At 45.6% G+C, this 46,215-nt stretch carries 46 protein-coding genes and 3 pseudogenes; 47 read left to right on the top strand and 2 right to left on the bottom strand.

The genetic code is table 11. The features are described from left to right. From G7Y39_RS13920 to G7Y39_RS08145, 38 genes and pseudogenes are all read left to right on the top strand, one after another. The gene (locus G7Y39_RS13920; RefSeq protein WP_370520368.1) at window positions 1–168 is read left to right on the top strand and encodes a PD-(D/E)XK nuclease domain-containing protein; all 168 of its coding nucleotides are present in this window, start codon (window positions 1–3) and stop codon (window positions 166–168) included. Between the two features lie 5 nt (window positions 169–173). After that, entirely contained in the window at window positions 174–1,748 is a 1,575-nt protein-coding gene (locus G7Y39_RS08335) for an ATP-binding protein (protein ID WP_165156860.1), read from the top strand. Between the two features lie 5 nt (window positions 1,749–1,753). Further along, on the top strand, window positions 1,754–3,310 hold the full coding sequence (locus G7Y39_RS08330) for an ATP-binding protein (RefSeq protein ID WP_165156859.1): 1,557 nt from the start codon (window positions 1,754–1,756) through the stop codon (window positions 3,308–3,310). Between the two features lie 382 nt (window positions 3,311–3,692). After that, a complete protein-coding gene (locus G7Y39_RS08325; RefSeq protein WP_165156858.1) occupies window positions 3,693–3,902 on the top strand; it encodes a hypothetical protein in 210 nt (69 codons plus the stop codon). 22 nt (window positions 3,903–3,924) lie between these two features. Then, a complete protein-coding gene (locus tag G7Y39_RS08320) occupies window positions 3,925–4,230 on the top strand; it encodes a transposase (RefSeq protein WP_165156857.1) in 306 nt (101 codons plus the stop codon). Window positions 4,231–4,437: 207 nt separating this feature from the next. Next, window positions 4,438–5,631, top strand: coding sequence for an AAA family ATPase (locus tag G7Y39_RS08315; RefSeq protein WP_241159984.1), 1,194 nt, complete (start codon window positions 4,438–4,440; stop codon window positions 5,629–5,631). Window positions 5,632–5,644: 13 nt separating this feature from the next. Beyond that, entirely contained in the window at window positions 5,645–6,211 is a 567-nt protein-coding gene (locus G7Y39_RS08310; RefSeq protein WP_165156854.1) for a DUF4276 family protein, read from the top strand. Between the two features lie 374 nt (window positions 6,212–6,585). Beyond that, window positions 6,586–7,911: a UDP binding domain-containing protein gene (locus G7Y39_RS08305; protein WP_165156852.1), complete on the top strand. Its 1,326-nt coding sequence runs from the start codon at window positions 6,586–6,588 to the stop codon at window positions 7,909–7,911. Window positions 7,912–7,983: 72 nt separating this feature from the next. Beyond that, window positions 7,984–8,313 carry a nucleotidyltransferase domain-containing protein gene (locus G7Y39_RS08300; RefSeq protein ID WP_165156850.1) on the top strand — a complete coding sequence of 110 codons (330 nt, stop codon included), beginning with the start codon at window positions 7,984–7,986 and terminating at the stop codon, window positions 8,311–8,313. Next, window positions 8,310–8,510 carry a hypothetical protein gene (locus G7Y39_RS08295; RefSeq protein WP_165156848.1) on the top strand — a complete coding sequence of 67 codons (201 nt, stop codon included), beginning with the start codon at window positions 8,310–8,312 and terminating at the stop codon, window positions 8,508–8,510. Before G7Y39_RS08300 ends, G7Y39_RS08295 begins: the two co-directional genes overlap by 4 nt. 301 nt (window positions 8,511–8,811) lie before the next feature. Beyond that, window positions 8,812–9,873 (top strand): NAD-dependent epimerase/dehydratase family protein, encoded by a 1,062-nt coding sequence (locus tag G7Y39_RS08285; protein WP_165156846.1) that lies wholly within the window; start codon window positions 8,812–8,814, stop codon window positions 9,871–9,873. A 12-nt stretch (window positions 9,874–9,885) separates the two neighbouring features. Then, window positions 9,886–10,002, top strand: a pseudogene (locus G7Y39_RS08280) (sugar phosphate nucleotidyltransferase); the annotation flags it as partial. Window positions 10,003–10,175: 173 nt separating this feature from the next. Further along, window positions 10,176–10,937 (top strand): DNA-binding domain-containing protein, encoded by a 762-nt coding sequence (locus tag G7Y39_RS08275; protein ID WP_165156844.1) that lies wholly within the window; start codon window positions 10,176–10,178, stop codon window positions 10,935–10,937. A gap of 419 nt (window positions 10,938–11,356) precedes the next feature. Then, the gene (locus G7Y39_RS08270; protein ID WP_165156842.1) at window positions 11,357–12,490 is read left to right on the top strand and encodes a dTDP-glucose 4,6-dehydratase; all 1,134 of its coding nucleotides are present in this window, start codon (window positions 11,357–11,359) and stop codon (window positions 12,488–12,490) included. A 34-nt stretch (window positions 12,491–12,524) separates the two neighbouring features. Further along, a complete protein-coding gene (locus tag G7Y39_RS08265) occupies window positions 12,525–13,802 on the top strand; it encodes a lipopolysaccharide biosynthesis protein (protein ID WP_165156840.1) in 1,278 nt (425 codons plus the stop codon). 8 nt (window positions 13,803–13,810) lie between these two features. Next, window positions 13,811–14,941 carry an EpsG family protein gene (locus G7Y39_RS13915; protein ID WP_165156838.1) on the top strand — a complete coding sequence of 377 codons (1,131 nt, stop codon included), beginning with the start codon at window positions 13,811–13,813 and terminating at the stop codon, window positions 14,939–14,941. After that, on the top strand, window positions 14,931–15,884 hold the full coding sequence (locus G7Y39_RS08255; protein WP_165156836.1) for a glycosyltransferase family 8 protein: 954 nt from the start codon (window positions 14,931–14,933) through the stop codon (window positions 15,882–15,884). Before G7Y39_RS13915 ends, G7Y39_RS08255 begins: the two co-directional genes overlap by 11 nt. Before the next feature lie 2 nt (window positions 15,885–15,886). Further along, a complete protein-coding gene (locus G7Y39_RS08250; protein ID WP_165156834.1) occupies window positions 15,887–16,960 on the top strand; it encodes a polysaccharide biosynthesis protein in 1,074 nt (357 codons plus the stop codon). 95 nt (window positions 16,961–17,055) lie between these two features. Continuing rightward, the gene (locus tag G7Y39_RS08245) at window positions 17,056–17,277 is read left to right on the top strand and encodes a hypothetical protein (protein ID WP_165156832.1); all 222 of its coding nucleotides are present in this window, start codon (window positions 17,056–17,058) and stop codon (window positions 17,275–17,277) included. Then, a complete protein-coding gene (locus tag G7Y39_RS08240; RefSeq protein ID WP_165156830.1) occupies window positions 17,274–17,678 on the top strand; it encodes a putative toxin-antitoxin system toxin component, PIN family in 405 nt (134 codons plus the stop codon). Before G7Y39_RS08245 ends, G7Y39_RS08240 begins: the two co-directional genes overlap by 4 nt. 43 nt (window positions 17,679–17,721) lie before the next feature. After that, window positions 17,722–18,780: pseudogene (locus G7Y39_RS13910) on the top strand (NAD-dependent epimerase/dehydratase family protein); the annotation flags it as partial. A 30-nt stretch (window positions 18,781–18,810) separates the two neighbouring features. Continuing rightward, on the top strand, window positions 18,811–19,407 hold the full coding sequence (locus G7Y39_RS13905; protein WP_370520367.1) for a DUF559 domain-containing protein: 597 nt from the start codon (window positions 18,811–18,813) through the stop codon (window positions 19,405–19,407). Then, window positions 19,400–20,560: a non-hydrolyzing UDP-N-acetylglucosamine 2-epimerase gene (gene wecB, locus G7Y39_RS08220; RefSeq protein ID WP_165156828.1), complete on the top strand. Its 1,161-nt coding sequence runs from the start codon at window positions 19,400–19,402 to the stop codon at window positions 20,558–20,560. Before G7Y39_RS13905 ends, wecB begins: the two co-directional genes overlap by 8 nt. 337 nt (window positions 20,561–20,897) lie before the next feature. Beyond that, on the top strand, window positions 20,898–21,176 hold the full coding sequence (locus G7Y39_RS13900) for a hypothetical protein (RefSeq protein ID WP_165156826.1): 279 nt from the start codon (window positions 20,898–20,900) through the stop codon (window positions 21,174–21,176). Next, window positions 21,169–22,317, top strand: coding sequence for a glycosyltransferase family 4 protein (locus tag G7Y39_RS08210; RefSeq protein ID WP_165156824.1), 1,149 nt, complete (start codon window positions 21,169–21,171; stop codon window positions 22,315–22,317). The genes G7Y39_RS13900 and G7Y39_RS08210 overlap by 8 nt, the downstream gene beginning before the upstream one ends. A gap of 42 nt (window positions 22,318–22,359) precedes the next feature. Next, window positions 22,360–23,535: a sugar-transfer associated ATP-grasp domain-containing protein gene (locus G7Y39_RS08205; RefSeq protein WP_165156823.1), complete on the top strand. Its 1,176-nt coding sequence runs from the start codon at window positions 22,360–22,362 to the stop codon at window positions 23,533–23,535. A 46-nt stretch (window positions 23,536–23,581) separates the two neighbouring features. Next, entirely contained in the window at window positions 23,582–24,508 is a 927-nt protein-coding gene (locus G7Y39_RS08200) for an ATP-grasp fold amidoligase family protein (protein ID WP_165156821.1), read from the top strand. A gap of 46 nt (window positions 24,509–24,554) precedes the next feature. Continuing rightward, window positions 24,555–24,947: an ATP-grasp fold amidoligase family protein gene (locus G7Y39_RS08195; RefSeq protein WP_165156819.1), complete on the top strand. Its 393-nt coding sequence runs from the start codon at window positions 24,555–24,557 to the stop codon at window positions 24,945–24,947. Next, window positions 24,922–26,013, top strand: a complete 1,092-nt coding sequence (locus G7Y39_RS08190) for a glycosyltransferase family 4 protein (RefSeq protein WP_165156817.1) — start codon at window positions 24,922–24,924, stop codon at window positions 26,011–26,013. The genes G7Y39_RS08195 and G7Y39_RS08190 overlap by 26 nt, the downstream gene beginning before the upstream one ends. Before the next feature lie 189 nt (window positions 26,014–26,202). Next, window positions 26,203–27,330, top strand: a complete 1,128-nt coding sequence (locus tag G7Y39_RS08185; protein ID WP_370520366.1) for an AAA family ATPase — start codon at window positions 26,203–26,205, stop codon at window positions 27,328–27,330. Then, window positions 27,327–28,025: a DUF4276 family protein gene (locus G7Y39_RS08180; RefSeq protein ID WP_165156814.1), complete on the top strand. Its 699-nt coding sequence runs from the start codon at window positions 27,327–27,329 to the stop codon at window positions 28,023–28,025. Before G7Y39_RS08185 ends, G7Y39_RS08180 begins: the two co-directional genes overlap by 4 nt. 188 nt (window positions 28,026–28,213) lie before the next feature. Further along, complete coding sequence (locus G7Y39_RS08175) at window positions 28,214–29,455, top strand: ATP-binding protein (RefSeq protein WP_165156812.1); 1,242 nt, start codon at window positions 28,214–28,216, stop codon at window positions 29,453–29,455. Between the two features lie 14 nt (window positions 29,456–29,469). Continuing rightward, window positions 29,470–30,078 (top strand): sugar transferase, encoded by a 609-nt coding sequence (locus G7Y39_RS08170; RefSeq protein ID WP_165156810.1) that lies wholly within the window; start codon window positions 29,470–29,472, stop codon window positions 30,076–30,078. A gap of 195 nt (window positions 30,079–30,273) precedes the next feature. Next, the gene (locus G7Y39_RS08165) at window positions 30,274–30,930 is read left to right on the top strand and encodes an acetyltransferase (RefSeq protein ID WP_165156808.1); all 657 of its coding nucleotides are present in this window, start codon (window positions 30,274–30,276) and stop codon (window positions 30,928–30,930) included. 32 nt (window positions 30,931–30,962) lie between these two features. Then, window positions 30,963–31,190 carry an acyl carrier protein gene (locus G7Y39_RS08160; protein WP_165156806.1) on the top strand — a complete coding sequence of 76 codons (228 nt, stop codon included), beginning with the start codon at window positions 30,963–30,965 and terminating at the stop codon, window positions 31,188–31,190. Between the two features lie 5 nt (window positions 31,191–31,195). Next, entirely contained in the window at window positions 31,196–32,245 is a 1,050-nt protein-coding gene (locus G7Y39_RS08155; protein ID WP_165156804.1) for a 3-oxoacyl-ACP synthase III family protein, read from the top strand. Next, the gene (locus G7Y39_RS08150; protein WP_165156802.1) at window positions 32,242–32,997 is read left to right on the top strand and encodes an SDR family NAD(P)-dependent oxidoreductase; all 756 of its coding nucleotides are present in this window, start codon (window positions 32,242–32,244) and stop codon (window positions 32,995–32,997) included. The genes G7Y39_RS08155 and G7Y39_RS08150 overlap by 4 nt, the downstream gene beginning before the upstream one ends. A 9-nt stretch (window positions 32,998–33,006) precedes the next feature. Beyond that, on the top strand, window positions 33,007–34,008 hold the full coding sequence (locus tag G7Y39_RS08145; protein WP_165156800.1) for a ketoacyl-ACP synthase III: 1,002 nt from the start codon (window positions 33,007–33,009) through the stop codon (window positions 34,006–34,008). 72 nt (window positions 34,009–34,080) lie between these two features. Here the strand turns inward: G7Y39_RS08145 and G7Y39_RS08140 are convergent, their stop codons facing one another. Next, window positions 34,081–35,223, bottom strand: coding sequence for an ATP-binding protein (locus tag G7Y39_RS08140; RefSeq protein ID WP_165156798.1), 1,143 nt, complete (start codon window positions 35,221–35,223; stop codon window positions 34,081–34,083). A 119-nt stretch (window positions 35,224–35,342) separates the two neighbouring features. After that, complete coding sequence (locus tag G7Y39_RS08135) at window positions 35,343–36,551, bottom strand: ATP-binding protein (RefSeq protein WP_165156796.1); 1,209 nt, start codon at window positions 36,549–36,551, stop codon at window positions 35,343–35,345. A gap of 132 nt (window positions 36,552–36,683) precedes the next feature. Here G7Y39_RS08135 and G7Y39_RS08130 point away from each other — a divergent pair. The 9 genes and pseudogenes from G7Y39_RS08130 to G7Y39_RS08090 all read left to right on the top strand — a co-directional run. Further along, window positions 36,684–36,926, top strand: a pseudogene (locus tag G7Y39_RS08130) (DegT/DnrJ/EryC1/StrS family aminotransferase); the annotation flags it as partial. A 222-nt stretch (window positions 36,927–37,148) separates the two neighbouring features. Then, complete coding sequence (locus tag G7Y39_RS08125) at window positions 37,149–37,784, top strand: sugar transferase (RefSeq protein ID WP_165156794.1); 636 nt, start codon at window positions 37,149–37,151, stop codon at window positions 37,782–37,784. 25 nt (window positions 37,785–37,809) lie between these two features. Further along, complete coding sequence (locus tag G7Y39_RS08120; RefSeq protein WP_165156792.1) at window positions 37,810–38,817, top strand: NAD(P)-dependent oxidoreductase; 1,008 nt, start codon at window positions 37,810–37,812, stop codon at window positions 38,815–38,817. A 10-nt stretch (window positions 38,818–38,827) separates the two neighbouring features. After that, window positions 38,828–40,054: a hypothetical protein gene (locus G7Y39_RS08115; protein ID WP_165156790.1), complete on the top strand. Its 1,227-nt coding sequence runs from the start codon at window positions 38,828–38,830 to the stop codon at window positions 40,052–40,054. A gap of 3 nt (window positions 40,055–40,057) precedes the next feature. Beyond that, window positions 40,058–41,065 carry an ATP-grasp domain-containing protein gene (locus G7Y39_RS08110; RefSeq protein ID WP_165156788.1) on the top strand — a complete coding sequence of 336 codons (1,008 nt, stop codon included), beginning with the start codon at window positions 40,058–40,060 and terminating at the stop codon, window positions 41,063–41,065. Between the two features lie 347 nt (window positions 41,066–41,412). Next, on the top strand, window positions 41,413–42,750 hold the full coding sequence (locus tag G7Y39_RS08105; RefSeq protein WP_165156786.1) for an MmgE/PrpD family protein: 1,338 nt from the start codon (window positions 41,413–41,415) through the stop codon (window positions 42,748–42,750). 26 nt (window positions 42,751–42,776) lie between these two features. Continuing rightward, a complete protein-coding gene (locus G7Y39_RS08100) occupies window positions 42,777–44,033 on the top strand; it encodes an NAD/NADP-dependent octopine/nopaline dehydrogenase family protein (protein WP_165156784.1) in 1,257 nt (418 codons plus the stop codon). Continuing rightward, window positions 44,030–45,343 carry an acetyl-CoA carboxylase biotin carboxylase subunit family protein gene (locus G7Y39_RS08095; RefSeq protein WP_165156782.1) on the top strand — a complete coding sequence of 438 codons (1,314 nt, stop codon included), beginning with the start codon at window positions 44,030–44,032 and terminating at the stop codon, window positions 45,341–45,343. Before G7Y39_RS08100 ends, G7Y39_RS08095 begins: the two co-directional genes overlap by 4 nt. Before the next feature lie 49 nt (window positions 45,344–45,392). Then, window positions 45,393–46,215: DegT/DnrJ/EryC1/StrS aminotransferase family protein (locus tag G7Y39_RS08090; protein WP_165156780.1), on the top strand; the 823-nt coding region annotated here is incomplete at its 3' end.

The following is a 46,215-nucleotide window of genomic DNA, read 5'->3' as shown; positions in this document are numbered from 1 at the left end:
CTGGACCAAAGCGCCGATGCCGCCATGGGCCAGATCGATCTGAAGGAGTATCCCGAACGCTTCGCCCTCTGCGGCCTTCCGGTGGTGAAGGTAGGCATCAATTTCAGTACGGAGAAGCGTACGATCGAGGAATGGAAGATTGAAGATGGGTGTAATACAATTCAATGAGGGTCATGAAAGACAGTCGATTATATCCGATAGGAATCCAGACTTTCTCGAAATTGCGGGAGGGTAATTATGTATATATCGATAAGACCGATTTGATCTATCGGTTAGTATGCGGTGCATCGAACTATATCTTCTTGAGCCGTCCCCGCCGCTTCGGCAAGTCCTTGCTAACCTCTACGCTCCGTAGCTACTTCGAGGGTCGTAAGGAACTGTTCGAGGGGTTGGCCATCGAGCGCCTGGAGAAGGAATGGACACGCCATCCGGTGCTTCATTTCGACATGAGCCTTGGCAAGCATTTAGACAGGGAGGAGCTGGAACATTATTTGGGGCGTCGTTTGTCTGAGTGGGAAGCCATTTATGGGCGTGATGAGAATGCGCTTATGGTGAACGACCGCTTGGAGAGTCTTATCAAGCGTGCTTACGAGCAGACGGGGCAGAAAGTAGTGGTCTTGATCGATGAGTACGACGCTCCGCTCTTGGACGTGGTACATGAGGAGAGAGAGTTGCCGAAGCTTCGTAACGTGATGCGTAACTTCTACAGTCCGTTGAAGGCGTGCGATCCCTATTTGCGTTTCGTCTTCCTGACCGGCATCACGAAATTCTCCCAGTTGAGCATCTTTAGCGAGCTGAATAATATCGAGAATATCAGCATGGACGAGGCGTACGCATCTCTGTGCGGCATCACGGAAGAGGAGATCCGGAGCCAGATGGGCGAGGATATCGCTCAGTTCGGTAAGCGACTGGGAATATCCTCCCAGGAGGCCTTTGACGCACTGAAGCAGAATTATGACGGCTATCATTTCACATGGCCATCGCCCGATATTTACAACCCGTTCAGTCTGCTGACCGCCCTTCACAAGGGGCGGATCGACTCCTACTGGTTCGGTAGCGGGACTCCTACTTACCTGATCGAGATGCTACGTAAGTTCCACGTGATCCCGCAGGAGATCGGTAATCGGGAATGCGTGGCGGCCGACTTTGACGCGCCAACGGAACGGATGACAAGCATCACGCCGTTGCTGTACCAAAGCGGCTATATCACGATCAAGAGTTATTCCCATTTTTCCGACCTGTATCAGTTGGACATACCGAACAGGGAGGTGCGGGTCGGTCTGATGCGTAGCCTGCTACCCAACTATGTGCAACGTCCCGCAGAACTGAACACGCTGGTGGCCAAGATGGCGGAGAAGATCTACAACGGTGACATGGAGGGCGCGTTGCGTTTGATGCGCACGGTCCTCTCCACGATCCCCTATTGCGATAACACGCATTACGAGGGCCATTACCAGCAGCTGCTTTATGTGATTTTCACGCTGCTCGGCAATTATGTGGATGTGGAGGTCCGTACGCCGAAGGGGCGTGTGGACATGGTGCTCCGCACGCCTTCCACGCTTTACGTGATCGAGTTGAAGCTGGACCAAGGCGCCGAGGCTGCCATGGAGCAGATCGATCTGAAGGAGTATCCCGAACGCTTCGCCCTCTGCGGCCTGCCGGTGGTGAAGGTAGGCATCAATTTCAGTACGGAGAAGCGTACGATCGAGGGGTGGAAGATAGAAGATGGGTGTAATACAATTCAATGAGGGTCATGAAAGACAGTCGATTATATCCGATAGGAATCCAGACTTTCTCGAAATTGCGGGAGGGTAATTATGTATATATCGATAAGACCGATTTGATCTATCGGTTAGTACACGGTGCATCGAGCTATATCTTCTTGAGCCGTCCCCGCCGCTTCGGCAAGTCCCTGCTAACCTCTACGCTCCGTAGCTACTTCGAGGGTCGCAAGGAACTGTTCGATGGGTTGGCCATCGAGCGCCTGGAGAAGGAATGGACACGCCATCCGGTGCTTCATTTCGACATGAGCCTTGGCAAGCACCTGGACAAAGAGGGGCTGAATCGCTATCTCTTGTTCCAATTGGCGGATATGGAGAGGAGGTATGGCTTGAATATGGATTCGGAAGATGCGAATTTACGCTTGACGAATTTAATTAGATGCGCTTACGAGCAGACGGGTCAAAAGGTAGTGGTCTTGATCGACGAGTACGACGCTCCGCTCCTGGACGTGGTGCATGAGGAGAGAGAGTTGCCGAAGCTTCGTAACGTGATGCGTAACTTCTACAGTCCGTTGAAGGCGTGCGATCCTTACTTGCGTTTCGTCTTCCTGACCGGCATCACGAAATTCTCCCAATTGAGCATCTTCAGCGAGCTGAATAATATCGAGAATATCAGCATGGACGAGGCGTACGCATCTCTGTGCGGTATCACGGAGGAGGAGATCCGGAGCCAGATGGGCGAGGATATCGCTCAGTTCGGTAAGCGGCTGGGAATATCCTCCCAGGAGGCTTTTGACGCGCTGAAGCAGAATTATGACGGCTATCATTTCACATGGCCATCGCCCGATATTTACAATCCGTTCAGCCTGCTGACGGCCCTTCACAAGGGGCGGATCGACTCCTACTGGTTCGGTAGCGGGACTCCTACTTACCTGATCGAGATGCTGCGTAAGTTCCACGTGATCCCGCAGGAGATCGGTAATCGGGAATGTGTGGCGGCCGACTTTGACGCGCCAACGGAACGGATGACGAGCATCACGCCGTTACTGTACCAAAGCGGCTATATCACGATCAAGGGCTATTCCCGTTTTTCCGACCTGTATCAGTTGGACATTCCGAACAGGGAGGTGCGGATCGGTTTGATGCGTAGCCTGCTACCCAACTACGTACAACGTCCCGCAGAACTGAACACGCTGGTAGCCAAGATGGCGGAGAAGATCTACAACGGTGACATGGAGGGCGCGTTGCGTTTGATGCGCACGGTCCTCTCCACGATCCCCTATTGCGATAACACGCATTACGAGGGCCATTACCAGCAGCTGCTTTATGTGATTTTCACGCTGCTCGGCAATTATGTGGATGTGGAGGTCCGTACACCAAAGGGCCGTGTGGACATGGTGCTCCGCACGCCTTCCACGCTTTACGTGATCGAGTTGAAACTGGACCAAAGCGCCGATGCGGCCATGGAGCAGATCGACCTGAAGGAGTATCCCGAACGCTTCGCCCTCTGCGGCCTTCCGGTGGTGAAGGTGGCTATCAATTTCAGTACGGAGAAGCGTACGATCGAAGGGTGGAAGATTGAGGAATGAACGGCCGTTCAAAGTCCGCTTCAAGACCTGCTCCGGTATCACAGTGCATTGCAGTTCCCCAATGCGACGAAGGCTGAGCAAAAAAGATATGTTAGGAGACTTGCGCCACGCACCTAAGATACTTTGCCAACGCACCTAAGATACTTGGGGGATGGATCTAAGATACTTGGGGGATGGATCTAAGATACTTTTTATACGAGACTTTGGTCCGTCGTTAAGAAAGCGGCATGGATGCCGACATATCAAAACTAACCCAGACTGTCGCCTGATAGTTAAAGGAAGTAAAATCTGTATTTTATTAAATACCAGCCTATATGGTTGTCCCATTGATAAACAGTGGGTACGCTCTATTGGTGGTTTACACATAAACTAATCATTTGATATGGATGCACGATCAGAGATAGAACGGTTGAAAGCCCTTGTTGCCGCGATTGAGCGTTATACAGCCCAAGTGAATGCCTATGCGGACAGTCTCGCGTTGGAGTGTGAGCGCAAGGAGAAGGAAGCCTCCGAGTTAAGGAAACAGGTTGCCGCGTTGAAAGAAGACCTGAAATCCAATTACGGTATAAATATTTGTGGATCAGATAATTGATAACTTTTTTAACTCTTTAAAGTTGCCTGATTCACAGAAGTTTCTTCTGGATGGCCGCATCGAGATGCACAACAACGCCATAGAGCGTATGTTCCGGCACATCGCCATCGGCAGGCGCAACTGGTTGCATACCGGCAGCCACTTCGCGGCCGAAAACATAGCTTTCATGTATTCGTTGCTTGAAAGCTGCAAACTCAACGCTGTAAATTTCGGGGAGTACATCGAGGATATACTCACCCGGCTGATGAAGGGTGAGAAAGCGGATGCGTCTTTCCTTCCCAATAAATACGTTCCCCGTCCAAAACAGGGACAGGAGAAAGCCGCCTGACAGGGCAAAACATGAAATCAAGAAGTTTTTTTATTTTATCATGGACGTAACTTATTGATTGACAAGAGTACGCTGTAGTGGTGGTTTACGAATATTTCAAGGGAAATGTTTGTGTTAAAGAGGAATTGGCTATCTTTGCGTCAAGATGTGCGCATAAGTTATGCGTTTATCTGTAAAAAGGCGTTGGAAATATAGCAAGAATAGTATATGATAAAAAGCATATCTTTCACAAACTTTTTCAGTTTCTCATCCCAAACAGTGGCTTTGCGGGATGTGAATGTGTTGGTAGGAATCAATGGTTCCGGCAAGACCAATTTCTTGAAAGCTTTTCAGGTGTTGCGGGCGGTTGTTGCGGAAGGGGAACTTTCTCGTCTTATCGTTGACCGCTGGGGAGGTTTTGATGCTGTATGTTTTGCCGCGCCGTCGCAATCGAAACCGCAGATAGTGATAGAATATGAATTTGATCCTGTTGTGCTGGGTCGGTATGGTTACAAGTTTCAAGAGCCGGTTTTCTATCGCATTAAATTCCGCAAAATGGGTTCCACTCAAAATTATTACGTATGTGAGAGCCTGTACACAAAGAATCCTGACGGGAAGCCACGGTATGTTTATCTGAAGATGAACAATGGCCGCGGATATGTGCGCGAAGGTAAGACCGATGACCAACAGCGGGTGGAATACACATTTGAAAATGCTTCGGAATCCATCTTGACCCAGTTGGTGGACAAGGACCGTTTTTATCAGATACACACCTTGCGCGAGGCATTGCGCGACATAATGGTTTATACGGGATTCGATACCACTGCTCCGAGTGCTATTCGCAAACCATCGTTGCCGGGCAGTGTACAAAAGTTGGCTACGGACGGAGTTAATTTGGCACAGTTAATAAACGCCATTAAGATTAACTCCAAAACCGATTATTCTCGTTTGGTGAAATCGTTTGTCAATATCAATCCCATGATTAAAGGATTTGATTTCAATTTTATAGGGAACAATATTGAATTGTTGCTTGACGAACGAGGTCTGGAACGCTCTGTGCATGCTTCCAACATCAGTGATGGTACGTTGAAGTTTCTCTGCCTGCTTGCTGTTTTTTGCAATAGGAAGCGTGGTGGATTGGTATGTATCGATGAACCCGAAAGCGGGCTTCATCCCGATATGATATCCGAGCTGATGGAAATGCTGGGGGAGACATCCGACCAAACGCAATATGTGCTGGCCACTCACAGCCCGCATTTGCTTGATTGTGTATCTGTTGATAAGGTGCTTGTTTTTGAAAAGAATGAATCGAACAACTCTGGGGTCAATTCGTTTCAAAGCCTGCAATACGTAGAATGGGCTTCACAGTATTCTACGGGCACACTTTGGAGAGAGGGTGATTTGGGAGGAAACCGTTACTAACAGTTGAGTGGCTATGGTGCGAAAAACATTGTATGTGGAGGGTTCTCCCAATTTGGAAAATGGTGATTTGCGAAAGGCGTTTAATACCCTTCTTGCCAAGGAATTGGAAGGCAATATGCCACGTATTGTCATGGGAAAAGGGAAACAACAGACGGTGGATAAGTTTCTCACTACACCCATGGACAATAATGAAGTCCGTTTCCTGCTTGTTGACTCGGACAGTGAAATGCCGGTGAAAAATGAGAGAAAAGAATATGGCGAATTTAACGCTTCAAAGCCTAATCGCGTGACGAATAGCGTTTCCGCTAATACATTTTTTATGATTCAAGAAGCAGAAGCTTGGATTTTGTCTCAGCCTGATGTTTTGAAGAAAGAGGGTTTGAAGAATCTGTCGTATAATCGGACTGATTTGACCCGCATTCCCAACCCCAGCGACCTTGTGGGGAGAATTTATAAAGATAATGGACGTAATTATCATAAAGTGCGTGATTTCACCTGTTTATTTCCATTACTTGATACAGGTAAATTGAAATCCACCTTCACAGACTTTGCCGATTTGATTGAAGCGTTGAAGCAATAAATCTTTTGGATGCACAAAACGCCCCGTAGCATGAGCACGCAGATCTGGGTCGGCGGCAAACCCGAGGATGGAGATGACGATAGCGAGGTTCCGGGTGTGATTTGATAGATTTGGAAAGTCACTCTTCCCTAACCGAGGAGTTGGTCAGCCACACAAATGGCAACCTCTGACCATGTAATCGGATGTTCAGATCAAACTTAATTCTTGATTTTTAAAACTTAATAGAAATAGCCTCTTTAGCTCCTTAACGGGTCTATAGTGACTGCTTACATTGAATGTCTATAAAAGTCTCTCTCCTCGTTGCTCTAAGTAATATGTGATACGATTAGGGATGGAGATTAGGAAGAGGTTATTGGAGAATTAAATCAAATTTTATGAGGATAGCAGTTGCCGGCACCGGATATGTCGGCTTAAGCATAGCGACCTTACTGGCGCAACACAACCGCGTTGTTGCAGTCGATGTGATTCCAGAAAAGGTGGAGAAAATCAACAAACGGATTTCTCCTATTCAAGATGAGTATATCGAGAAGTATCTTGCCGAAAAGGAGCTTGATCTGACGGCTACGCTTGACGGCGCAGTGGCATATAAGGATGCGGATTTTGTGGTAATTGCCGCCCCAACAAACTACGACCCGGTAAAGAACTTCTTCGATACCCATTGTATCGAGGATGTCATTGACCTTGTGCTGAGTGTCAATCCCGATGCCGTTATGGTCATCAAATCGACCATTCCCGTCGGTTACTGCCGCAATCTCTACGTGAAGTATGCCGCCAAAGGTGTCAAGTCGTTCAACCTGCTCTTTTTCCCGGAGTTTCTGCGCGAGAGCAAGGCACTGTACGATAACCTTTACCCCTCTCGTATCATCGCCGGTGTCCCCAAGATTATCGACAAGCCGGAGTTTGCCGAGGAGAATGCAGCCATCCATGCTGTCACTGATATTGAAAAACTGAACAGGGCAGCGCATACGTTCGTCAGTCTGCTTCAACAAGGTGCAATCAAAGAGGATATTCCGGTACTATATATGGGCATAAAGGAGGCGGAAGCCGTGAAACTCTTTGCCAATACCTATCTTGCCCTGCGTGTCAGTTACTTTAACGAACTTGATACCTACGCCGAAGTCAAAGGACTCGACTCGCAAGCAATCATCGAAGGCGTTGGCCTCGACCCGCGTATTGGCACACATTACAATAATCCCTCTTTCGGCTACGGAGGTTATTGTCTGCCCAAAGATACCAAGCAGCTCCTCGCCAACTACGCCGATGTGCCGCAGAACATGATGTCGGCAATTGTGGAGAGCAACCGCACCCGCAAGGATTTCATTGCCGACCAAGTGCTGCGTATGGCGGGCTGGTATGACTACTCCCAAACCAATACATATCCAGCCTCCCTCCCTTGTGGGGAGGGGCGGGGTGAGGCGTGTGTCATCGGCGTTTACCGACTCACGATGAAATCGAACAGCGACAACTTCCGCCAATCATCCATTCAAGGTGTGATGAAACGCATCAAGGCCAAGGGTGCCACCGTCATTATCTATGAGCCTACCCTCGAGAACGGCTCAACATTCTTCGGCTCGCGAGTGGTCAACGACCTCGCCGAATTCAAACGCCTTTCCAAGGCTATTCTTGCCAACCGCTATTCGGAGGAATTGAAAGACGTGGATGCCAAAGTATATACCCGCGACATTTTCTCCCGTGACTGAGCCGATGGTCGGTGCAACAAATTTGTCGCCTAAAATGTTAGGCTATAAATAATAATCATTATCTTTGCCGATATGACAAGCAAACAGAGTATAATCATACACGAGCTTACGCGCCTCGCCAGGCTGATGTTCAGCAATGGTAGCGGTACGGTGTATCTTTACGGCTCACAGGCCCGTGGCAACAGTTCGCTCCGTTCCGACTGGGATATACTTGTCATCACCGACGACTCGATAGCTACCGATGACGATTTCCTGCGTTTCGCTTTCCCCTATGCTGAGCTGGGATGGCGTTTCGGAGAACAGATTACCCCCGTTCACTTCACGCGCAGCGAGTGGAATGCCGAACAAGGCTCTGCATTTTACAGCAACGTACTCGCCGAAGCCATAAAGCTATGCCAATGAACTCTGAACTGCGAGACGTACTGACCGGAAAGTTCAGCCGCGAAGACGGCGTACTCTACAGCCGACTACAGACCATGAGAGAAAAAGCCGACTATCAGAATACGTTTTCTCTCACTGCCGAACAAGGTGCGACGCTGATTGCCGATGCCCATGCTCTGCATACGCGCATCTGCCAGGCTATATCTATCAAAGCGTAACAACTCTCCGACAATCATACGACAAGCGACCTACGTCGACTTTTGTCCCACCGCAACGACGCGGTCCCCAAAGTCTATACCCGCGACCGACAACAACTATGCCGTCAGAAGACAATAAACGTATCGCAAAGAATACGATATATCTTTATATTCGCATGGCAGTCATTATGATTGTCAGGCTCTATACAGCTCGAGTCCTGTTACAAGTCCTTGGTATTACGCCAACCGGTACGATTCCTCGCTTGACGATGTGAAAGAGAAGGTTTATACACGTGATATTTTCCAAAGAGATTAAGGCCCTATGGTAACATATAATGTAAATCTCAATGACAAGGTCGTCCTCGTAACAGGAGCAGCTGGCTTTATCGGCGCGAACTTGGTCAAGCGGCTGCTGAGTGATTTCGAGAGTATTAAGGTTATAGGTATAGACAGCCTTACAGACTATTACGATGTGCGTTTGAAGTATGAGCGTTTGGAAGAACTGTATGCCTATGGCAATAGGCTCGTTTTTGTAAAGGACAGCATTGCCGATAAGCAGACCGTTGACAGCCTCTTTGCAGAATATAAGCCGCAAGTGGTTGTAAACCTTGCGGCACAGGCGGGAGTACGCTATTCTATTACCAACCCTGATGCTTACATTGAGAGTAACCTGATTGGCTTCTATAACATATTGGAGGCCTGTCGCCATCATGAGGTCGAACATTTGGTATATGCCTCCTCGTCAAGCGTATATGGCAGCAACAAAAAAGTGCCATATTCGACTGATGACAAGGTGGATAGCCCTGTTTCGCTATACGCCGCCACAAAGAAAAGCAATGAACTGATGGCCCATGCATACAGCAAGTTGTACAGCATTCCGAGCACAGGATTGCGGTTCTTCACAGTTTACGGTCCTTGCGGCCGTCCGGACATGGCGTACTTCGGATTTACAGACAAGTTGCTCAAAGGCGAGAAGATCCGGATTTTCAACTATGGCAATTGCAAACGCGATTTTACCTATGTTGACGATATCGTGGAAGGCGTTGTAAGGGTTATGCAACATGCCCCCGAAAAGAAGATTGGCGAGGATGGTCTGCCGATACCGCCATACAAAATATACAACATAGGAAATAACAGTCCCGAAAATTTGCTGGACTTTGTGCAGATACTCCAGGAGGAGCTGTTGGCAGCAGGTGTATTGCCTGCCGGTTATGACTTCGAGGCGCACAAGGAACTTGTTCCGATGCAGCCCGGAGACGTCCCTGTAACATTTGCGGATACGAGCGCATTGGAGCAAGACTTCGGATTTAAACCCCACACTTCTTTGTGCGAAGGACTCCGCAAGTTCGCTATATGGTATAAGCGGTTTTATTCTGATAAATAATTCCAATATAACATGAAAGGTGTTGTTCTCGCGGGTGGCAGCGGCACGCGTTTGTATCCTATCACAAAGGGAATATTAAAGCAGTTGCTGCCAATATTTGACAAGCCGATGGTGTATTACCCGATTTCGACAAGCTCCTCGCAGCCTCCCTCCGCTACCGCGCCTCCATCACCGATGCGCTCATCGCACATCCGGATACGAACCGGTTCTATCGGGAGATGCTTAGAAACAAGAGGAAGGAAGATGAAATTCTAAAAATATAAAGGAGAGGCAATTCAGCCTCTCTGTTAAAACAAAAAGCCATGAAGAGAGTATTGAAAGGCTGGCTCATCGACAATTCGGTGACCACCGACAACAAGACTGACAAGATCTTGTTGCTGGCTTCGGCCGGAAGTTTAACCCTTAACGATGTGTTGGAGGAGATGTACAAGCAGGACACCGGTCTGCGTCCGGAGACATTGCGTCACTCGGTGACATTGTATCATCGGGTGTTGACGGATCTGATCCTGACCGGCTACAGCGTGAACACGGGCCTGTTCCGTGCGGTTCCGCAACTGACCGGTGTGGTTGAGGGCGGCGTATGGAACAAGGAGAAGAACTCTATCTACGTTTCCCTGACGCAGGACAAGGCGTTGCGCGAGGCGATCGCCCAGACGTCGGTGGATATCCTTGGCGAGAAGTCGAATATCATGTACATCTTAGAGACCGAAGATAAGAAGACGGGCTTGAAGGATGGCAGTGCCACGGCTGGCCGTAACTTCTTCGTGCGTGGTGCCATGCTGAAAGTGGCGGGCGACAACGAGTCGGTAGGCGTTACGCTGACCAATGCGGCAAAGGCTGTCACGAAGCTGGCGGACGACTTGATCACGATCAACAATCCCTCTTCGCTTACATTACTCCTGCCGGCCGATCTGGCGGAGGGCGAGTACACGCTGACGGTGACGACGCAATATGCCAATTCCGGTCATATACTGAAAACGCCCCGTAGTGTGAGCACGCAGATCTGGGTTGGCGGCAAACCCGAGGATGGAGATGACGATAGCGAGGTCCCGGGTGAGATTTGATGGATTTGGGAAGTCACTCGTACACAACGTAAAAGAGGGAAAAACACAATTGCTATGAGTATGAGTGGCTGGCTGTCTAATGTCTTTCGACAGTCCTGTCTAAGGTGATTCGACAGAGTTGTCTGATGCCATTCGACAGGACTGCCTGAAGGAATTAGATAAATCAAGGTTGAAATTCTGAATACAGAAAATCATCTTTCCCTTATCGGGGAATAGTCTCTTCCCTTATCAGGGAAAGGAGGTTTCCCTGGTAAGGGAAATCATCTTTCCCAACCTGGCTCTACCAAGTTAGTGTGGTTATGAGGACATCACGAGTATCCCTAAGCTACGTAAAGTTGCCAGACTCATACTAAAAAACCTGCACAAACAATGCCTTCTTCAGGCGATTGAAGAGTCTAACTACAAACGGAATAAAAATCATGAAGCGTAACATTCTCATCACCGGCGGAGCCGGATTTATCGGTAGCCATGTCGTGCGGCTGTTTGTAAACAAATATCCCGACTACCACATCGTTAATCTCGACAAACTGACCTACGCCGGTAACCTCGCCAACCTGAAAGACATCGAGGACAGACCGAACTATACATTTATCAAGGCAGACATCGTTGACTTTGAGGCTATGCGTCGGATAATGGATGAGCATGGAATCGATGGCATCATCCATCTTGCCGCCGAGAGCCATGTCGACCGCTCCATAAAGGATCCGTTCACCTTCGCCCGAACCAATGTGATGGGCACGTTGTCGCTGCTTCAGGCAGCGAAAGAGTATTGGGAAACATTGCCGGAAAAATATGATGGGAAACGCTTCTACCATATATCCACCGATGAAGTATATGGCGCATTGGAACTGACAAATCCGGAGGGCATAGAGTCTCCGTTTACTACGGCCGCCTCGTCGGAACATCATCATGCCTACGGCACGGAGTTCTTCTTGGAGACCACCAAGTACAATCCGCACTCGCCATACAGTGCATCCAAGGCGTCGAGCGACCACTTTGTCCGAGCCTACCACGATACCTACGGCATGCCGACAATCGTCACCAACTGTTCGAACAACTATGGTCCCTATCAGTTTCCCGAGAAGCTGATCCCGTTGTTCATCAACAATATCCGCCACCGCAAGCCGCTCCCCGTCTACGGCAAAGGCGAGAACGTGCGCGACTGGCTCTATGTCGAGGATCATGCCCGCGCCATCGACCTGATCTTCCACAAAGGAACTATCGCTGAAACCTACAACATCGGCGGCTTCAACGAGTGGAAGAATATCGACATCATCAAAGTGATCATCAAGACCGTTGACCGCTTGCTCGGCAATCCTGAAGGGTACTCAGACGAATTGATTACATACGTCACCGACCGTCTCGGTCACGATATGCGCTACGCAATCGACTCGCGCAAGTTGCAAAAAGAACTCGGTTGGGAACCCTCACTCCAGTTTGAGGAAGGTATCGAGCGCACCGTCCGCTGGTATCTTGATCACCAAGATTGGATGGACAATATCTCTTCCGGGGACTATGAGAGGTATTATGAGGAAATGTACAAAGAACGCTGATTTATTTATAGATAGAATTTACAGGAAACACATAATGGCAGGATTAAAGAAAGCAGTCGTGTGGAATTCTCTATCTCAATTTGGACAGTCGGGCATTCAATTCCTGTCAACGATCATATTGGTTAGACTACTGACACCTGATGATTTCGGTGTAATTGGAATGGTTACAATCTTTATTACTTTAGGGACTATGATGGTGGATTCGGAAATGGGTGGAGCTCTCCTTAGAAAGAAAGAAGTAACAAATACAGATTATTCAACTTTGTTTTATTACAATCTTGGTATTAGCATAATTCTATATTTAATATTATTCATATTTGCACCTTTCATTTCTGAATTATATAGTCGCCCTTTTTTGACCGATGTTATTAGAGTGATAGGTATTGCTATCATAATACATGCCTTCAGGGTTGTACAGCAAGTTATGATATTTCGATCCTTTGATTTTAAGTATTATGCTGTCATTTCAGTAACAAGTGGAGTATTATCTCTTTTGATAACTATTTACTTGGCACACATAGGATGGGGTTATTGGGCTATTGTTGCTCAGACAATCATTTACGGCTTGTTGAATGTTGTATTAATGAGCGTGAAGAATCGTTTTCTTCCAACAGCAGGATTTTCCATTTCTTCTTTCAAGGAGCAATTTGGCTTTGGAATCAAGTTGTTGGGGGCAGATACACTCAAGGTTATTGCCAATAATATAAGTCTTAATATTATAGCAAAATTTGCTCCATTATCTGTCACCGGAAACTACACTCAGTATTCAAGAGTAACATCTTTTTCTCAAAATTTTTTAAGTTCTATAATGAATCAAAGTGTTTTTCCTGTGTTGGCGCAGGAAAAAGACATTGATATTCTTTATGCTAAATACTTAAGGATGCTTAAATATTTGTGTTTGGGTCTTTTGATATTTGTTTTGATTATAAGCGAATTATCCGGAATTATTATTTCACTGCTTTTGGGTGATGAATATATAGATTATAAATGGATGTTTAATATTATAAGTTTAACAATTATTCCTACTACGCTTATGGTATTAAGCCGTAATATTTTAAAGGCATTGGGCGATACAGCGACAGTATTAAGAATTGAAAGTGTAAAGACAGCCGTGGTGTTGATTACCTTGTTCGCCGCCATCCCTGTGGGGCTGAAGGCAATTGTATGGAGTGTTGCCATCGGCCAAACTATCTCAGCTGTTTATTGCTATTATAAGACTGATCAAGCATTTAATAAATCCGCAGTTTACAATATGGCAATGTTTATCTGTATATCAGTACTATCATACATGCTGATATATATAACACTCTAATTGCAGCTATGATATATTTATTTGTTCTATTCTATTTATGCATAGTTACTTATATCTTTGATGTAAGGCAAGCAAGAGTCAGGAAATCATTTTTTTACGGGCTTTCATACATCGTGTTAGTTTGTTTAGCCGCTCTCAGGTACAGAGTCGGGGGTGACACTCTAAACTATATGTGGCGTTTCGATAATATACCACCATTGAACGAGCTAAGTCTTTTCAATATAGGTCATTCGCAGCCAATACCAACGATATTAATGTCTTATTGCAAACATGCTTTCGATGAGTTTGCGGTATATCAGGCAATAGTTGCCATATTTGTAAATGGAGTTATATTCTGGTTTATAAAACAAAATACTCGATATTGTTTCACCGCCATTCTCTTTTATGCGCTTTGTTTCTATATGCGCTTTAATTGCGAGATTATGCGCGAGTCTCTCGCAGTCTCTTTCTTCCTATTGGGATATCGCTATTTAATATCAAACAAATATATTAAATATTATAGCTTTGCATTTTTGTCATTTATGTGCCACTCTTCTGCCGTGTTCATCTTTATACTACCTGTTCTATATTCAAATGTCAAGTCTATTTGGAAAATTATAGTAGGTATAATAACTATTGGTTTGGTGGTAGTTATTTCTTACAGTTATGTCGGTTCTCTAGTTTCAATGTACATGGATACATATACAGAGTACAACTCGACTATTTTTGGAAAGCTGTCTATAATACTCTTTCAGATAATAATCCCTATCTATTTCTATCGTAAATCGAGAAACTTTTCAACTTCAGGGGTTAAGGAAGGTGTCAAATTGTATATTTACTGTGGCTGTGCAAGTTTGCTATTTTATATTCTATATAGGTTTAACAATTATACAATAATCTTCTATATTATACTGATATCTGATTTAGTTCATTCTTACCATAGTAATAGATGTTTAAATGTTAAATTTGTTAGGAGTATGGTATATTCTATGGTATTTTGTTATGGATTTATCAGTCCGTACTTTACAGATGTAAGTAATACTGTTGGATATAAAGCAAAGTGGTATGTGTGTTGGTATCCATACTCTTCTATTTTTGACAAGGAGATAAACCAAGATAGAGAAACATATATAAGACAACTCAATTCATATGGGAAATAAACTCGTAGTAGCATATTCATGCAATGATGGATACATTCTCCAAACGGGTATCTCTTTAATTTCTTTATTCGAAAACAATAGGAGTTTCAATCAGATAGAGGTAGTATTGATATCTAAGGGTATCTCAAGAGAGAATATTGTCGTAATTGAAAAAATATGCGAACGATATAACAGAACCCTAAGGATTGTAGATTTTGACCAGATTGCATATGATCTAAAATTGACTTCTACCGGACGACATATAGCTACCATATATGCCAAGATTTTCTTTAGTCGGTTGTCCGCTATAGACAAAATATTGTATATTGATAGTGATACCATAATCAATGGTTCCGTTGCGGAATTTTACAACACAGACTTAAGTGACTCTTATATGGGTATGGTTAAGACATACACTGGAGAAGAAGCTAAGAATGTGTTAGGAATGAAACCTGATGCTTCATTTTTTAATGATGGTGTGGCATTAGTAAATGTAGATTACTGTAGGAAAAACAATCTGATTACGAAATGTCTTTCCGTGATTAACAGTTATGATGGGAATCCGCCAGTGTTGAGCGAAGGTGTTCTTAATAAAGTATGTGAAGGTCATATTAAAACGGTTTCACCAAGATTTAACATGATGGCGGGGCTATATCAGATAATAAGATTGGACCCGACTTTTTTGAGCAAGAAATTGAACTATTCTGAAAGTGAACTTCGCGATAGTTGTAGAAATCCTGTTATAATACATTATTTGAGCGGTTTTTATGACCGCCCATGGAATAAGGGTTGCTCACATCCTTTAAGAGATATCTTTTTACAATATAAAAGCATATCGCCTTGGAAAGATACGCCTCTTTACAAGAGGAATCTTTCAATTCGGTTAAAATTTTTAGGTATTATGCTTAATATAATCGGTCCATATAAATTTGAAAAAATTCAAAAGCTTTTGAAGAGGAAATAATCATGTCAATATTCAAAGATAAAACCCTATTAATCACCGGTGGCACAGGAAGTTTCGGTAATGCCGTCCTACGGCGCTTCCTTGACAGTGACATCAAGGAGATCCGTATTTTCAGCCGTGACGAAAAGAAGCAGGACGATATGCGGCACAAGCTGCAAAATCCGAAGGTGAAGTATTACATCGGTAATGTGCGCAACAAGGAGTCGGTTGATATCGCCATGCGCGGTGTGGATTACGTGTTCTCGGCGGCGGCGTTGAAGCAGGTGCCATCGTGCGAGTTCTTTCCGATGGAAGCTACGCGCACCAATGTGGAGGGAACTAACAATGTGCTGCTTTCAGCCATTGAGCATGGAGTGAAAAATGTTGTGGTGCTCTCGACCGACAAAGCCGCCTATCCTATCAATGTCATGGGCATTTCCAAGGCGTTGATGGAGAAGATTGCGATTGCCAAAGGGCGTGAGTTGGGCGAGGGGGCGACAACGACAATCTGCTGCACTCGCTATGGTAATGTGATGGCTTCGCGCGGTTCAGTGATTCCCTTATGGGTCGACCAGATGATGAATGGCCAGCCGATTACGATCACCGACCCGGAGATGACGCGCTTTATGATGACGCTCGATGATGCGGTGGATCTTGTGGTTTATGCTTTTACACACGGTCACAATGGCGACCTGTTTGTGCAGAAAGCTCCAGCGGCGGCGCTTGCCACGCTCGCCCAGGCACTGAAAGAGATTTATGCCAAGGTGGATCCGAAATACGGCGAAACCGAGGTCAAGGTGATCGGCACCCGCCACGGCGAGAAGCTGTATGAAACGCTCGTGACACGCGAGGAGATGGCGAAGGCTATCGACATGGGGAACTACTTTCGTATTCCTTGCGATACTCGCGACCTAAACTACGACAAGTTCTTCACGCAGGGCAACGAGGCGGTTAGCAGGATTGAGGATTACCACAGTCACAATACGCATCGTCTCGATGTGGAGGGAATGAAGGAGCAGTTGATGCGCCTTCGCTTTATCCGCGAAGATCTCGGATTGGAGGAGAGAGCCAAGAGTACGGAGATCAGGAGCGAATAAGAAATAGTTGAATAATACAACAGGGAAAAAGAAAGAATGATTGTTTCTGTAGAAAAAATCCTATCTTTGGCATATTGAAACGAATAATAGGGAATATGGCAACGACAGTATTAAATTCAGTCCAGCAACATCTTTTGAAAATGTTTGCTTTTGATGGTTCGGAGGAACGGTTGAATGAAGTGAAAGAGGTGTTGACTGACTATTTTTCTCGGAAATTAGATGACCGTCTGAATGAGTTATGGGATTCGGGAGTCTTGGATCAGGGGAAACTTGATGAACTGAGAAAGATGGATGTCCGTACACTTCCAAAGAGATGAACAGAATAGTATTGGATACCAATAGTTTGGTGCAGTGCATCTCTCCGAAAAGCAGATACCGTAAGATCTGGGATTGCTTTTTGGAAGGGAAGCATCGGCTGTGCGTGTCAGATGAGATTCTCGATGAGTACGAAGAGATTTTGGAACGGTTGGTGGGTATGGAAATAGCCAAACTGGTTATTGATGTCATACTTAACAGCCCTTACACGTTGTTTTTTACTCCTTATTATAAATTCAATCTGATTAAATCCGATCCAGATGATAACAAGTTTGTGGATTGCGCTATTGTAGCCAATGCCAAGTTTATTGTCACGGAGGATCGCCATTTCCATATCCTAAAGCAATATGATTTCCCTAAAGTGGATTTTATAGGATTGGATGATTTCTACCGACTGCTGTAGCTTTTGTTCTTCCTTTTTGCGATAAACAGAATTACGTCATTTTATGAAAATCTTAGTGACCGGCGCCCGAGGGTTTGTCGGTCGAAACCTTGTGTCCCAATTGCGCACTATCCGGGATGGCAAAGACCGCCGTGTCTTGACCCTCCCCCTTGTGGGGGGAGCCGGAGGGGGGCTTGAAATCTTCGAATACGACATCGACTCCACACCGGAAGAGCTCGACCGCTATTGCGCCGAGGCCGACTTCGTCTTCAATCTTGCCGGAGTCAATCGCCCGGAGCATCCCGAAGACTTCCGTAAAGGAAACTTCGGCTTTGCCTCGACATTACTCGACACGCTAAAGAAGCATGGCAACCGCTGCCCGGTGATGCTGTCAAGCTCCATTCAAGCGACACTGATAGGTCGCTATGCCGGACACCCCTACGGCGAGAGCAAAAAGGCCGGCGAAGAGCTGTTCTTTGCCTATGCCAAGGAGACCGGCGCGAAAGTATTGGTCTACCGCTTCCCAAACCTGTTCGGCAAATGGTGTCGTCCGAATTATAACTCCGCCGTAGCGACGTTCTGCCACAACATCGCCAACGACCTGCCGATACAGGTCAATGACCCGGCGGTGGAGTTGGAACTGCTCTATATCGACGACCTCGTTGATGAGATGATTGCCGCCCTGCAGGGCAAAGAGCACCATTGTAACTATGACGGCATAAATCCCTCCCCCTGTGGGGAGGGCAAGGGTGGGGCTAATGGCCGTTACTGTTATGTGCCGCACACCCATAAGGTGACGCTCGGGCAGATCGTTGACTTGCTCAACCAATTCAAGGCACAACCGCAGACGCTCGTTATCCCCGAGATACCCGATGGCTCGTTCGCCAAGGCGCTTTATTCCACCTATCTGAGCTACTTGCCAAAGGAGAAAGTGGCATTTCCGCTGAAGATGAATGTGGATCATCGCGGCTCGTTTACTGAACTCGTCAAGAGTGTCAATGTCGGGCAGGTTAGCATCAACATCTCCAAGCCAGGTGTCATCAAAGGCGAGCACTGGCACAATACCAAGTGGGAACAGTTCATTGTCGTGAAAGGTCACGGGCTCATCCAGCAGCGAAGCCTCTCCCCGTCCCTCCCCACAAGGGAGGGCGTGATGCCCCGACAGGCTAATCCGTTGAATTACGGTGCTCTTAAGAAGAACGCTTCAGAAAATCGCAAGAACCAGACCGAAGCGGAGGTGCTGATGTGGAGGCTGCTGAGGAATAAAGGGGTCGATGCGAAGTTCAGAAGGCAACATGTCATAGGTGACTATATCGTAGACTTTGTCCATCTTGATAAGGGGCTTGTGATAGAGATTGACGGTGGTTATCATAATGATCCCGAACAAAAGGAGTATGACCTGTTTCGCACCCAATGGCTTCAAAACAATGGGTATAGTGTCTTGCGCTTCACGAACGAGGAGGTACTGTCCGATACCGACAATGTCATTGCCATTATCAAGAACTCCCTCAAGCATCTTCCCACCCCCTCCCTTGTGGGGAGGGCCGGGGTGGGGCTCGTCGGGGAGGGGCCTGAGATATTGAATTTCTTTGTTAGCGGCTCTCAAATCGAAGCCGTCCATACGCTTCCCGGATACACGCATAATATTATTAACCTGTCGGATACCGAAGAGCTCGTGACGGTGATGTACTGCAACGAGTGCTTCGATCCCAACCATCCCGACACATTCTTTGAAAAAGTAAATGGCTGAATTTAAGAATAACGGCAAACTCAAACTGCTGATTATCGTCGGCACACGACCGGAGATTATCCGCCTTGCGGCAGTCATCAACCGTTGCCGCGAATATTTCGATGTGATCCTTGCCCACACGGGGCAGAACTACGACTACAACCTCAATGGCGTATTCTTCAAGGATTTGAAGCTGAAAGATCCGGAAGTCTATATGGATGCCGTCGGCAAAGACCTCGGCGAGACGATGGGGAATATCATCGCCGCTTCGTACCGGTTGATGGTTGAGACAAAGCCGGATGCAGTGCTTGTTCTCGGTGACACCAATTCCTGCCTGAGCGTGATCGGTGCAAAGCGACTCCACATTCCTATCTTCCACATGGAAGCCGGTAACCGCTGCTTCGACGAATGCCTGCCGGAAGAAACGAACCGCCGCATCGTTGACATCATCTCCGACGTTAACATCTGCTACTCGGAACATGCCCGCCGCTATCTCAACGCCTCGAACGTCGCACCGCAGCGCACCTACGTATGCGGTTCGCCAATGGCCGAGGTGTTGCACAACAACCTTGCCGACATCGAGGCTTCCGACATCCTCGTTCGCCTTGGTCTTGAAAAAGGTAAATACATCCTTTTGTCTGCTCACAGGGAAGAGAACATCGATACGGAGAAGAACTTCCTGTCGCTTTTCAACGCCATCAATGCCATGGCGGAGAAGTACGATATGCCGATCCTTTACAGCTGCCACCCACGCAGCCGCAAACGTCTCGAGGCAAGCGGCTTCCAACTCGACAAGCGAGTGATTGCCCACGAGCCGCTCGGATTCCACGACTATAACAATTTGCAGATGAACTCTTTTGCCGTAGTCAGCGATTCCGGCACACTGCCTGAAGAATCGAGCTTCTTCCTGAGTATCGGTAAGCCTATCGCCGCCGTCTGTATCCGTACCTCCACCGAGCGTCCCGAAGCCCTCGACAAAGGCGACTTCATCCTTGCCGGCATTGATGAACACTCGTTGCTTCAAGCCGTTGATGTCGCTGTGGAGATGAATCGCAACGGTCACCTCGGTCTTCCGGTACCCAACTATACCGACACCAACGTCTCCACCAAAATCGTCAAACTCATCCAGTCCTATACCGGTATTGTCAACAAAATGGTCTGGAGGAAATTATAAACAAATATGGATTTAAGAATACTTCGCGATACCAATAAATTAGTATGGAGTCTTCTGTTTAGTTGGCTCTATCTACCTCATATTATGATGGTTATATTATGTGTAGCGGGGGAGGGGGGGGGGTAAATCGCTGATATTTAGTGATATAGAAGCCTGTCGTGTATTGAAGGTTAGATTGAATAAGTGGTTGAAGCTGCTGACGCTACTTCATACGGATGCTTATTATAGAAGTCTATTTTACTATCGTATAGGACCTGTAAAATCGATATTAATATCGTGGTATCGTCCAGGAGACAGATACTTTATAATTCCTTACTCTACAAGAATAGGTAAAAGCATGATAGCCTTTCATCCCTTTTCAACTATCCTAAATGCAGAATCAATAGGAGATAATTTTTCTTGTGGGCAATGCACTACAATAGGCACTAATGGGAAAGGACGCCCCGTAATAGGTAATAATGTGTCTCTTGGAGTAGGGTGCAATGTTATAGGAAATATAACAATAGGAAACAACGTGACAATCGGCGCAGGATCTGTTGTGGTAAAAGACATACCATCTAATTCCATAGCTGTTGGTAATCCTGCCAAAGTAATAAAAACAATTCCAAATGAGTAAAGTCGCATTTGTTAATACGCTTAAAGTACCGTCTGGGGAAGCTTCTGTTAATAGGATGCTTTCGCTTGCAAAAGGGCTTGTTGAAAATGGCGATGAAGTTGACATTCTGTCATCCGCTGTGCATTCTAAAGAATACAAGAAATGCAATATAGATGGAGTTCAGATTTATAATTTGGGTAAATCGACCTCCATTATGGGGCTTGCACATTCTTTGATAAAAATAGCGAGAAAAATTAGAGCGGAACATTATGATTACGTGGCCGCAAATACTGGAAGTGCAATTTTAATATGGTCTTTGTTCTTTATTTGTAAAATATATAAGGCTAAACTAATCCATGGAATAAGTGAATTCCCTTTTGTTCTAATGAGTAGCAACCGTATTAATAAAATATTGGCACCAATACAAATACATATACTATATAAGCTTTTCGATGCTGTTTATATAATGACAAATCCTCTTTTAGAGTATTGTACTCCGCTGCTAAGAAAGAGTTGTAGAATCATACAAATACCGATGACTGTAGATCCAAGTAGATTTAATATCACGAAACAATCTGATTCTCGATTTGGTAGATATATAGCATATTGCGGAAATATGTCAGGGAATAAAGACGGTGTTGAAAACTTAATTTCTGCGTTTGGAAGAGTTGCTAACGAAATACCCGATGTCTCGTTAGTTTTAATTGGGGGTACAAATACGCCTGAAAGATTTGACGAACTAAAACAAATGGTTGTGGCATCTGGGTATAGAAATATTATTTTTTATGGCCGAGCTTCTCGCGATGAAATGCCTTCATTACTTAAAAACGCAGAAGTACTGGCTTTGGCTCGTCCATCCAGCCTGCAATCATTAGGTGGATTTCCAACGAAACTTGGGGAATACTTAGCGACAGGAAATCCTGCAATAGTAACAGCAGTAGGGGATATTCCATTATTCCTAAATGAAGAGAATTCATTTATAGTGGAACCTGATAATAATGAGGTATTCGGAAATGCTATAAAATATGCCATCCTAAATCCGCAGGAAGCTACAAAGCGAGGTTTGAAGGGCTTAGAATTGGTTAAAACAGTATTTGATTATAGAGTTCAATCCAAAAGGCTTCATGACTTTTTAAATGATTATAGCCAAAAGGCAGAGTAGTTAAATTCCGCTAAACTTAATTTAATAGAATATAAAAGCATAATGTCTCTTCAAAAAAAAATAATAGAACTATTAAGTCAAATAGAGACCCAATTGTTGGCATTTGGAGGAAGAATGATGTACCGTCGACACTACAACAATCTTTACAATCAGTTACGGAAGAAATATCCGGAAATGAATCATTTTGATAGCGCGGCAGAAAAGAAATGGAGAGAACACTGGCTTCGTCTATCGAAGACCCCAGACCGTAAGTCCTTCCGCTTATTTTTGTTTTACATTGGCCCGGATATAAATATAGTGCCGGAGGATATTTCGGCCTCTATCATTCAACCGCTTCTTAATCCTATCGAAACGAGGCCGTATTATCAAGATAAGAATGCATTCGAAAAGATACTGCCAAGTGCATTTCTTCCGAAAGCGTTGTTCAGAATGATAAATGGCGCATATTTCACTGCCGATTATGAGCCTTTAGGCGAACTGTCCGATATCGACTTGAATGAACTGACAAAGGGTGTTGATGTCCTTTTTATAAAACCGGCAACGGATTCTTCTTCGGGACATGGAGTGCTTAAGTTCTCTCGCAATGAAAAAGATACACTGATTTGTAAAGATGCTAACCAACTTTTCAATGTCAATTTCCTGAACGAATATAGCAAGTCTAATTCCAACTTCATCGTACAGGAAGCTCTAAGTCAGAGTGAATATATTGCGCAATTTAATCCGAGTTCCATCAACACATTGCGAGTGGCGACATATAAATCTGTAGTGGATAACCGCACTCATGTTTGTGCTATCATACTTCGTATTGGCAAGCAGGGAGCGTCTGTAGACAACGCACATGCCGGAGGTTTATTTATAGGTGTAGGATTGGATGGTACTATAGGTAAATATGCTTGTGATCAATACGGTAACAAATACGATACTTTTAATGGAATAGATTTCAAAAACGAGAATTATCGTATTCCTGACTTTGAAAAGGTGATTTCTTTTGCTGAAAAGGTTGGAGACAGCATATTGCATCATCGTCTTGTTGCGCAGGATATTTGTTTGCAGGCTGACGGAGAGCCGTGTCTTGTGGAATTTAATATACGGGCTTTTGCGCCATGGCTGTTCCAGTTCACTTCCGGAACTGCTTTTGGGAAGTATACCGATGAGATAATCGATTATTGTGCAAAACACAAAGATGAAGTTCGAAAGGTATTTGTCGAGCCTTTTTAGCTTGATTTACGACTTGGAAAGTATTCCGCATCCCATTCCTTAAATAATGAATTATAAGCAGATTATAAAATCGAGAAGTCTTAGGCTTAATATTCTCAGGCTTTTAAGCTGGGTTCCAGACAAATGGATGATTCCGTTGCAGTATCGGATTCACACCGGCAGAAAGTTAAATCTTAAGAATCCGACAAGATTCACCGAGAAACTACAGCTCTACAAACTGTATTACCGTAACCCTTTAATGCTTCGGTGCACTGACAAATATGAGGTCAGAAGCGTGATAGAAGAAATGGGCTATGGTGATATTCTGATTCCGCTTATCGGCGTTTATAATTCTCCGGAGGAGATACCTCTTAATAATTTGCCTGATGAGTTTGTTGCCAAAACGACCGATGGAGGTGGTGGACAGCAGGTTTTTATCTGTCGAGATAAGAGCAAGCTTGATAGAGTTGCTTTTTTGCATCAGTTGCATGAATGGATGGCTATGCCGAAAACCAAACCGGCAGGAAGAGAATGGGCGTATGAAAATGGATATCCTCGCAGGATTATCATAGAGAAACTGATAAAAACGTGCGAAACAAAAGACCTTCCCGATTATAAATTCTATTGCTTCGATGGAAAACCGGTATATTGTCAGCTAATCGGCGACCGTTCAACCAAAGAAACGATCGATTTCTACGACATGGACTGGAATCACATGCCATTCAGAGGGTTGAACCCGGATTGTGAAAATGCTGTCGATATCGCTCCTCCACCGAAGAACTTTGAAAGACTTAAGACAATTGCAGCAAGGTTATCAAAGGAGTATCCTTTTGTACGTGTCGATTTGTACAGTGTCGGCGATGAAGCCTATTTTGGGGAACTTACTTTCTACCCGGCGAGCGGCTTTGGCCATTTTACTCCTGACAAATGGGATGAGAAATTAGGAGAACTGATTGATACAGAAAATCTTAGAAAGACAGCGGGGGGGGGGTAAATGCCTTATATACAACACGTTAAATATAATCCCAGATGCGGGAGATTTGTGCGATTATAAGTTTTTCTGTTTCGGAGGGAAAGTCGGCGTGGTATATGGTATTAGCGGTCGTAATTTGGGTACCGGTGCGCAGGTTGGTATTTATTCACGCGATTTTGTGAAACTCGATGTCGTACGAAACGATGAAATTGCACAGGAACAGCCCTTGTCAAAACCGCTCAATTACGAGCGCATGGTGGAGATTGCCGAGAACATCGGACGGTATTTTCCACACGTCCGCGTAGATTTATATAACGTTGTCGGACGAATCTACTTCGGTGAGCTGACATTCTACGACGGCTCCGGCTATATGGCTTTCACTCCGGACTCATACGATGAAGAATTAGGTCGCTGTTTTAATATTGATTGGATGCATGAAAATAGTTATACTCGCCAATAGCGATGCCGGACTTCTTAGCTTCCGGCAAGAGTTGATTGAGGCATTGATACTGCGTGGTCATAATGTGACTGTTTCACTGCCACAAGGTGATCGGTTGGATGAGATCACGGCGCTTGGATGTCGCTTGGATATAGCAACCATTAATCGACGGGGAACTAATCCTATTGCCGACTTTCAGCTTTTCAGATACTACAGGCAGTTGCTCAACCGCTTAAAGCCGGATGTGGTACTCACGTACACGATAAAGCCCAATATTTATGGCGGACTGGCTTGCGCGATGAAAGGCATACCCTATATTGTGAATATTACGGGACTGGGTTCGGCTGTTGAAAAGCCCGGCATGCTGCAAAAACTGACAGTAAATCTGTATCGGCTTGCCATGCGTAAAGCAGATTGTATTTTCTTCCAGAATAAAGGCAATCAAGGCTTCTTTGAACGTAAGAATATTAACCGTGATGTCCATCGATTGATTCCCGGTTCAGGCGCTAATATCCATAAATTTACCGTGGCTCCATATCCTGCCTCCGAACCGGTTAAATTCCTGTATATCTCAAGAATAATGAAAGAGAAGGGAATTGAAGAATATTTTGCGGCGGCTCGCCATTTCCGGAAATTACATAAAGAGGTAGAGTTCCATATACTTGGTGATTGCGAGGAGAACTACGCTGTGCAACTTCAAGCATTGGCGAACGAGGGCGTAGTGGTTTATCATGGGCAACAAAAAGATGTCAGACCCTATTTGGCTGAGGCGAGTTGCCTGATTCATCCGACGTTCTACCCTGAAGGGATGTCAAACGTAATTCTTGAAGCGGCCTCTTCTGGGCGTCCTGTTATCACGACTCGCCGCCATGGGTGCATGGAAGCTGTGGATGACGGAGAGACCGGCTTTCTTTTTGCAGAAAGAGATACCAAAGGGTTGTTGGATGCCATTGATAAGTTCTTGGCACTGACTATTGAACAGCGGGCTGAAATGGGTCGCAGAGCCAGAGTAAAGATGGAAAAAGAGTTTGACCGTACTATCGTTGTTAATGCCTATCTGGAAGAAATAGAAAAAGCGAAGAGATGAACCTCTACCGCGGCCTCTTCAAACGCGCTATGGATATCCTTGCATGGGCATTCGTCGTCTTGCGCATGGGCATCCGTCATTCGTCGCCCAAGCATTCGTCGCCCAAGGCATTACAATCGATTTTCTCTTATCAGAAAGCCTGTTTTCAAGAAATAGTGTGTACTTTTGTGGTTTAATGTTAGAATGAGTATGAAGGCAATGACTTACCAAAGGACTAAATTACAAGAAGTAACGATCAGGGGCTATAAATCCATCGCCTTTGACAAACCTGTGACCTTGGAGCTTGGTGATGTCAGCATATTGTTGGGTGCTAATGGGGCAGGGAAAAGCAATATCATCAGTTTCTTTCGGATGTTGAGCTATATGATGAGCAGGTCGTTCGGGAAATATGTGGAAATATCGGGTACTTCCCATGCCTTGTTGCATTATGGCGTAAAAAAGACACCGGCCATGTCCGGGATACTGAAATTTGCAGATGAGAACTCCATTGGTATTTATGAATTTTCATTAGCCAATGCCACTCCTGACAGGTTGGTTATCACGGAAGAACGGATCACATGGCATCGCAAGGGGGAGGAAAGGCCCTATGAGATAGCATTGGAACCGAACTTTAGGGAATCCGCTCTCGCTGAGAGTGACGATCCTGTTGCCAAGTCGATTTTCCAGATGCTGTCCTACTGCAAAGTATACCAGTTTCACGATTCATCGGCTGAGGGACCTCTGCGCCAAGCGTGTCCTGTTGAGACGGCCAATTACCTCCAGTCGCACGGGAACAATCTGCCCTCTTTCCTGCTGTTCCTGCGAGAGAACTACAAGGATGCCTACAAACGAATCGTTGACTATGTCCGTGATGTCGTCCCACAGTTCCAAGATTTTTATTTGGAACCGACCAATGGCATCATTTCTCTCCGCTGGGTGGACAGTTCCGCTACGGACTATCGTTTCAATGCCTATCAGTTCTCCGACGGCTCTATCCGCTTCATTGCATTGGCGGCCTTGCTTTTGCAGCCTGCCCGGACGATGCCTAACGTAATCATATTGGACGAGCCGGAACTTGGGCTACACCCCTATGCCATAACCCAACTGGCTGAAATGATCAAGGATGCATCCATACATGCACAGGTCATTATCGCTACGCAGAGCAAGGATCTGGTTGACCATTTTGACATTGGTAATATCTCTGTTGTGGAAATGAATAAGGAAACGCAGACTACCTCCGTCACTCACCTTGGCGATGAAGAATATCATCTTTGGCTTCAGAACTATACAGTGAGCGAGCTTTGGGATAAAAACATCATAGGAGGTCGGCCCGTATGAAAGCGAAAATAGTTCACGTCCTTTGTGAGGGCCAGACGGAACAGGGATTCGTTAAGGAAGTATTACGCCCTTACCTTCAGGCGCATGGAGTGACAGGAGTGAAAAGTATCCTGATCACCACCAATAAGAAAAAGAATGCCCGTGGCGGAATGCTAACTTACACCCAAGCCGAGACCGACCTCGAGATCTCGCGGAAAACGGAGTTAGACGGGGAATATGAACGGCATATTTTCACAACGATGTTTGACCTCTATGCACTGCCGAATGATTTTCCCGGTTTTGAAGAAGCCGAGGATCTAGGTGACCCTTACGAACGTGTTGCTCTCTTGGAAACGGCGTTTGCAGAAGCGATAAATGACGGGCGTTTCATTCCTTATATCCAATTGCATGAATTTGAGGCACTTCTATTTTGTGGCATCGAGCATTTGGCGAAACGCTATCCCCGTTGTGAAAAACGCTGCGAACGACTGAGAAAAGACTTGGAAAGAACAGGAAATCCCGAACTCATTAACAACAGCCGGGAAACGGCTCCAAGCAAACGTATCATCAAGGTGATAGAAGGAGACAAAAAGCAGTATTACAACTACAATAAGCCGGCTACCGGCAAAGAGGTTACAAAAAGTGTCGGTATTGATGCACTTCGTGTCCAATGTAAACACTTTAATGAATGGATAGAAAAACTGATAAACAGCTAATATACTGTCAGTATCCAAATAGCTTCGCGTGTTGTATCCGGGATACGCGGGGCATTGTCCGAAAAGGAAGGACCAAGACCATTTGTGAGCGATAGATAAAATCTCTTATCAGAATACCTGCTTTCAAGAAATAGTGTGTACTTTTGTGGCAGAAATTTGTGTAAAGCCACAAAAAACTTCCATAAAACATGCTTTTTGAAAGGAAACAATATCTACAGCAGCTTGTAACTGCGGAAGACAATGGAATGATAAAGATAATCACGGGCATTAGGCGTTGTGGTAAATCTTTCCTGTTATTCAACATATACAAGCAGAACCTGCTATCTCGAGGGATACCGGCAGATCATATCATAGAGGTAAATCTGGAAGACAGACGTAGCAAGAAACTGCGTGACCCTGATGCTCTTCTTGAATATATCGACTCACAGATAAAAGATTCGGAGAGATATTTCATTCTGTTGGATGAGATTCAGTTGGTTCCCGAGTTCGAGGATGTCCTGAATTCATATCTGCATATTGGAAATGTCAATGTATATGTTACGGGGTCTAATGCAAAGTTCCTGTCAAAGGATGTCATTACTGAGTTCCGTGGGCGCGGGTGGGAAATACGAGTTCGTCCACTGAGCTTTGCCGAATACTATGAAAAAGTTGGAGGGGATAAACAAGAAACCTTAGAGAATTATTACCTATATGGTGGGCTTCCTGCTGTAGTTCAATTAGAAAAGCCGGAGGATAAACAGAACTATTTGAAAGGGATCTTTGAAACTGTTTATCTCAAGGATGTGCTGCAGCGCAACCACCTTAGAAATGCCGATGGCATGAGCGAACTGATAAAGATTCTCGCATCCTCTATGGGTAGTAGCATGAATGTGCAGCGAATTTCTAACACTTTTAAGTCAGTGAGTAAAGTTGATATCGGAGCCAACACGATCAATCGGTATTTGGAATATCTGCAGGATTCATTCATCATCAGTGAGGCACTGCGTTATGACATAAAAGGCAGGAAATACATAGGAACGGAGACCAAATACTACTTTGAGGATCCCGGCATTCGGAATGCAGTTGTAGGATTCCGTCAAATTGAGTACAACCATACCATGGAGAATGTAATATACAACGAATTATGCCGCATGGGATATAGTGTTGACATTGGCATGGTAGAGACTTTTGGTAATGATGCCGAAGGTAAAACCATCAGAAAGAATTTAGAGATTGACTTCGTTGTGAACCGACATGATCAACGAGTGTATATCCAATCGGCCTATCGTATGCCGAACGAAGAAAAGCGAAATCAGGAACTGGCATCTTTCAGAAATGTAGCGGACGGATTCCGCAAAATCCTTATCGAGGGAGATCGGTATATCACTTATCACAACGAAGAGGGTATTCTTGTGATGAGTCTCTATGATTTTTTACTGAAAGGTATTTAAAGAAGCTTTATCCCATGTATAAACAGTATTGCAAACGTCTTTTGGATGTTGTCATCGTTTTCATCGTCCTTCTGATGATCTGGCCTTTCCTTTTGATCATCACTGTGTGGCTGCACTTCGCTAACAAGGGTGCCGGAGCATTCTTCTTGCAGGAGCGGCCGGGAAAGGGAGGCAAAATATTCAAGGTGATCAAGTTTAAGACGATGACGGATGAGCGCGATGCGGACGGGAATCTGTTGCCCGATGCACAGCGGCTTACTAAGGTCGGTCGCTTTGTTCGCTCCACTTCCATTGACGAGTTGCCGCAGTTGTGGAATGTGTTCAAAGGCGATATGTCGCTGATCGGTCCGCGTCCGTTGTTGGTGCAGTATCTGCCGCTTTACTCGCCTGAACAGGCACGCCGCCATGAGGTCCGCCCGGGCATCACCGGCTGGGCGCAATGCCACGGGCGCAACGCCATATCGTGGGAGAAGAAGTTTGAATTGGATGTGTGGTATGTCGACCATCTCTCTTTTAGTACCGACTGCAAGGTGATCCTCACCACCATAAAGAAAGTGCTGGGACGCACGGACATCAGTTCCGCAACCTCCGCCACTATGGAACCGTTCAATGGCAATAACTGACAGCGCCCCATTGTGCAAATCAAAAAACAGGTTCTATATAACTTATATTTAGGCAGATAGATTAAATCCTTGCAAATTGAAAATCTGACTTTCAATTTGCAAGGATAAAGTATAACCATCATATTTACAAGCAAATGGGAGTAATTAATCTGTCCTTTTGTACATCTACAGACATCTTTATGAAAGGGAAGAATTATGAAAGCTGAAGTTAAAGACATAGCAATATACGGAGCAGGAGGATTTGGTCGAGAGACGGCTTGCCTCCTGCGCATGATGGACACGGGAATGTCGCCCCGGTGGAATTTCATCGGATTCTTCGATGACGGTATTACATTCGGAACTGAAAACGAATACGGGAAAGTACTCGGAAATATCGATACCCTCAACTCTTGGAATAAACCATTGGCGATTGTATTCGCTATCGGTTCGCCAAAAACAGTTGAGTCTCTTTATTCAAAGGTAGCCAACGCCAACATTGACTTTCCCAACATAATCGGTCCCGGAACAATATTCGTAGACAAAGACAATGTAAAGATTGGCAAAGGCAACATAATTGGTGGAAGATGCTCAATATCATGCAATGTTGAAATCGGAAATTTCAACACCTTCAACGGAAATGTAATCATTGGTCACGACGCAATAATCGGTAATTACAACTCCATAATGCCCTCGTGCAACATCTCCGGAGGAGTCATGATCGGCAACCGTAACTTTATCGGTGTAAACTCCGTGATATTGCAATACAAAACTATTGCTGATGATTGCGTCATCGGAGCGTCGTCCGTGGTAATGCGAAACATCAAGCAGCCAGGAACTTACGTTGGAAACCCCGCAAATAAATTGGAATTTTAGTTCATATAGTTATTAACTTAAAAAAGCAAGTAATGGAAATTAAAGAATTTATTGAAAAGTTCGCCGAAATCTTCGACGATACAGACGCTTCAATGCTCACTCCCACAACCAAGTTCCGCGAACTTGATGAATGGTCGTCGCTCACAGCCCTTGGCGTAATCGCCCTCGCCGATGAAGAATTCGACGTGGAACTCAGCGGCACTGAAATGCGCCAAGCAAAAACCATCGAGGACCTCTTCAATCTCATCACATCGAAATAAACTTTATGGCATACCTTGATATAAAGAACATTGCTATCAAAGGAATTTCTGCTTGCGTCCCTTCTGCATCTGATCGCATATCGGATATATACAAATGGGGCGGGGTGGATAACTTCATGGAGTCGACAGGCATAAAAGCTCGCCGACGTTCTTCCGACGATGTGACAACAGCTGATTTATGCTGCTGTGCGGCCGAAAAGTTGATTGCCGACCTTGGATGGAACAAGAATGAGATAGAAACATTGGTGTTTGTTACCCAAACACCGGACTATAAAATTCCTGCGACATCTTGCATTTTACAACATCGTCTTGGTTTGTCCAAGGAATGTCATGCCATTGACATTTCGCTCGGTTGTTCAGGATGGGTCTATGGAATCAGTGCCCTTGCAGCATTGCTTCAAAATGGGACAATTAAGAAAGGGTTACTCCTTGTAGGTGACACACCTACAAAAGGTTGCTCTCCGGAGGATAAAAGCACTTGGCCTCTGTTCGGTGATGCCGGAGCCGCTACTGCATTGGAATATTCTGTAGAAAGCAACGGTATGCAGTTCGTCTTCAATACCGATGGTAGTGGCTACGAAACAATCATTGTAAGAGAAGGTGGCTATCGTACACCGGTAACGGAAAGCTCGCTGAAAATGAAAGATTGTGGAGATGACATTTTCCGTAGAGGCATTGATCTTGAGCTTGACGGCATGGATGTTTTCTCATTCGGCATCACCAAAGCTCCGAAATCGGTAAAGCGACTTTGCGAGCATTTTTGCATAGATAAAGATTCCATTGACATCTTCTCGTTCCACCAGGCCAATCTGATGATGAACGAGATGATTCGCAAGAAACTGAGACTGCCGGAGGAGAAAGTCCCTTACTGCATGGATGAGTTCGCCAACACATCTTCCGCATCAATTCCTTTGGCACTTGTGACAAGGGAACGAGAAAAACTTCAAACTGAAAAACTCAAACATGTTGCCTGCGGATTCGGTGTAGGCCTTTCGTGGGGCAGCGTCTACTTTGAGACTGATAAAATTGTCGTACCCGAACTTATAGAAATATGAGCGAAACATTCAACCCCTTCTCTCTTGAAGGGAAAACAATACTTGTGACCGGTGCCTCTTCCGGCATCGGTCGCTCTATTGCTATTGTTGCCTCAAAAATGGGCGCGACAGTAGTTATTACTGCGAGAAATCAAGAGCGTCTTGAGCAAACCCTATCGCAGATGTCAGAAGGCAGTCATAAAATAATATCTGCCGATGTAACAGCCACAGAAGACATTGACAAAATATCTACTGAAACGCCTGCCCTTGACGGGATAGTGCATTGTGCCGGAGTAGGACGCAGATTGCCACTCAAAATGGTACAAGAAAAGGATGTGGAATTTGCAATGGCAACTAACTTTAAGGCTCCCGTTCTGCTACAACGCACTTTGTTGAAAAAGAAAAAAGTGCATCCCGGGGCTTCCATTGTATTCATAGCCTCCCGTGCTCCTTTTGCCCCTACGGTAGGCAATGGTCTGTATGCGGCATCAAAAGGAGCAATAATAGCATATGCCAAAGTGTTAGGTCTTGAATTGTCCAATCAGCTCATCCGAGTAAATTGCATATGTCCGGCCATGGTTTGGACGGATCTTGTGCAACGTGATGCTGAAGTAAACGGAGTTGATTATCATGAATTAGAAAAGTCATATCCGTTGAAACGATATGGACAGCCAAGCGATGTTGCAAACCTTACGGTATATCTCTTGTCGGATGCGAGCTGTTGGATGACGGGTAGTTGTATAGACATAACAGGGGGGGCGAGTTCTCTTTGACAACTTAAAATGAAGGCATACATAAAGAGTATAAGTTATAGTCTGCCGGAAAAGGTTGTCACCAACGAAGAATTGGTAGCTAAGTTTCCCGAATGGACAGTAGAAAAGATTGCTGACAAAGTAGGCGTAAGACAACGCCATGTCGCAGGAGAAGAAGAAACCGCGACTGACCTTGCTGTAAAAGCAGCTGAAAAGTTGTTTGCTGAAAATCCGGGGCTAACGAAGGAGTCGATTGATTTTGTCCTGTTCTGCACGCAAAGTCCGGACTATCTTCTGCCAACGTCTGCTTGTCTGATTCAGCAGCGTCTTGGATTACGTACTGACATCGGAGCGTTTGACTTTAATCTCGGCTGTTCGGGTTACGTTTATGGCCTGTCAGTCGCAAAGGGTTTGATTGCCGGAGGTATCGCCAAGAATGTCCTTTTGCTGACCGGCGAAACCTACAACAAGCATCTTCATCCACGAGACAAAGGCAACCGCACCATATTCGGAGACGCGGCGACCGCAACTGTCGTTTCAACGGAAGGTTTTGCCGAGATTGGAGAGTTTGCGCTCGGCACAGACGGACGTGGCGCCGAAAACCTTATCATCAAATCCGGCGGTGCACGTTGTCCTGAAAAGGTCGTAGACCTCTCGTTTGATGAGAACGGGAATCCGCATTCTTCCGATTATCTCTTTATGAACGGCTCTGAAATCTTCATGTTTACACAGAAGAACGTGCCGGTGGTCGTTGGGCAAACTCTTGCCAAAAATAATCTGACTCTCGAAGACCTCGGACTTGTCATATTCCATCAGGCCAACAGCTATATGCTCAACTTCCTGCGAAAGAAAATCAAAATCCCGCAGGAGAAGTTCTTCATCAATATGGAGAACATCGGCAACACCGTCAGTAACAGCATTCCCATTGCCCTTTATGATGCCAAAAAGCAAGGATTACTGCATGGTCCGGTGCTTGTCTGTGGCTTCGGCGTGGGATACTCTTGGGGTGGATGTATATTGAGATTATACTAAATTCATACGATAGATGTGCGAGACAGAATATTGCTTTGCTTGGCGCATAAGTCGGGCAAGAAAATATCTGACTTAGATATCTCTGAAGTTCACGGCAATTCGGCCAATGGTCTCGCCATCGTAAATCACTGTGGTAGACTTGACATTGGGTATGACTTCAGATGCTCGCTTCATATTTGCGGAGAAGTCGGCTCGGTATGTCATTGAGGATTTAATCTCATACAGTTCATAGTTGACTCCAATCATTCGCTCTTTTATCAAGTCAACTTCAACTCCCCGGTTTTCCCTGTAAAAGAATAAGGCGGTTCTGTTCCGTTCGATGTCGGTCTGTTTCCTGATTTCGGCAGCCACGTGATTTTCAAAAATTTGTCCCCTCAGAGGGTGTGAAGATAATTCCGTGGGATTACGTATTCCAAGCAAACTGCATAGCAGCCCGGTGTCGTAGAAATATACTTTAGGAGTTTTGGTCAGGCGTTTTCCCACATTACTATAATACGGTTGAAGAAGAAAGATCAAATAAGAGGTAGCCAATAGGCTCAGCCATTCGTTGATAGTGACCGAAGCTACACCAATCTCTCTTGCTATTGCAGAGGCATTAAATTCTGTCCCGGCTCTTAAGGCCAACATTCTAACAAATTTATCAAAGGTCAGCAGATTGCCTATTTTCAGCAGGTTGCGAAGATCTCGCTCAACGTATGAATCATAGTAATTAAGGTAGAAGTCGTAAGCCGGCATCTCTTTTGCTATTACCCCCGGATAACTGCCGTTGAAAAGAAGCGTATTGGTGTCGGAAGCACGGCAGTATTCTTTCACCTCACGGTTAATGAAAGGGGGCAATGTAAAAACCGCTGTTCTTCCGGCAAGTGATTGTGTGACTGTTTTAAGCAACGAAAAGTTGGAGCTTCCGGTCAGTATGTATCTCAGGCTGCGGTCTTCGTCCACACGGCACTGAATGTCAGATAAAAGTTCCGGGACGTGTTGTACTTCATCAATAATTGCTTTGTTTCCGAGTGAGTTGAGAAAAGATTCTATATCGTTTGCGGCTGCCTGTCTTGTAGCAATCCTTTCTAATGATACATACTCATAATCCGGGAACAAACGGCGGCACATAGTGCTTTTACCGGATTGTCGGGGTCCGGTAATGGTTATAGTGGGATAATAGTTAACACACTCTTCTATTTGGGGCATTATATGCCGGGAAACAAAATCATTCATTACTCAAATTTAAGTTGTCGTCTTAATGTTGTGCAAAGTTGCATCTTAAATTTGACACGCACAAGAAAACCAATAAAAATATGACGAGAAAAGAGAGAATCTTGCTTTGCCCGGCGCACTCAGAACTCCGATAGAAATTCCCGTATCGGATAGTGGCGGATACCTTGGTAGCTGTTACCGGTATAGGGATCTGAGGTGACGACGAGTTTGGGGTAGTTGTCTTGTATCCTTAATAAATTACCGAATTCACGTTGGGCGGTCGTCTCGTTGTCGATACGCAGGGCCACTTGGATATAGATTTTCTCATGATCCTTTTCCCCGATGAAGTCGATTTCGTTGTTGCCTAAATAACCGATCCGGACAGTGTAGTCGCGGTAGAGGAGATGGTTGTAGACGAGATTTTCCAATATCTTGGCTTTATCCGTGAGACGGTAACCGATGACAATGTTGCGTATTCCCATATTCTCGAAATAATATTTTTCTCCAATCTCGAAGATCCGTTTCCCTACCAGGTCGTATCTTTCTACCCGGTGAATGAGGAAAGCATTACTCAGATATTGAGTGTAGTTTTGTATCTGGTTGACAGAGATCGTAGTGTGTTGGGACTTTAAATAATCGCTGATGTTTTTGGCGGAAAATAGACTCCCGATGTTTTCAGACAGGAAACGAATGAGACGTTCCAAGAAGTCACTGTTCCGCAAATTATAACGAGAGACTACATCACGGAATACAATGGTGGAATATACGCTTTTCAGGTATTCATTGACAACCTCGTCTGTCAGAGGCAGATTGATCAAATAGGGCAAACCTCCGTAATGACTGTATAAATCAAGACTTTGCTCGGTATTGGCTAACTGATGAAATTCCAGAAACTCCGGATAGGAGAGGCTGTAGATTTTGAATTCTATATATCGTCCGCTCAGATAAGTGGCCAGTTCACCGGAAAGCATTTTGGCATTACTGCCTGTCAGGTAGATGTCATTCCAAGGTGATAGCAGCAAAGAGCGAATCACTTTTTCGAAATCTTGTATTTCTTGTATCTCGTCAATGAAAATGTAGTTGAATTGGTTTTCTTGAAGCCGTGACGTGATATAGGCGTGCATATCTTCCGCTGTCTGAATCTGACTAAAGGCAAAATCTTCAAAGTTGATATATATGATATTGGCATTCGGCTCTTCTTCAAGAACCTGTTTCATCAGCTGGAAAAGCAGAAAACTTTTGCCGACACGTCTTTGGCCGGTTAGCACTTTGGCTATGTTCTTTTTCATGAAAGGCTTTATTTTCTCTGAATAGCCTTTCCGATTGATGAGTGTTTGAGGTAAATTCATTTGCTGAAAGTTTTTTTAAGTATACATGAAACTTTCGGTAAATGTACGAAAAGTTTTAATCATACTTAAAACTTTCCCGAAAAAGTTGAAAAGTTTTAATCATACATGAAACTCTAATAATCTATCATAACAATGAACAAACGTATTTACTTGTGTTTGGCTCACATGAGTGAGACAGGCATGGAACAGAAGTATATCCGGGAGGCATTCGATACCAACTGGGTGGTGCCCCTTGGCCCCAATGTCAACGGGTTCGAAAAGGAGCTCGAAGAGTTTGTTAGTGAAGAGGGAACCGTGAATAAAAAGGTTGTGGCTTTGTCTGCCGGTACGGCGGCGGTGCATCTGGCGTTGATAGCGTGCGGTGTTTACGCCGGGTCATAATCCCAGTTGTATTACTTGGGTAATCAATGACATGGTTTTCAGTGGCGATTCGCTTATTCCGGGTATAAAACAGTTGCCAATCTTTCCAGCGGCAACCGCAAGCAGGCTAAGGAGTCGGAAGAGTTGATAAGACAATTGGCCATTGGTCGTACTATCTTTCCCGGTCACAACACATCCCAATAGGCCATTAATTTCATATTGGACTAAGACTCAACGATGAAATTATATAAACGTTTCTTTAAGAGGGGAATTGATGTAGCGCTGTCGGGATGTGTGCTGTTAGTGCTGGCGGCACCTCTTGCTGTTGTCGCTCTATGGTTGCACTTCGCCAACCGCGGTGCTGGGGCGTTCTTCTTCCAAGAGCGGCCGGGCAAGGGTGGCAAAATTTTCCGCATGGTCAAGTTCAAGACGATGACTGACGAACGCGATGCGAATGGGAATCTGCTCCCGGATGCGCAGCGACTTACTAATGTTGGCCGATTCGTCCGCTCAACATCCATAGATGAGTTGCCACAATTGTGGAACGTTTTCAAAGGTGATATGTCTTTGATTGGTCCGCGACCGTTGCTCCCCCGATATATGCTATTTTACACAGAAGAAGAACTACATCGGCACGATGTAAGGCCTGGAATAACCGGATGGGCGCAGTGTCATGGACGAAATAATGTGACTTGGGATGATAAATTGGCAATGGATGTCTGGTATGTAAATAACGTTTCCTTTAAGACTGATTTAGATATACTGTTTACAACTATTCGAGTGGTTATTAAACGTGAATCTGTTGAGGTCGCCGGAGTGGAAGCGCTGGATGTATATCGGCAACGAACAGGGTTTAACCCCAACAATAAATAGGATAGTCAAATAAGCCATAATAAAGATGAAAAAAGCAATTGTCCTTGGTGCGACCGGTCAGCTTGGCTGTTACAGTGCATTGGCCTTAAAGCAAGATGGCTTTGATGTAATAGCTGTTGGCCGTCGGCATTCGGATGGGGGATTTTTTGCCACTCAAGGAATTAAGTTCATCGGCGGATTCGACATATCTAAAGTCGAGTCTTTCGGTTTACTTCCGAAAGAGCACTTCGATGTCGTCGTCAATATGGCAGGGACAATGCCGGCTCATGCTGATATGAACATGATGCCCTATGTGCAGAGTATTGTAGTGGGAACGGTCAACTTATGCAACTGGATGAAGGATAATGGTTCAAAAAGAATCGTATTCAATACAACACCGAGTGATGTGGTAGATTATTGGGGCTCGACCGAACCTATTGATGATGATGCCATCCGGTCGTTCCCCAAAAATGGCAATGACCACGCAGTCTATGCAATCTGCAAACGAGCGGCAACAGATATTCTCGAACATTTACGAATTGCAGAAGGCTTCGAACCTTGCGTTTTCCGTCACTTTATGGTATATGGTTGGCATCCTGATGCATACTACTATCTCAACGGAGAGAAAAAAATGTTGCCTTGGCGGTATATGATTCGCAGATGCATCAACGGTAAAGGTGTTGATGTTTATGGCGACCCGACTCGACTTAAGGAACTTCTTTACATCAAGGATTTTGCAGCTGCTGTGGTTCGCGCAGCGAACACCCATATTTGTGGCATTTTCAATCTTTCGGGTTATAAGCCGTATTCTTTGGATGAGATGGTTGACGGTATCATGCATGCTTTCGCCTCAAAAGATGCCCAAAAGAAATATTGCCCGAATATGCCTGACACCCCTCAGATATTGCTTTCAGGGAAAAAAAGTGCGGAAATTCTTGGCTGGCAACCAAAATGGACATGGGAAGCAGCTTGTGAGGACATGAAGCATGAGCTTCAGGCGAATCCCATAGAATTAATGTGGGGGGCCATTGAAGCAGAAGATACAATCCACTAATTTGGTTATCATGACTCTAAGTCAATTGGAGAATATCTCCAAGGAATTCGGCACGCCATTCTATTTAATGGATGGTGAACAATATCTCAAGAATATCAACTCTTTCAAGACGGCATTCAAATCAAAATGCGATCTTGTCATTGGCTATTCTTTTAAGACGAACTATGTCCCGGCACTATGTAAGATAGCCAAAGATGCAGGTTGTTATGCAGAGGTCGTTTCCGAGATGGAATATGCCTTAGCCAAGCGCATCGGCTTTGAGCGTATAATCTTTAATGGCCCGATAAAAAACGAATCCGTTCTTATCGAAGCTCTCAAAGACAAAGCCGTGATCAATCTCGACTCACTATACGAAGTTGATACGGTGCTTCGCTTTAGAGAAGAGCATACCGACGTTCCTGTTTCAGTCGGTTTACGCCTCAATATAGGACTGACCAACGATTCGGGGGTTTCCAAAATACAGTGTGACCTTAGAGTGGGGCGGTTTGGTTTTCCGAAAGAACTAATCGGGAACGTTATCTCGCGCCTGAGAACAGCCGGTATTAAGATAATATCACTTCATGGCCATACATCATCATCGGATCGCGCCGTTGCCAACTACAAGATAATAGTCAGGCAGATGCTTGAAATCTGCGAAACATATAGCCTTGATGATTTGCGATATTTCGATGTGGGCGGCGGCTTTTTCGGTGTGGCAGCCGAAGGCATCGATACCAGCGGGAAACCAACTTATGAGGATTATGCGGAGTGCATTGTGGGGGAATGTAGCTCAAACGATTGGTTCGGGAGGGTAGCACCTTCCGTGGTAATCGAGCCGGGTGTGTCCGTAACGGCCAATGTATTCAGCTACGTTTCGAAAATCTTTCAGGTCAAGGAAATATGTGGTCAGAAATTCCTGACCACGGATGGGACTGTTTTTGATGTGAAGCCGACAATGCACAGCAATAATCTTCCGCATGTTTTTTATACACATAAAGCGAGTGCTCAGACATACTTGGCCAATCTTGTGGGGTCAACCTGCATGGAGAAGGATGTGATACTAAAGGATATCGCTGTTCCCGCCTCGATTGCCCATGGTGATTATGTCAGAATCGATGGTGTCGGAGCCTATACTATAGTCTTGTCGCCAACATTTATCAATTATCTTTCGCCCATAATAGAGTTGAAAGGCGGAAAAGCCTTCTTAATCAGAAGAAGACAGAACCTTGAAGATGTTATGTCTCTATACAATCTATAAATAATGAATATCCTGTTCACTTGTGCCGGGCGTCGTACTTACTTGCTGAAATATTTTAAAGAGCAATTAGGCGACGACGGTCTGATTATCGGTGCTGATATGCAATTATCTGCGCCCGCGCTTTCGGCGGCTGATATTAAAGAGCAGGTTCCGACTGTATATGCCGACAATTACATCGACTGTGTGCTTGACATCTGCCGCAGACATGATATTCGGACGGTTATCAGCTTGAATGACTTGGAATTGCCGATTTTGTCTGCTAATCGCGGTCGGTTTGAAAAGGAGCGCGTAACGCTTCTTGTCTCACGGCAAGAGGTGATTGATATATGCTTCGACAAATACCGTACCGCCGAATATGTCGCATCTATCGGTCTGAATACACCGCTCACGTTTGTCAACCTCGATAAAGCCAAAGAAGCTATAACCGATGGCAAACTTGCGTTTCCGCTTGTTCTGAAGCCGCGTTGGGGCTCCGGGTCAATAGGCATCGAGTTTGTCAATGACATTGAAGAACTTGAAGAAGTCTACGCCATGCTGCTTAAGAAGGTCAAGAAATCAATTCTGGCTACAGCTTCGCAAGGTGATGAATATATCCTGATTCAAGAGAAAATCGAGGGCCAGGAATATGGCTTGGATGTAATGAATGACCTAAGAGGCAACAACCGTGGCGTTTCCGTGAAAAAGAAACTTGCCATGCGTGCCGGTGAGACCGACAAGGCGCAGACCGTAGATAATCCGGCAATCCGCAACGTAGGACATAGATTGGGAGAGCAACTCCGTCATATCGGCAACCTTGATGTTGATGTGTCCGAAAAAGATGGAATATACTATGTCCTCGAACTCAACCCTCGCTTCGGAGGCGGCTTCCCGTTCAGCTACGAAGCAGGTGTCAACTTTCCTAAAGCCATAATCGAATGGCTTAAGGGTAATGAAATTAACAATTCAATACTAATCCCTACATATGGCAAAACATTTGCCAAGTGCGATTATTTGGTAAGCACCGACAACTAATTGCATGAGCGAAAAATATTGCTTTGCTTGGCGCACATAAGTGGCAAGCAGAGCAATATTCAAATTTGTTTCCAAAGATCATGCTTTGATCGTTATTTCATCGCTTTCTCATATTTAGAAGCTGCTTAAATTTATGAGCACTTTTTTCTTGCATCATCTTTTCGGCCATTTTTGTCCTTCTCACCGGTCACGTAGTTACGGCTACGCTCCCTCTTCGAATGCCAAAACTGACTCGAAAATCTGCTATAATAAAAAACGCTCACAAATTTAGACAGCTTCTTAACCCCGACCTCTAACAGACAACTACAAACAACTGTGCCACAAGGCTGTAATTCGGAGATAAAGCCATGATGTCCGAGGCAAACTATGGAGTGGAAATATTTGCGCTGAACGCAAGATGGGAAGAGTTCCCCGACGAGGTAAGGGAGCACGCCCTAATGTGCAGCCTCGATCTCCTCGGCGCTCTGATTCTGGGCAGTTACGGCCGGCAGTTCGCGATAGGTGAGCGTTTGGCTCAGTCGGTCGGCTTGAACGGTAATGTTCCGATAATAGGCAGCAGCAATACTTATAATCTTTTGGGAGCAGCCATCGCAATGGGGCACAGCTGCAACTCATTTGACATTGACGACGGCCACAGGCAGATACAAGGTCATCCCGGGACCTCGTTCATTGCCGGAGTCATGGCGGCAGCCGTCTCCCAAAATGTCAGGTATGCAGATTATCTGTCAACCCTTGTGGTATGTTATGAACTGACAATCCGCTGGGCTTTGGCCATGCAAGAGGAGTATGGTTATCTGCATAGCACGGGTGCATACGGCGCTTTCGGGACAGCGCTTGGCGTAGGCCGTCTGCTCGGGTTTGACAAGCGACAGTTGAACAATGCCTTATCCATCGCAGATTTCCATGCGCCGATGACACCGGTCATGCGTTCGGTCGAACATCCGTCAATGAACAAGGACGGTGTTCCGTTCGGCGCATTGGTGGGTACCATGGCCGTTTTGGAAACGATAAACGGCAGCACCGGCAAAATACATATTCTGGAGAAGCCCGAATATGCGAGACACTTGGACAATCTTGGAAAGGTCTGGCATATCCTTGAACTGTATTACAAGCCTTACGCTTGTTGTAGGTGGGCACACCAACCGATCAAAGCGGTAATCGACTTGATGAAAGAGTATTCTTTCCGCTATACGGATGTCGACAAGGTGATGGTCTATACATTCCGCTCGGCCACAAGGCTGAGCAAGATCGAGCCGTCAAACACGGATGAAGCACAATATAACATTGCCTGGCCTGTTGCAAGTGCCTTGGTCTACGGAGATGTCGGTTACCAACAGGTGCGGGATGAAGCTCTGAAGGACGAACGGGTCTTGGATATGATGAAACGACTGTCTTTCGTCGTTGACCCTGTGCTTGAGTCACAATTCCCCGAGAAACGGTTGGCGTATGTCGAGATTTGCCTGAAAAGCGGCAGCTGTTGTAAATCAAGAATATACGAAGCACCCGGCGAGCCGGAAGACCCCGACCTGAATCTCGGATGGATTGAAGACAAATTCAGGCGTATTACCAAGCCGATGTTAAAGGCGGAGAGTCGGGAAGAGATCATTCGTCTTGTAACCGATTCCGGATCTGAAATAGGAATGAAAGATTGGGTAATCAAAATCAATGCAGCGTTAAAGAAATAATTCCCAATAATAAAACATACTTGAGAATGAGAAACTTGACCTATTTAAAGAATTGTCCTATTGCTGTTTTGGGAGCCGGCGCCGTGGGCATGACACTGGCGGCCGACTGCAAATTGGGACAACCTGACCGTGAAGTAAGGCTGTATTCCCGCAGTAAAAAGTCGATAGCCTATATGGAACGGACGGGTATACAGATGGATGGTATTCAAAGGAATCTCTACGGGTTTGAACGTAGCGGATGCGCCCGACTTGATATGTATACCACCGATATGGCAGCGGCTGTGAAGGGTGCGAAGTTTATCTTGTTGTCTATTCCGGCTTTGGGTCACGAAGAATATCTCAGGAGACTTGTCCCACTCCTTGAAGACGGCATGGTGATACACACCTATCCTGACAATTATGCCAGCTTTCTGCTTCGGAGATTCATGCGCGAATCAGGATGTGACAAAGACGTGATAACAGGGGGCTGGGGAAGCGCTCCGTATGGTACGCGCGTAGAAAAGATCCAGGGATTCCGGACGAACCACGTTGGCATTAAGTACCGTGCAATAACGCTGCGCGGTGCCAGTCTGCCGATGAGCGACATGGATGATTTCATCGAAAGTGGGAAATATTTGCCCTGCATGGACTCGGTCTATACGGGCAACGGTCCTGAACGTGGGGACACAATGATTGATATAGGCTTCTCAAATATCAATCCCTTGATTCATGTGCCGGCATCCATCCTTGGCGTTTCCAGCATGGAAAACTGGTCGCTCGTGTATGGCAATGAGCCCGAATCATATTCGATGTATTCCCACGGGTTGTGCCCCAGCATTTGTCGCGTTCAGTATCAATTCTATCAGGAGCAGGTCGCCATTGCCAAAAAGATAGGCATTGATTATCCCAAGTGGGATTATGAGATGTTCTTCAGCCGCAGGAGCATCCTTACCCAAGAGTATATGGGGTTGGACGAAAACGGCAAGGACAATGTGGTCTTCCCTCTTGACCGCCCTTGTGACGAAGGCAACACCGGCCCAAACGACATCTATCACCGCTATATTACGGAAGATATACCCGTCGGTTGCAAGATTTATCATGATCTTGGAGTGAAATTCGGAGTTCCAACCCCGATTATTGATGCAATGATTACAATCGGCGGTGCCTTTCACGAGAAGAGTTTCTTTAAGGAGACAAAGTATAATTTGGCCTACCTCGGCATAGGCCATCTGACCAAGGAGCAGCTTCTGGATTATCTTTACACGGGGCGGTATGTTGATGACGTTAAAAGCACAAACAAATGACTGGCAAAAAGAGACTACTGATTTTAGGAAGCGATTACGGGACATTGGACACCGTAATTGAAGCCCATCGTATGGGGCTATATGTCATTGTAACAGATAATATGCCGACGTCTCCGACTAAAGAAGCCGCGGATGAAGCATGGAATATCAGCACCGCCGATATAGACGCGCTTGTCGGGAAATGTATTGCAAAGGGAATAGCAGGTGTGACGTATGGAGCCAGCGACTTTAATGCCACCAATGCCCGCAAACTGTGCAAGCGTCTTGGTTTGCCGCACTGTTGCGACAATGACGCGGCATGGGAGTGTGCTTGCAATAAGTCGGTGTTCAAGTCCACTTGTAAGAGCGTCGGGGCGCCGGTAGCCACCGACTATTTCCTGTCGGACAGCCTCAACAGGGAAGAGTTGGATAAAATCCGATATCCGGTTGTCGTAAAACCGGTGGATAAAAGTGGTAACGAAGGTGTAAGTTTCTGTGACAACGAGGCCGAGCTGATTAAAGCGTATAAAGCGGCGAGGGCTATATCCGACAATCCGGTCATTATAGTTGAGCGACAGCTTCATGGTCCGGTATTCTCGGCCAATTATGTGCTTTGCAATGGAGAAGCTCGATTGCTATGTTTCGGCGCTCTGCATAACCAGTCCGGATACCCACACAATATATACTCAATGATTGACACGACTTCATATCACCTCAAACAGTATCTTGAAACCGTAAATCAAAAGGTCATAGATGTGTTTAAGGCCGCCGGTCTGACCAACGGCATAGCATGGGCCGAAGCTATGCTTGACCAGGATGGCCGTTTTTATCTGATCGAAATGGCTCATCGCTATGGCGGCGGAATGATCTATGCGCCTTACAAGGAGATCAACGGTTTCAATTCAATTAGGTATATGATTGAGATTGCAATGGGGGTAAGCCATACGTCGGACGATATGCCGGAAGCCCTTGACGGGGCTCGTACACAAATAGCCGCCTCATATTTTCTGTTTACGACAAAGGCGACAACCATTGACTCAATAGTCGGATTAGAGAATATAGTCAGGCAGCCCAATATTACGATTGATGTCCCTAAAAAAACGCATTGCAAGACCCGTTACCGTTCGACAATGGGAGTTATGCGGATAGTGGCAAAAGATGCCGATGAGTTGTGCCGGACTATTGAGTTCATAAATTCCCACTTTAAGGTAACAGACTCCGACGGCAACAACATCATTGTATATTTTGATGATTTTGAAACTCTGAAAACAGAATATGTATCAGGCCTTTACGAATTTGGCACCGTTGCAGACTCCCCGAGATTATGCTAAGCCATTCGTAAAGTGCAATTAATTGGTAAATATTGATAAATAAATAATTATGCGAGACAGAATATTGCTCTGCCTTGCGCACATGAGCGGCAAGGAACAGGATTTTATTAAGGAGGCGTTTGACACTAATTGGGTTGTGCCCCTTGGCCCGAATGTCAACGGTTTTGAGAAAGACCTTGAAGACTTCGTCAATGAAAGGTTAACAGTGAACAATGAAGTTGGTGCATCCGACAATTCTTCATTGTTAAATGCTCATTGTTCACTGAGTAAGCAGGTTGTGGCGCTGTCGGCAGGTACGGCGGCGGTGCATCTGGCGCTGATTGCGTGTGGTGTTGGGCCGGGCGACGAGGTGATTGTGCAGTCGTTTACGTTCTGTGCGTCGAGCCACCCAATAACCTACCTTGGGGCTACGCCTGTGTTCGTGGATTCGGAACGGGATTCGTGGAATATGGATCCGGAGTTGCTGGAAGAGGCGATTCAAGATCGTATCGGGAAGACGGGAAAAACACCCAAGGCGATTATCCCCGTAGCGCTATATGGTATGCCGTATCAGATAGGGCGCATCATGGAGATTGCCGACCGCTATGAGATACCGGTTATCGAGGATGCGGCGGAGGGCTTTGGCTCTCGTTATGATGGACGTATGTTGGGTACGTTTGGGAGATACGGGGTGCTGTCGTTCAATGGGAATAAGATGATTACGACCAGTGGCGGCGGCGCGTTGATCTGTCCGGACGAGGCGGCTAAGCAAGAGATCCTGTTTTACGCTACGCAGGCTCGGGAGGCTTATCCGTATTACCAGCATGAGCGGATCGGGTACAATTACCGGATGTCGAATATTTGCGCGGGTATCGGGCGGGGTCAGATGACGG

Source organism: Parabacteroides sp. ZJ-118 (assembly GCF_011038785.1).
Taxonomy (GTDB): Bacteria; Bacteroidota; Bacteroidia; order Bacteroidales; family Tannerellaceae; genus Parabacteroides.
Note: the sequence above shows the minus strand (reverse complement) of the source record. Positions and strands in the feature narration are given on the sequence as shown.

Coding starts and splice junctions, on each gene's coding strand:
- G7Y39_RS08100 (WP_165156784.1), top strand. CDS start 42,777: ATGAGAAACTTGACCTATTTAAAGAATTGTCCTATTGCTGTTTTGGGA.
- G7Y39_RS08115 (WP_165156790.1), top strand. CDS start 38,828: ATGACTCTAAGTCAATTGGAGAATATCTCCAAGGAATTCGGCACGCCA.
- G7Y39_RS08135 (WP_165156796.1), bottom strand. CDS start 36,551: ATGAATTTACCTCAAACACTCATCAATCGGAAAGGCTATTCAGAGAAA.
- G7Y39_RS08120 (WP_165156792.1), top strand. CDS start 37,810: ATGAAAAAAGCAATTGTCCTTGGTGCGACCGGTCAGCTTGGCTGTTAC.
- G7Y39_RS08155 (WP_165156804.1), top strand. CDS start 31,196: ATGGCATACCTTGATATAAAGAACATTGCTATCAAAGGAATTTCTGCT.
- G7Y39_RS08295 (WP_165156848.1), top strand. CDS start 8,310: ATGAACTCTGAACTGCGAGACGTACTGACCGGAAAGTTCAGCCGCGAA.
- G7Y39_RS13900 (WP_165156826.1), top strand. CDS start 20,898: ATGATAGCCTTTCATCCCTTTTCAACTATCCTAAATGCAGAATCAATA.
- G7Y39_RS08110 (WP_165156788.1), top strand. CDS start 40,058: ATGAATATCCTGTTCACTTGTGCCGGGCGTCGTACTTACTTGCTGAAA.
- G7Y39_RS08335 (WP_165156860.1), top strand. CDS start 174: ATGAAAGACAGTCGATTATATCCGATAGGAATCCAGACTTTCTCGAAA.
- G7Y39_RS08095 (WP_165156782.1), top strand. CDS start 44,030: ATGACTGGCAAAAAGAGACTACTGATTTTAGGAAGCGATTACGGGACA.
- G7Y39_RS08305 (WP_165156852.1), top strand. CDS start 6,586: ATGAGGATAGCAGTTGCCGGCACCGGATATGTCGGCTTAAGCATAGCG.
- G7Y39_RS08160 (WP_165156806.1), top strand. CDS start 30,963: ATGGAAATTAAAGAATTTATTGAAAAGTTCGCCGAAATCTTCGACGAT.
- G7Y39_RS08270 (WP_165156842.1), top strand. CDS start 11,357: ATGAAGCGTAACATTCTCATCACCGGCGGAGCCGGATTTATCGGTAGC.
- G7Y39_RS08310 (WP_165156854.1), top strand. CDS start 5,645: ATGGTGCGAAAAACATTGTATGTGGAGGGTTCTCCCAATTTGGAAAAT.
- G7Y39_RS08165 (WP_165156808.1), top strand. CDS start 30,274: ATGAAAGCTGAAGTTAAAGACATAGCAATATACGGAGCAGGAGGATTT.
- G7Y39_RS08250 (WP_165156834.1), top strand. CDS start 15,887: ATGTCAATATTCAAAGATAAAACCCTATTAATCACCGGTGGCACAGGA.
- G7Y39_RS08170 (WP_165156810.1), top strand. CDS start 29,470: ATGTATAAACAGTATTGCAAACGTCTTTTGGATGTTGTCATCGTTTTC.
- G7Y39_RS08185 (WP_370520366.1), top strand. CDS start 26,203: ATGAAGGCAATGACTTACCAAAGGACTAAATTACAAGAAGTAACGATC.
- G7Y39_RS08190 (WP_165156817.1), top strand. CDS start 24,922: ATGAAAATAGTTATACTCGCCAATAGCGATGCCGGACTTCTTAGCTTC.
- G7Y39_RS08255 (WP_165156836.1), top strand. CDS start 14,931: ATGGGAAATAAACTCGTAGTAGCATATTCATGCAATGATGGATACATT.
- G7Y39_RS08275 (WP_165156844.1), top strand. CDS start 10,176: ATGAAGAGAGTATTGAAAGGCTGGCTCATCGACAATTCGGTGACCACC.
- G7Y39_RS08265 (WP_165156840.1), top strand. CDS start 12,525: ATGGCAGGATTAAAGAAAGCAGTCGTGTGGAATTCTCTATCTCAATTT.
- G7Y39_RS08105 (WP_165156786.1), top strand. CDS start 41,413: ATGATGTCCGAGGCAAACTATGGAGTGGAAATATTTGCGCTGAACGCA.
- G7Y39_RS08205 (WP_165156823.1), top strand. CDS start 22,360: ATGTCTCTTCAAAAAAAAATAATAGAACTATTAAGTCAAATAGAGACC.
- G7Y39_RS13915 (WP_165156838.1), top strand. CDS start 13,811: ATGATATATTTATTTGTTCTATTCTATTTATGCATAGTTACTTATATC.
- G7Y39_RS08285 (WP_165156846.1), top strand. CDS start 8,812: ATGGTAACATATAATGTAAATCTCAATGACAAGGTCGTCCTCGTAACA.
- wecB (WP_165156828.1), top strand. CDS start 19,400: ATGGCTGAATTTAAGAATAACGGCAAACTCAAACTGCTGATTATCGTC.
- G7Y39_RS08200 (WP_165156821.1), top strand. CDS start 23,582: ATGAATTATAAGCAGATTATAAAATCGAGAAGTCTTAGGCTTAATATT.
- G7Y39_RS08330 (WP_165156859.1), top strand. CDS start 1,754: ATGAAAGACAGTCGATTATATCCGATAGGAATCCAGACTTTCTCGAAA.
- G7Y39_RS08140 (WP_165156798.1), bottom strand. CDS start 35,223: ATGAATGATTTTGTTTCCCGGCATATAATGCCCCAAATAGAAGAGTGT.
- G7Y39_RS08245 (WP_165156832.1), top strand. CDS start 17,056: ATGGCAACGACAGTATTAAATTCAGTCCAGCAACATCTTTTGAAAATG.
- G7Y39_RS08210 (WP_165156824.1), top strand. CDS start 21,169: ATGAGTAAAGTCGCATTTGTTAATACGCTTAAAGTACCGTCTGGGGAA.
- G7Y39_RS08240 (WP_165156830.1), top strand. CDS start 17,274: ATGAACAGAATAGTATTGGATACCAATAGTTTGGTGCAGTGCATCTCT.
- G7Y39_RS08180 (WP_165156814.1), top strand. CDS start 27,327: ATGAAAGCGAAAATAGTTCACGTCCTTTGTGAGGGCCAGACGGAACAG.
- G7Y39_RS13905 (WP_370520367.1), top strand. CDS start 18,811: ATGCCCCGACAGGCTAATCCGTTGAATTACGGTGCTCTTAAGAAGAAC.
- G7Y39_RS08325 (WP_165156858.1), top strand. CDS start 3,693: ATGGATGCACGATCAGAGATAGAACGGTTGAAAGCCCTTGTTGCCGCG.
- G7Y39_RS08175 (WP_165156812.1), top strand. CDS start 28,214: ATGCTTTTTGAAAGGAAACAATATCTACAGCAGCTTGTAACTGCGGAA.
- G7Y39_RS08315 (WP_241159984.1), top strand. CDS start 4,438: ATGATAAAAAGCATATCTTTCACAAACTTTTTCAGTTTCTCATCCCAA.
- G7Y39_RS08145 (WP_165156800.1), top strand. CDS start 33,007: ATGAAGGCATACATAAAGAGTATAAGTTATAGTCTGCCGGAAAAGGTT.
- G7Y39_RS08300 (WP_165156850.1), top strand. CDS start 7,984: ATGACAAGCAAACAGAGTATAATCATACACGAGCTTACGCGCCTCGCC.
- G7Y39_RS08150 (WP_165156802.1), top strand. CDS start 32,242: ATGAGCGAAACATTCAACCCCTTCTCTCTTGAAGGGAAAACAATACTT.
- G7Y39_RS08125 (WP_165156794.1), top strand. CDS start 37,149: ATGAAATTATATAAACGTTTCTTTAAGAGGGGAATTGATGTAGCGCTG.